Source organism: Paraburkholderia bryophila (assembly GCF_003269035.1).
In the GTDB taxonomy this organism is placed as follows: domain Bacteria; phylum Pseudomonadota; class Gammaproteobacteria; order Burkholderiales; family Burkholderiaceae; genus Paraburkholderia; species Paraburkholderia bryophila.
Window position 1 is genome coordinate 1 of sequence record NZ_QLTK01000012.1, and the last position, 57,671, is coordinate 57,671.

Sequence of the window (57,671 nt, forward strand, 5' to 3'; positions counted from 1 at the left end):
CCCCGCCCGTTGCCGAGCAGGTCAGTGTTCTACGTGGGTCAATATTCGATGCAAATTACTACGCAGGGTGGGTCAGGATTCCGTGCAAATCAACAGTCTCCGATTCTAGCGACCGCCTTGCCCATAAAAAAGCAGGTCGTCGAACCATTCAGTACCGTGCCGTTCGAACTGGTACGATCACCAACCCGTATCACTCCCGGCATAATTTCCCCTTCAGTTGTGCGGGACTTGACGTCTTCGAATGCCAACGTTGCACGTCAATCCCGCTTCATCAATCAATCGGGAAACGTCCCTTCCGTCAACTTAACCTGCTCGCCATTGACAGAAAACTTGTACTGAATAATGTTGCTGTTCTGAGACGATTGCGTGGAAAAGGAGATCGCTCCGTCACTAGTCGTGAATTTCTTGTTGACTTCTTCGCCGGTGATCTTTACAGAAATGATAGCGGCGGAATACGGGGACAAGGCTGGGGGCATAGTTAAGTCTTTCACCAACTCTCGCATGCCCGCATTCTGAACCGACTGATCTACGAGGCTCGCCTCGTAGATATATTTCCATCCAGTGATCTTCTTGAGATGATCTGCGATGTCCTCATCCCACTGATATTTTTTCAACAGCTCTGGCAGAGTGATAGACGAATTCTTGCTGACTTTCACGCAGCAAAGAACACTGCTCTTTGTACCGGCATCCACTAGTCCGCTGAACACCGTATCGTCAGCAATCTTGTGATCGACGAAAACAATATTGCGGCGCACTGCGTTGGGTCCACCATGACCATCGGCAACGGGAAGCTGCTCCCATACGCCAACAATCGGAGCTTGTTGGGCGTGTGCAAAATTGCAGATCAAAGCGACAAAAACCGACACTACGATTATTTTCATAACTTTCCTTGATTAATGACCCGTGTCGGACCAGTGCATGTTTTCATGTGGATAATAATTCACCCCATAACCATGGCCAACGTGCTTCAAATCAGCGAATGAACTGAGCGCGACTTCGTTACCTGTCACATCCTTGACCCGCTTGCCCACGTAGCCGGTAATATTCAAGTCGACCGCCGCGCCATAATTGTGACGAGACCGACCAGGCCTCCCGACGGCTTGCATCGCAGAATTAATATTGATGCCATAACCGTGGCACATCTCCTTCGCGGCTTTGACCGACGCTTCCAGATCCATGCTGCCGTTGGCGCTGCGATGCACCCAATCTATGTTAACACCCGGGTATGGCTCCACATGGTCCGGGCTCTCGTGCCCCTTAGCAATTTCAAAGGCATGGAACATCAGGTATGAGCGCTGGATGGGGCGAAGTGCGGCATTGATCCTTACCAAAATGTGTGCATCCCGCATTGCTGTGATAAACGCACTGGCCTTGGCTTTGAAAGAGTCGTTCAGTGAATCGAGCGATGCGCTTCCTGGAAACCTACTGCACCAGACAGCACCGCTAGGCTCTAGCGTTGGGGAGCTGACGACAGTCTGGGGATGGCCGTTGGGAGCGTGCTGATGCACGACGCCGGCAGTTGAGGCAGCGGCACTGGCCGGTGGACTCGAAGTTGCACTCCCCGCTGCACTCGGCGTGGCGCCGGTGCTAGTCGCGCCCGGCGCCTGTGACGTTGTTGCAGGCGTACTATGAGCTGCTGCGCTTGTCACGGTAGCGCCGTTAGCATGCGTGGAGGATGCAGAAGCGGGTGCAGCGGGTGCTACAGGGGTGTGCGGTGTAGTACTGGCCATCGGTGCTGGCGTTTGATTTGCCGATTGCGATGGAGCACCGTCCAAGGGAATCTTGAGATGCTGCTGCGCGTAAATGTGATTCGCATCCTTCAATCCATTTGCGCCGACCATTGCATCAGTCGTCGTCCCGTACTTCGCCGCAATTGACGATAACGTTTCACCTGGCTGAACAATGTGCACGCGCGGGCGCCCGGATTCATCTTTTGCATGTAGCCGCGGGCGCGTGGGAATCAGATGGTACGGCGCATTGAACGTAAAGGCGTTTGACGCCGATGACGTGGAAATCTTCCCTACGTTCTCGTGATCGTCCTGCGCGCGCTTGTAGACGATATTGACATCCTGGCCGAGCAAGCCGCTATAGATCCAGGGAAGCTCGCCGTTCTCATTGGTTTTTGCATCAAAACTGGCGCTTGCCCCTTTGATTTGCATGGGCTGCCCCGCAAAAGGCTGATTCAGCTTGTCTAGCATCTGAACCTGGACGGGTTTGCCCAGAGGCTTGATTACCCCTGGAACCCACCCTTCCTTTTGTTCCATTGCTGCTGCCACCGCTTTGAACTTATCATCTGGTAAAGAGCCGATGACGTCGGTGGAAGAAACGCCAGCCTTCTTTGTCACGAACCCAATATAGTCTTCTGTATCGTTCTCGGACGGCGGGGCGTAGACGGTGATCATGCTGCGGATCGTGCTGTCCCCGTAGACGCTTTTAAGTAGTTTCTGGTGCGCCTCCTGACCCGCTGCTCGGTCGGGGAAAATGATGAAGAACGACTTTGCTTTGCTCGTGCGCTGAGCATAGCCAATAGCCGACTTCATGACATAGGCGTGCGGCTTTGTCAGGTTGCCTGGATTGCTGGTGCGCCACGCAAACGATCCGCCTATATAGAGCGTTTCATTCCCGTCTGCATCGAAATAATGAACGGTCTTTTTTTCGCGATCGTAGGTTGCTCGGACGAACATATGTAGCCTCTACTTCGAGAAGAATTCTTTGGTCAGTGCGTCGCTAGCATTCATGTAGACGGCTTTGCTGCTTGAGGTTCGTTCAAGCTTGAATCGAGCCACATCGAGACTGCCGTTAAACCGGTAAACCCTGAAGGTAATCGACGCTGGCTTTAAATAGAGATCGGGAGCGCTACCGCCAGCTTTGGTCGCTACAACGGCGTAAAGTGTACCGGCCGTGCGATACATGGCAACTGCCTGCACGGTCGAGTCCGCAGCCTCTACTGTCCGGAATTCGGAAATGCTGCCATCAGGTTGATCAACCGGTATCTGAAGCCAGGTGCCGCCGGACTTTTCGGGAAGGACGTAGCTGGTGAACGTCTCATAGCTGTGAGCCGTCAGCGTGCCAACGTAGCCTTTGATGACTCTTACCGTTGACTCAGTCAGCGCTACATCGTTCGCACCGTCCGACAATTTCAATTCCGCATTCGCTGGGACAGGTTTGGTGTCGGCGCCATAAGCTCCGGAAAAACAGAGCGCCAGACACAAGAGTGCAACGATCTTCATGCGTCAGTCCTCACCATCCAAAATGGCCTGCTTTATTGCCGGTTCATTGAACACGAGATGTTCGATCAGCGAGCGCTGGAATTCGCTTGTCTCCGCATTCACCTGCGGTGCCGAGTTCGTGCCGATCGATGATTGAAGCGATTTTCCGTCCTCGGTCGACTCGATATCGTCGGTCTCATCGCGTCGTTGATTCACAAGTTGAGCGAAGTCTGGAGAAGCCTCGGCTGCATGGTCGGCGCCGCAACCGCATTTATCGTCGTCGCTGTGTTCGGTCTTGCGCCAATCGCCCTTTTCTCCGAGCAGCACGCTTAGGGCTTCGGTATTGGTGTGGAAAACGCGTTGCGTCGCGCCTGAGTCATCGACTATTCCCTTTGCAATGACCGCACCGCTATCGCTAACAAACTGATAAGGAATCGCGTCCGTCATTCCGATTCGCTCCTGGAGTTGCTTGTCCAGAAAGACTTTCGTGCTGAAGTTAGCGGGGATCTGACCGGGCCACAGTTGCTCCGAATCTGAAAGCTGCGCGGGTCCTTCCCAATGGAAATTGCCCGACTTGAGCGTGATGCCGCCGGGACAACCGAACTCGATATTGCCGTTCGCAATCTTTACGTAAGCTCCGCCACTCATCAGAGTGATGCCTTGCTTCGCAGCGATAGTAATCTGACTTTCGATACTACTTAGCTTGACATCCTGGGCCGCCGACAGTGCCATTTGGGCGTTGGTACTGCGTATTGTCAGATTCTTAAGCGCGCTCAGGGACATTTCGTCGTTCTGCGCCTGGATGTCTACCTTACCGCTCGACGCAAACATCTTGATTCCAGCCTTTTGTACAAACAGACTGATCTTCTCTACAACGCTCAGTACAAGTGATTTTCCGGTGGCAAGATAAGTATCCTGCCCACTGATGACGTTGATGTGCTGATCCGCGCCAATATGAGTTGACTGGGGAGTTGACAGTGCGATGCCCGATGGACTTGCCATCAACATGATCGGTGTCGAAAATCCGTTCGCGCTACCCGTACCGCCACCTGCGGTTCGCCCCCCCGTCGAGTCACTTCCAGTCACGCTGCGCTGCGTAGCATTGGTAAAATTTTTCAGGGCTTCCTGGCCCGTCCGCATGCTTTCCGCCTGACCTGCGACGCTCGCCTCGGAAACAGCTTCGATGACACTTTCCGCATTGATTAATTGTTCGCTCGCCGGTTGAGCACTCAAAGGTTGACCAACCGACGTCGGATGCGTCGAAATATACATACCTTGTCCGGCCCGAATAGCACCATACGCATCGGATTTCAGGTCGAAACCACTGCCGAGGAACCCGCTACGTGCATTGGCGGAGTGTTGGATCAGATAGCCTAAGTGCAGGTGCGAGTTGTAGCTGCTCGAGTATAGATGGACGCGGTTTTGGCCCGTCGCGTCGTCCATTACCAGTTGATTAAAGCCATTGCCGCCATACTCTTTTGACCGATATCCCGATAGCAGTCCGTTCGAATGCCACTGCGGTTTCGTCGCGCCGTTATACATGCGCGAGATCACAACGGGCCGGTCACAGTCGCCACTGACGTGGTCGATTAGCACCTCCTCCCCGACCCGCGGCATATGGACCCCGCCATAGCCATTTCCTGCATCCGACTGCGCTACCCGCACCCAGCATGACGCTCGCTCGTCACCGCCGTTCAGACGGTCCCAGATGAACTGCACCTTGATCCGGTTCAGGTCGTCGGTGTAGACCTCTTCACCTTGCGGGCCCACCACGATCGCCGACTCCAGATGCGTCTGCGGTTTTCTGTGCTCAAGCGGACTACGATACGGCACACTCGTACGCTGCGTTTCGATCTCCGTCAGAAAAAACCCCTCGGAGCCATCGGCGTGGGACACCTTGAACGCGTTACCGCCATGCCTTGCACGTACCTCCTCTAGCTCACGCTGCAGGCTATGCGGAAACGCGGCTCCCTGATCGCGGACCGGCAGGTTGTTTGCGATCACCCACGCCGCTTCAATTACGGCGAACTCCTTCTGGTTGGCCTGATCCTGGTCGTGGTCCGGATGACCACTCAGGATGAAACGCCTCCCCGCATCAATCCCACGCACGCCTCCCAAGCCATGAAAACGCTTGGCCCGAGACTCCCATTCTTCCATTCGGATTCTGGACAACTGGTCGCCCCGATCCTGCTTCGGGTAGGTATACGCCCCTGTGTATTCGTACACCTCGGTCTGATCCGGCAGCGCGCCCTGATTCGGCATTGTCGGCACATTCGTGCCCTTCGGGTTGAACCGGGTCGCCGGGTTTTTGTAGTCAAACGTTCGAGTTGTGAGTGCCGTGCTCTGCAGCGTACGCGTGCCAGACCATTGCGTGAGCGCATCCGCCTCGCTGCGCGTGCCCGCGCGATAGAACGCCACTGTTTTCGACGACATGGCATCGAACGTCTGCAGCCGATCGGTAATCACCAGCGTATGGGATTTACCATCCTGCGCCTGCTGCCAGAACCCGTACAGACCTTCGGACTCCAGCAGCCGATGCACGAAATTCCAGTCATCCTCGTCCTGCCGGCAATACGAACGGGACGGCAACGGTTTCGAAAGCGCGAACTGGAATAACCCTTGGGCCTGCGGATGCTTATTGAACACGTCAGCCACAATATCGTCGACGCTTTTATCCTGCCAGATACACTGATCGCGGCGAAACTTCAGGAAATGCATCCACGACGCGAAGCCAAGCTGGTAACTCGTCAGCCCGCTGTTAGAACCGAGCCGGCGCGCCGTATGCACGTAGCCATTGTGCGGGAGATACGATTTGTCCGCTTGCTGGATCCACAGCGTCACAGGCTGGGCGATAAGCTTCTTGAGCTCAATGCTTCCTGAGGTGGACACCACGTCTACGGTGAACTCGAAGTGGCACCCGATACGTGAGCGGCCCACCACAAATTGTGGCACTAACGTGTTCGCACCAAGCGGCGTGTCCAGTTTTAACAGGCGGTCACTTTGCGATAATGTGCCTGTGATTGTGCTGATATAGTCTTGCGCTCCCATACCGCCTCTTTTTATCCAATACGCGCCCCCGCGCTGCCGCGCGATAATACAAAACTTCAGACGAACACGCTAGCGCGTAATTATAAGAAATTGCAAAGCGGCATTTTTTTCATGAAGCGTGTATGCATTTTCTCCTCCGAAGCGTTGGACTATAGAGCGGCAGGACGCCGTCGATGCAAGTGGCGATGGCGTTTTACAGCTTCCCGACGAGCTATGGAACGAACTGGTCGCCCAAGGGTGGGAAGTTGGCGACGTGCTCGAAATTGACCTGATTACCGGACCCGGCACTGTGACGATTCGAAATCCCTATGCCCAATGTCGTCAAATTTCCGCGCCGGCCAAGTCATAGTTCCACGCCCCACAATCCAGTCGCCGACGCCGCGTTCGACTCTCCCAATATCGGCAGATTTTCTGTCTCACGATGCGACCGCCCGATTCTTGCGGGTTGAAACTGGGATTGCACCAAAAAGCTACTACTTTTGCGCGACAGTAGGCGAGTCGCATGAACTCCGTCGCACCCGACTAAACCTCTGTGGCGCGGTTTCATGTAAGTCTTTGATTTTCAGTGCGCGCCGTCGCATTAACTATGGCGCCCTACGGTAGATAGACGCATAACCTGAAAAAGACAGGCCCATAAGTTGAGAAACTTATGGGCCTGTCTTTTTCTTGAATGCTTTGATTTGCGGATGGCTCGTCAACGTTCGCGCACCCGCTACCCAACCTGCCGGAGGCGAGACATAGGGAAAGGACAGGCGCGATAGACAACCAGGCTAGGCGGGGCGAATTAGTGTTCACGCAGAAAGCCTGCGCCGCGCGTTCGGTAAATGGTCCACAGACCGTCGTTCTCGGTTCCTGATGCGGGATATTTTTTCCGCTACCCAAACGGCATCGAATAAATGCGCAATTAATTCCGAATTAACAATTGCGGCAACCATCTTGATTGCGCTAACCCGCTAATATTTTGTAATATCGCGCGGTAGCGCGGGGGCGCAATTACGTAAAACAGAGGCGGTATGGGGGCACAAGACATAATCGCGGCGATAAAAGGCGGATTGTTGCAAAGCGACCGTCTTCTGAAACTGGATACGCCATTGGGCGCGAATGTCCTGTTGCCGCAAAGACTGGTGGGCCATTCGCGTCTGGGCCGCGATTACGAATTCACACTGGACGCGGTTTCCACCAACGACAATATCGAACTCAAGAAGCTGATTGCCCAGCCCGTCACACTTTGGGTTCAGCAAACCGACCAGTCGTACGCCCCGCATCACGGTTATGTCCATACGGCGCGCCGTCTGGGCTCGGACAGTGCGCTCACCAGATATCAGATCGGTTTTGTGTCATGGATGCATTTTCTGCGCTTCAGAAAAGATGCACGGATCTGGCAGGATAAACCGGCCGATGAAATCATCACCGATGTATTCAATATGCATCCGCAGGCGCAGGGCGCATTCCGCTTTGCTTTACGCAATACCCTGCCGCAGCGCTCGTTCTGCGTGCAATACGAGGACGACTGGAATTTCTGTCACCGGCTGATGGAAACCGAAGGGCTGTTCGGCTATTTCGAGCAGGCTACGGACGGCAAATCGCACACGCTGGTCATAACGGACGACATCGGCAGCCTCCCGGCGCTGTCGCCGCAAACTGTGGATTTTTACCGCTCGGGCACCAACAGCGAAACGGACGCCTTCGTGCAATGGAGCGGCACGCGCACGCTACAGAGCACGACGCTCACAACCCGTACGTTCGACTACAAGGCGCCGTCGGCACCGGCCAATCCGAAGGGCACGACGATCCCGACGCTCGCCACACAGGGCGACGGCAACCGTATCCGGCCCAAAGAACGCGGAAGTCTTCACGGACGAATTGAACCGGATCAAGGTGCTCATGCACTGGGATCGTCTCAACGATGGCGATGAAAACGCGTCGTGCTGGATGCGGGTCGTACAGTCCGACACCGGCGGTAGTTATGGCGCGGTGCATGTGCCGCGCATCGGCGAAGAAGTGATCGTGTCGTTCCTCGATGGCGATTGCGACAAGCCGATCGTCACCGGTCGCGCCTATAACGGTGCAAAGAAGCCGGACTGGCATTCGAACGGCATTCTGTCGGGCTACAAGTCGAAGGAGTATCAAGGCAGCGGCTACAACCAGATGGTGATGGACGACGCCACCGGTCAGAACCGCGTGCAGCTTTACAGCACCAGCACGAATGCGCAGTTGCACCTCGGTTATTTGATCGCGCAGACGGGCAACGCGCGCGGCGAGTACCTGGGGAGCGGTTTCGATCTGAAGTCAGACGCGTATGGCGCGATCCGGGCCGCACAAGGCATGGTCGTGTCGACGCATCCGACAACGGGCGCATCGAGTCAGCCGCTGGACGTGCGCGACGCAAACAGCCAACTGGTCAATTCGGAAAGCGTGATCGAGTCGTTGAGTCAGGCGAGCGAAACGCACCAGGCGGAAAGCCTCAAAGATGGCTACGACTCGCTGAAGTCGTTCACCGACGCCACGCAAAACAGTGTCTCGGGCGCGGCAAGCAGCGGAGGCAACACAGCAGGCGGTGGCGCTGGCAGCGCGAACGCGTTCAAGGAGCCGATCATGCTGTTCGCGACGCCAGCGGGCATCGCCATGTCGACGCAAAAGTCGACCCACATCGCAGCAAACGAGCATATCAATCTGGTCAGCGGCCAAAGCACATACATTGCGACCGGCAAGTCGCTGGTCGCGAGTGTGTCGGAGAAGATCAGCCTGTTTGCGCAGAACGTTGGGATGAAGCTCTTTGCCGCAAAGGGCAAGGTTGAGATTCAGGCGCATTCCGACGGCGTCGAATTCACGGCGCAGAAGACTGTGAAAATGCTTTCCGCCACGGAAAAAATCGAAGCCGCAGCCGGCCAGGAAATTCTCTTAACGTCGGGTGGTGCGTATATCCGCCTCAAGGACGGCAATATCGAAATTCACGCACCCGGAAAGGTCGACGTCAAGGGTAGTCAGCACGCGTTTAACGGTCCCACCCAGACTGACTACCCTCTGCCTTCACTTCCAACGTCCAAGTATGACGCCGCCATGCAGTATCTGTATCACGACGATGAGCCGGTTCAGGGTGCCAAGTACACCGCAACGCTATCAGACAACAGTACGCGCGAGGGCGTATTGGACGCGCAGGGCAAAATGCATCTTGAAAACGTGCCGGTCGGCCCCGTTCAGGTTCAGCTTGGCCCCGATGTGCGCCAATTCGCGCGCAAGGACCTGACGAAGAATCCTGACTTCAAGGGCGAACAGCTTTCTGAAAGCGATATCGATTCGCTTCTGGCCAAGCACGGGGGAGCGTAAGGTGAGCTGGAGCCTGGAAGATTTCAAAAAGACGTCTCTGGATGTGGGGCAGTGGTGCTGGGGAACACTGCAAGGCGCTTTCAATGAAAAGCAGACCATAAGTCAGGTCATCACGGATGCTGCCATCGGAATGATTCCGCTTGTGGGCGATGTGACGGCCGCCCGCGACCTTCTCTCCGTCTCCATTCACCTGAGCACGGACCCAAGAAAGCGGGAGGCGATCATGGAGTGGGTGCTGCTCGTCATTCTGGTGTTTGCCTTGATACCGGTGGTTGGTGGCGTAATCAAGGGCGTGGGCCGGTTGGCATTGCGCGCTGAAGGTATCGTCGCCAAAGACCATGCGCTCCTCGCGGAAGTCATTCAATTCCTGAACCGCATGGGCCACGGTGACGCGCCGAAGTGGCTGCAAGCACTGAACATCGCGCAGTACGAATCTCAGGTCCTCACCAAGCTGAAGGACTTCTGCGCGACCGTCCAACTTGCCATTCGCAAGTCTCTTGAGGCACGTGTCGGAAAACTGTTGCCCGAAGTCTGGCGCAGCAAGATTGAACAGGTCAGCGCGGGTTTCGCCGCATTGCAGGAGATGGCGGACCGCATGGTTCCCAAGGCGTTGCGGGAGTTCGAGGCGAAGCTCAAAACGCTGCAGAACATGCTGTATCGCGGCGAAATTCACGAGATCGCTACGGGCGGCATGCCGAAAGTACGTCGCGAAGCGGAGGCGTATCTCGAAGAACGACGACTAGCGCGGGAAATCCGGCGTGGCAGGTTCCCTTCCTCGGAATGCTTGGCGGACGAAGGCAAAATCGAGGCTAGGTTGACCACTAAGTACCAGTCCAAAATTGACCAAGGCTGGCCCGATATCCTGAAAGACCGCGGAAAGATTGCCAGCTATGGGAAAGATCAGGTTTTCACGAAGGTAGCCACTTTTTCCGGCGAGATCTCGGCTATTGGGTCGCAGGAACTGGCCGGCAAGAAGCTGTACCGCGCATTCGGCAATCCGTCCAAGCATGCCCCATACCCCGGTGGGAGCAAGGCCGGGGGGCGGCAGCCCGCGTTCTGGGGGTTGGGAGAGGCGCCCAAAAGTGCTGAGGAGTGGCGCACTCGCTCGGCCGTGCTTGACGAGTGGAACGGGAATGGCTTTCTTGCGATTGTGCATCTACCTGCGGACTTACCGTCCCATATGGATTTGAAGGCCTGGTCTGGACAGATTGCCGAGCAATATGGCGACGCAGTCCCCACTCAATATCTTGAAGGTGGCGGCCAGCAACTCATCGTCGATCTCGGTGAGCTTGCTGACGAGATTACGGCGGCGGGCGAGTTGCTTAAGCAAGGCAAATTGCCACCCGCCATTTCGAAAAATGGAGTGATCGTCGAGCTTCGAGCGACGAACTGGACAAACATCGAAGACGTTTACGGCTACAGCAAGTTCGACGAGAACGTACGTGGCGCTGCGCGAACCCGCCGTCTTGGAACCGAGGAAATCCAGACCAAGGTGAGTAATAGCGGTGCCACCGCGGCGGCACGTGCTGCCAACTCAGACAACCGGTAATAAACCACGGAGCCACAATGAAGTTGTTCAACATGCGCGATGAAACGACGCGCCGTCAGGTTTTCTGGCTCCTGAAGAGATTGACAAGCTATAGCCTCTGGGCAAAGAAGCGGGACGACTGGGAAGTCTTCGCACGTGCCTATGAGAATGCGGTCAAGACCTGGCCATCGAGCCAGCCCGAACAGATGCTGGCGGATAACTTGCCGCGCATCTACGGCATCCTTAGCGCATACAACAAAGGTTTGGACGAACTGCGGCGAGGCTATCGATTCATCTGGCGTCGAGACGAGGCGTTCGATCAGGCACTAACGGACTATCATGTCGTCGCCAAGTACCTCTACCCGGATGGCGACTATTGGGAGCGCGGCATTCAGGAGGCACCTTACCCGCCCAAGGTCGAAGCGCTGAACGTGCTCATGCGCGCCAGCGAGTATGTGGGCGAACACGCTGCCTGCGAGGTACCCGCAAGTGAGCGCGCGACCGCACACTTCACGGCTGCCGGCGCGCTGCTGAATCCCAAGGCATACGTCTTTCGCTTCTATCAACTTAGCTATCCCGTTTTCCCCGAGGTATTGCCGGCTGTGCCGCCGCCTACCGGTATCGTTATCCGCTCGGGCGACACCGTGCCCGTCGATGGCATATGGGAACCGGTCACGATCACCCGTGGGAAAGTGCTTGGCCTTATCCCGATGGGCGCCACCAGCAGCGAGAACGCGGGCTGCTTTAACTACCTTGTTCAAGGCACGCGCGCGCCCCGCATGACGGGCGCTTTCAACGAGAGTAGTGGCCACGCCGAAGACGTCGATGTGAGCTGGTGCCTGCTTTGGAAGGATGATCGCTACACAGACGGTACGATCCCTGAAGAGTCCGAATACTTCCTGGCGACGCCGGAGGCCGTGTCCTACATCGAACCGGACCCAGTCATCCCGAGGGTGAGAACGGGCGAGGTATGCCCGGCCACTGGGCATTGGCAAGCGACGGACCACCCGGAACATCAGGTACATGTTCTCAAGGGCGTGGTTATGCCAGATCTGGTGATAAAGGACTGGTCAGATGCCGGCAAGGTGCACTACGTGGAGTGGACTCTTCTTCGCCAGGACAAAGAGGGGCGCTGAAAACAGAGGGTGTCGTGACCCGTCGACCCGTCTTCGAAGACGACGAATCCCACCGCATCGGAATCGTCTTCGAAGGTGTTTGCGGTATGTTTGTCTTCAAATGGGGAACGCTCACGGTACGGGCCGATCTGCGCTCAATGGTTGTTACGACCAGCGTTGCGCACGCGGCTTGGAAAAAGAATAGACGGATAACGTAACGGTTCGCAAACCAAGATTGAATGCGCGAGAAACCTTAAGCTACAAAAAACACCATGAAACGATTTCTAATTTTGAACGGCGACAAAACGACAGCCAACGGCATCGTTCAGGCAGTCCCCACCTCTATTCAATTGAGCGATAAAGACGTCGCCCACGAAGGAGACCCAGTCGCATGCCCCGCTTGCAATACAACAGGGAAAGTCCAATGTGACGGGCCGCGCCAGATCATGACCGCGCCGGACGGCAGGCACGCCGCATTAAGCGATGATTTATGTATTTGCGGCTGTCATCCGCCACCCCGGTTAGTGGCTTCACAACAGATGATGTCGACGGAAGCATAACGGGACGGGCTCTTTCCGGTTCGCTTGGCGGCAGCGTGTGCAGCTTGCCTGAAATATGCCTGCCCATTGCTCGTGACCGCATTCAGAGGGCGAGCTATTTTTACCTCTATCCAGATCGCATGAGATGAGAGGAAATTAATTCCGATTTGACATTTGTACTTCAATGTGTGATTGCGTTAAACGCCCAATTCTTTGTAATATCGCGCGATGGCGCGGGAGCGCAAATTGTATAAATTAGAGGCGGTATGGGGGCACAAGACATAATCGCGGCGATAAAAGGCGGATTGTTGCAAAGCGACCGTCTGCTGAAACTGGATACGCCATTGGGCGCGAATGTCCTGTTGCCGCAAAGACTGGTGGGCCATTCGCGTCTGGGCCGCGATTACGAATTCACGCTGGACGCGGTTTCCACCAACGACAATATCGAACTCAAGAAGCTGATTGCCCAGCCCGTCACGCTGTGGGTTCAGCAAACCGACCAGTCTTACGCCCCGCATCACGGTTATGTCCATACGGCGCGTCGTCTGGGCTCGGACAGTGCGCTCACCAGCTATCAGATCGGTTTTGTGTCATGGATGCATTTTCTGCGCTTCAGAAAAGATGCACGGATCTGGCAGGATAAACCGGCCGATGAAATCATCACCGATGTGTTCAATATGCATCCGCAGGCGCAGGGCGCATTCCGCTTTGCTTTACGCAATACCCTGCCGCAGCGCTCGTTCTGCGTTCAATACGAGGACGACTGGAATTTCTGTCACCGGCTGATGGAAACCGAAGGGCTGTTCGGCTATTTCGAACAGGCCACGGACGGCAAATCGCACACGCTGGTCATAACGGACGACATCGGCAGCCTCCCGGCGCTGTCGCCGCAAACTGTGGATTTTTACCGCTCGGGCACCAACAGCGAAACAGACGCCTTCGTGCAATGGAGCGGCACGCGCACGCTACAGAGCACGACGCTCACAACCCGTACGTTCGACTACAAGGCGCCGTCGGCACCGGCCAATCCGAAGGGCACGACGATCCCGACACTCGCCACACAGGGCGACCTGCCGCAGCAGGCCGAGGTGTACGAATACACGGGCGCGTACACGTACGGAACGCAGGACCGCGGCGACCACCTGTCGAAGGTGAGGATGGAGGAATGGGAATCGCGCGCGAAGCGCTTCCACGGCGTAGGCGCGGTCCGTCGCATCGACGCGGGCCGCTGGTTCGAACTGCAGGATCACCCCGACCACAGCACGGGCAGCGAACAGGATCGCCAGTTCGCGGTGATCGCGGTCGACTGGGTTATCGAGAACAACCTGCCCGTCTCCAGCGGGACGACGGACTTCCCGCACAGCCTGAAGCAAGCGATCGCCGCGGCCCGCGCGCAGCATGCAAACAATCCAATGCTAGTCGTCAAAGCGACTGACGGCAGCGAAGGTTTCTTCATGGCCGCCGTCGAAGCACAACGCAAAAGCATTCCGTTTCGCAGTCCTTTCGAGCATCACAAGCCCGAAATGTCGATGCAAACCGCGACCGTCGTCGGTCCGGCCAATGAAGAGGTGTACACGGATCCACTGAACCGCATCAAAGTCCTATTGCATTGGGATCGCCTGAATGCCGGCGACGAAAAAGCCTCATGCTGGATGCGGGTCGCGCAGTCGAATGCCGGTGGTGCTTACGGCGGTGTCCACGTACCGCGCATCGGCGAAGAAGTGATCGTGTCGTTCCTCGATGGCGATTGCGACAAGCCGATCGTCACCGGCCGTGTCTACAACGGCGCAAAGAAGCCGGACTGGCATTCGAACGGCATTCTGTCGGGCTACAAGTCGAAGGAGTATCAAGGCAGCGGTTACAACCAGATGGTGATGGACGACGCCACCGGTCAGAACCGCGTGCAGCTTTACAGCTCCAGCACGAATGCGCAGTTGCATCTCGGTTATCTGATCGCGCAAACAGGCAACGCGCGCGGCGAGTACCTCGGCAGCGGCTTTGATCTGAAGTCCGATGCGTATGGTGCGCTCAGAGCTGGGCAAGGCTTGTATGTGTCGACGCATCCAACGACTGGGACCTCGAGCCAGCCTCTCGACGTACGCGAAGCGAATAGCCAACTCGTCAATTCCGAAAGCGTGATCGAAGCGCTCTCGCAGGCGAGTGAAACCCATCAGGCCGAAAGCCTGAAAGACGGTCACGATTCGCTCAAAACCTTTACCGATGCGACGCAGAACAGCGTAGCGGGCGCAACAGGTAGTGGTGGCAATACCGCCGGTGGTGGCACTGGCAATGCCAACGGCTTCAAGGAGCCGATCATGCTGTTTGCGACGCCATCGGGCATCGGGATGTCGACACAACGGTCAGCACACGTTGCCGCGACCGAGCATGTCAACCTCGTCAGCGGCCAGAGCACGCACATTGCGACAGGCAAATCGCTGCTCGTGAGCGTCGCCGAAAAGATAAGCCTGTTCGCACAGAACGCGGGTATGAAGCTTTTCGCGGCAAAAGGAAAAGTCGAAATCCAGGCGCAAGGCGATAACCTTGAAATCACCGCCCAGAAGACGCTGAAGTTGCTCTCCGCAACCGAGAAAATCGACGCGGCTGCCAAGCAGGAAATTCTTCTCACGGCTGGTGGCGCTTACGTACGCATTTCCGGCGGCAACATCGAGATTCATGCACCGGGAAAAATCGACATCAAGGGAGCCCAGCACGCTTTCAGTGGCCCGACGAGTCTTGATCGAACCTACAACTCGGAAGGGAAGAAAGCAGATATGCGAATCCGTTACATGGACGCTGAAGGGAATGTGCCAGAGGGAGAGCCGATCAAGCTCGCGTCCGAAGACGGGGCAGTGCACAACGTCGTCCTGGACGGAGAAGGAAAAGGCGAGTTGAAGGGCATCGATTTTGGCAAGTTCGTGGCAGACCAAGTCAAGCGAAGCGGAGAATAACAATGGGCAATCGTCCACTGATCCAACATACCGTCTGCATCGATTTGCCGGGTGAACCGGTCGAATGCTGGGCTGAGACTGACCTCACCGTTCTGCTTCGCAAGCACCGCGACGTGATCTTCGATATTCAGGTGAAGAAGGGCGCAACCTATACCGTAGAAGCAACCGAGGACTGGATTTACGACGTGGCCAAGAAAAAGCGCGTCAAGCAGGGACAGTTCCAGGACGGTCAGCGCTATCACATCTGGGTTAGCAGGGATTTCAAGGGTTACCTACTGCTCAAATTAAACGGCGTAATCCTGCAGCGTTATTCGATGGCTGGTCTGAACCTTGTCGAGGGCAATTCGGATCCGAAGGCAAAGCCTGCGCCGATTATTCTGACGCTGGCGTCCCATCCTAGCGCTGCCGTGGGACACAGCACCTCAACTCAGTTTGCGACATCGCAGACGGCCGGGAGCATGTTCGGCCAGAGCGCCCCGCTTATCTGCAGTAGCACGAACCCGAATGGCGTTGACGGGACATGGTGGAATCCACTGTTACCCTTGAAACTGACTCCTCCCAGTTCTCCAACTCAGCCGAGCGCGAACCCACCTGCCGCCGCGCGAGGTCACGCGGAAGAGGAGACAGTGGTTCATGTATTCGAGGTGGAACTGTCAACGGCGCCCGCTGAGGTCTGGAATGCATTGGGTAGCGGGGGCGAAGATACTGCAATCGATACAAACAAGGTGGCCACGCGCAACTGGTTGATCGGCCAGTTAGCCGGTGGTACAGCGTTCGCGAAGGATAACTTTGGCGAATTACGGGATCTCTGGAACCGAAGTTTCAGGCTGATCAAAATGACCCATCCGAAAGCAGGCGTGAAGACCTACGTCGCATTCAAAGGCAACAGTGCTTTAAGGAAAGTGATTACGGGGACGCGATACGGTGCAAAAAGCTCCAAGATTCTTGCGATCACGGCAGGCACCGGTACGCTCGAGTCAGCGACTGCCGCTTCTTGGGAGGCAACGAAAGGAGCCTTCAAAAAGGCTGGGGGCTTGGCGTTAGTTTTCACCATCGTGCTAGATACGGCAGAGTGGTATCACGACTACGAGCAGAGGGGCCCGGATGGACGTCCAACAAAGGACTTCTTCGATCTCTTTACCAAAATCGGCGTCGATCTCGTCGCGGCGGGACTAACGGCTGCGGTAGCCACCGCCGTAGTTGGACTTGCCACCACGGCTTTACTTGTCACGGGTGCGATCGCGACGGCACCAGTGTGGGCCATTGCCGCCGCTACCGTCGGATTGACGATTGTCATCGGGTATTTCGTCAACATGGCTGATAACGAATTTCACATAACGAAGCGGCTGGCGGGAGCGCTGAGAAGCGCGGCGAATTACCTTGAAGAGCACTACCCGAAAGACTACGATGGCTATCCTATGATGTTTGTGCCCTAAATATGTCATCTCCGAAAACGCGCAGTGAAGTCTGGAAGCTAATCTTCCGGTCTGTTCCAATCTCGATCGTATTGAACGTCTTCTGTGCAGCAATCGGCTTTTTTTTCTACGACCTCGTTTTCAAAACATCACCCATGCCTGGCCAACTCGCGGTCGTGATGCTGGTTGCTTGCATCGTATTTCCGGTTGTGTTCGGCCTTGCTGATAAGGGAGCATCTCGCCTGCGTTCGGCGGGTCTGGCCGGTATCTTCGCTACCGGGTCGGTCTATTTCACGTTCGGGGTGACCTTCTACTACTTCTATTTCCTGTTTGCGCCGATGCCCATGATTTTTCATGTGATAGGTGTTGGGGGCGGTGTGGCGTTGACTGCGTACTGGATGACGTTGACCGGACGAGATGTGCGCCAGGCACTCGCAACGTCGAAGTTTGTCGGACAGTCGTTTGAAGACGTGGGCGACGCACTGCACTACAAACTCGCAAATATGGCGAAGCTTGAGGCGCTAATCAAGGCAAGAAGTCCTTCGGGCAAATTGCATATGTGGCTTGTCATGCTTGTCGCGCCATTTTCGCTGGTGTTGGGCCGCATTCTCTCTCCATACTTCGGATCACACGGCGCTCTGTTCCTGGGAGCCGTCATCATGTTTCCTGTCTCACTTTGGGTCGCCGGACTGCTGGTAAGGCAATACCTGATTATGATTCATCTACCATTGACGCTTGAGCGTTCGCAGGGCAAACCCGTCGTTTTGATTGGATAGATTTCGAGCGCGGCAAGCACAGTACATGCGGCGGCCAAAATGCCTGGAACAGCGGATACTCAAAGACCGCGATGCCTATCTGGTGAAGTACACGCCCTGCAAGCGCATCTTCGAAAGTGAGCGTCGATGCCGAAATCAAAACCGACGACGAAGTTGTCGGTGGAATCGAAAGACTCAGTCTGGGAAATGACGAAGAAAGCCACACGGGTGAATTTCTCGTTGCCTTTACTGGGCACCGGCGTTTCATACGCCGCGTACGCCGACGATCTTGCAGTATCCGGATGGCATCGCCACTTTTTTTCAAACGCCTCGCGCACCGTCTCGGCCTTAAGTTGCTTTTTGGCGTACATCTTCTTGAGCCTGACGTTTTCCGTCTCAAGCTCCTCCCTCCGGCTCATCAGCGCCGCGTCCATGCCGCCATATTTCGAGCGCCATTTGTAGAAGCCCGCGCTGGTCATCCCGTGCTCGCGGCACAACTCCGAACGGGTGTTTCGGCTGGGGCGACAACCTGCGCATCATGTTGGCCAACGTATTGCGCGTGGAGTTAACGCTCGATGGCAATTTTGGATCGAAACTATGGATTTTCACGCAGGCCTTGGAGGGTACGCCCGACCGGCGCGATGACTATCCCGCCATCCGCGATATCAAGCTGCCGCCGGGCTCACCGACGCACCACCTGCATCGCAACCCCAACGAGGGGCGCGCCCCCGATAGCGAAGACCTGGATCCCAGTCTATGGAAGAAGTAGTACCGGTGAATACCCCAAAGCGCCGCATCAGGAGGCGCTACTTTATTTTGCTCGCCCTTTTGCTCATTGCCGCAATAGGGTTCGGACTGGATAGGAGTCGACGCATGCCAATGATTTATGTGATTCCCGAAAGCTACGTTGGCCCAGTCGTCGCGCTGTTCGATCAACCGGATGGCATCGAACCGGCTCATACGAAAGACGGGCTCGAAGTGCGCGTTCCCGAGAACGGTATCGTCAAGATCAGGAGCAATCCGACGTTGGGGTATTCGTCGACCTTCCCCAAGAGTACGGTGGTGTTCGAACTGGAGAAGCGCCACGGAAGCCGGGAGATTCTTTCCGAAGCAATCAACCCGTGGCAGGACTACGACCAGAACGACAATCCACACTGGAAAGTCGGCATCCGTGACGTACATGGGAATCTACGCGTCATCCCCGTCGCGGATAAGGAAGAAGCTTTTGTATTCGATGACTTCCCCGAGGCCGACAAAAAGCGACCCATGATCTTTTGGCACGAGTCCTGTCAGGACCGCGTGTTTCGTCCGGACTGGAAAGCCTTTACATCAGGTCAGAAAACTGCCGAGGAACTGCATGTTCCACCATGTGGCGAATTTGTGGTCGGGACTGTCGATCAGGTACGGCAGTGGCCCGAATGGATGTTCTTGAGAGGCAAGGGCAAGCAGGAAAAGCTAGGCGTCAGCAACCCGGTCTATACCTCCATCCAGCAGTTGGTCGACGAGGCGAATGCTCGCGTTGTGAGAAAGAAGACCGAGAACATCAATTGATCGATCGAGCCTTGCTCGGTTCAGGTGCAAGACGTTTTGAGAGACGCAAGAGGACGGAATGGATATCGCTGCAGCATTGAAGGGCTATTCGCAAGCCACTCGCCAGATCCAGCTGGATACGACGATGGCGGGAACGTTCGTTGTCGAGCGTTTCCACGGCCGTGAAGTGGTGGACGAGTCTTTCCGGTTTGAAATCGACGTGTTGTCGGCATCGGGCGCATCGTCACTCAATAGACCGGGAATACAAGCATGACCTCGATAACGCGACAGTAGCATGTCAAAAAATATGAGCGATGACACGTCGATAAAAGCCTATTGGGGCCAATTGGTCCAGAAGCGCTACTGGCGCGAGGTGGTCATCGGGATGCCACCGAAAGATCCATGGCCGCCCACAGGTGACATGCTGATCCACCAGTTTGACAGAATGACTCCCGTGCAGATTGCCAAGGAGCCGGCATCCCTCGGCATGGTGGTCGCATGCAACGCGACGTATATGGAAGTCGCCGACGGCCGCTACATGCGTCGCGGTTTCGGCGGAATGATGTACACGCTAATGGAGATACCGGCTTACTTTGCCCTGGTTTCCCTGAATTGGAACGTTGGCGATTGATCTGGCCGGGGTTTTCAGGCGCATCGTTCAATAGCGCGAAACGGGGTGAGTACCTCGATGAAAGATAAGATCGCCGGCCAGCTTGATCACGCTGACCGGCCGTTCACCATGACGCGAAGCCTACAAAGGGCGTGTCGCTTAAGGAAATCGCCGCGCAACATCATTGCTTCAATCCGACGACCTCAAAATCGCCGACAACTTCCCGCAACTCGCCTTATCACCAGTCTCAAGCGAATCCGGACAAATAAGACTTTCGTAAAACGACACCTGCTCATCCCGCACAGCAGCCTTGCAGCCCTCGTACTGGAACTCCGCATCCGGTGCGGGATTCTTGCCCCAATCGTTAAACGCATCGCGCTGCAGAGCGCAGTCCGTGTCGACCTTATAAGTCCACACCAGCAGGTTTTTCTGCAACGTGTCGCGTTGCGCTTCCGGGACGTCTCGCCGCAAAGCCTGATAGAGCTTGTCGGCCTGAGCCGCCTTAACGGCGGTTTGCTGTTGCGCGCAAGCGAGTTGCTGATCCCGATTGAGATTGGAAGCGTCGCAATCAGTTTTGGCCTGAGCGCCGAGCGCGAAAAACGCGAAGCCACTCAAGATCGCGAGTTTCGCGAGACGCAGTGTAGGTTTTGTCATGCAAGCGTACCCCTCGAAGTGATTGAACCGACTGCACGTTTTCTGTTCTAGCGGGCCAACGATCGTCCAAAGACAAAATGCGAAACGCATATAAACCGATATCCGCCTCGCAATAGCTTCTTCGATTCGATTGCAGGAATCAACTTATGTTTTATCGTCACTCAGATTGTTTTGGATTAGCACGTAGGTTGGCCCTAACTTCTAGCGCCATAGCGTCTATGAGACAAGCACCGAACAACCCACTCAAAAATCGCGCCTCACGCAATACCACAACGCCCCCGGCACTTCTCTCAATGAAGAATAAACATCCCGCACCTCAAAGAACACGGGATAAGCCCCACTAACCCGACCCACCCCAAACCGTTTCAACGCAATCATGGCGCGCGGCACATGAAAGTATTGCGAAACGACAATCGCACTATGCAGACCATGTGCCTTCATATATGCACTCGCGTTTCTCGCGGTTTCCCAGGTGTCGCGTCCCATGTTGTCCATCACAATGCGGTTCTCGGGAACACCTTGGTTGACGAGATCGCGCTTCATGGCGAGCGCTTCATCCGTGCCGTGTTTGTCGATGCCGCCACTCACCATGATTGCGCGACACAGCCCTTTCTCGTAGCACAGACGCGCCTCGTCGAGCCGCGCCGCGAGGCGCGACGACGGGCTGCCGTCCACGTGGACCTTGTTACCGTAGACGATCGCGAGATCGGCTTGCTGAGGCCTCGACAGCAAACCGGCGGAAATGATGATCAGCGTGGCGAGCAGCCAGAGTCCGGCGATCCATTTCAATATCTTGGTCAACATGAGGGCAGTTATAAAAAATCAGGAAGCACACACCCGCATGGCGGGACCGCGAACCAGCGTCCGTCAATTGCGCATTCGTTTATCGAGCCAACGCAATGGCGAAGCCGAACGATAGCAGCAAGCCCGCAGATCGCAAGCGCTACATGTTCCATTTGTTATATTCCTTCGGCCGCTATTCAAAGCCAGCATTCGACCTCACCGTTTCTCAAACGACACCGCCGCGGCTAATTAATGATCCACTGACCGATGCCAAGAACTCGATCAATACCCCAGCCACAGCACAAGCCTCAAGACGCGATCTGGACGATAGCCAAAAAAGTCGCGCTCGCAAGCCTGCTGCTGCCGCTACTCGGCACCGGCGTTTCCTACGCCGCCTACGCCGACGATTTATCCGTCTCGGCATGGCCATGGAAAATCGGTCTATTCATCACGGCGACCTGCTTCCTCACGCCCTTCGCGATTGCCGCCCGATACCGCCGTACGAACTTGCTGTGGATCTGCGGCCTGATACATTCGATCAGTATGTTTTCCGTTTACTTTTTCTTCGGCATATTCGCGTACTTTTTCTATTTCATCTTCGCGCCGCTGCCACCTCTATTCAAATGGCCGGGACTACTAGGCGGCTTGGCATTGACGCTGTATTGGCTAATCATCACGGCGCGCGGCGTCTCGCATACGATCGAGGCGACGACTTTCGTGAACCACGCGTTCGTCGACGAAGGATCTCACTTTGCCTACGAATTTCAGGCAGGCTTGACGCAGTTCGAAAAGCGCCACAAGGAACGCTTGCCGTTTCCGAAGATCTACTACGGGTTCGTCTTTGGCATCGCGCCGTTCTATCTGGTGTTGAACCGGTTGCTGAGTGCGAGTCTCGGCGCGAATGGCGTACTCCTCGTGCTGGCGATTCTGGGCATGCCGATGTCGCTCTGGGTTGCCGGCGTGATCGTTCGGGTCTACCTCGTCATGATCCGGCTGCCGCGCCAACTTGAAAAGAAAAGCGGGAAACACGTGTTAGTGGTGGAATAACGCACCGCAAGCAGCTTCAGGCACTCGATCCGTGTCAGACCGTCGTACCGCTGCCTTCACCCCCCTCCCAACCAATCCGCTCGAATATCGCCTCCAACTTCGCCCCTCTCCGCGCGTTCAGCATCGCCAGATGCGCGACACGTCCCGCGAGATGCGCCCGGAAATCCGGATGCGCCTCACGGTTCTGCGACTCCGGCCCATGCCTCACGCAATTGGTGAGAATCGCCTTCAGCGTATCGAACATTGGCCGCGCGAGATTCGGATGGCGATTCACCACCACGCCGGCCAGATGTTGCCGCGCCCCACGACGCATCACGCGCGTCTTCCTGAAGTTAAGCGCAAAGCCTTCCTCGATCGCAATCGCCCCAACGCGAATCGATAAGCGCTCGGCGATTCGCGCGAGATCTTCGTCACCGGAAAAGGCGAGATCGTCGGCATAGCGCGTATAAGTCGCGCCCACAGAGCGCGCGAGCCCCGCAAGCCGAAGGTCGAGCCGGTAAGCACACAGATTCGCCAACGCAGGCGAGGTCGGTGCGCCTTGCGGCAAATGCCGGTTCCGATAGCGCTGCCGTTCCAGCCAGTCGATCCGCTCCCGCACATCCGCTTCTAGCAGGCGACCACTCGGCACACGGTTGGTACACAGCGCTGTCAACGAGCGAGCAACTGCTAATGGATATCCAAAATCACGAAACGTTGAGTAAACGCGCCCCGCATTAACCGAGGCAAAAAAATCCGTCAGATCAAAGCGAACCACCACCGCTTTCGCCGCATGAGGCGTGGCGAAGCTCAGCGTATTTCTGCCGCGCCGAAAACCATGCGCCGCATCGTGCACGGGAATCCGATCGAGCAAGCCATGCAGCACTTTCCGCTGCACGGTCCGCAAACGCGATTTAGGAATTTCGATGATTCGGCAGCGACCGTCGCGCTTCTCGATCGCCTTGTACGAATAGTGGTGCAGCGGGGTTGCCGCTGCGTGAGCTGGCGCACGCCAGCGATCGGCGAACCAGTCAAGTTCCGTCGGCTCGACTTCGAGCCAGTCGGCCAGATCCGCCAGCGCGGGCAACTGCGGCAACGTGATGCCGTGCAACCAGGGCGGCACCTGGCGCTGAACCGGCGGCCGCGTTAGCAGACGCACCACTCGCGGACGGTTGTCGCTCTGCCACGCCGAGACAAACGCCGCATGGTCGGCAATGACCCTCGACAGTTCATGACGCCCGACGCTATCCCACCGCTTGCCAAACCGCCGCGAAACGCGGCGCGCCAATCCGCTCATCCAGTCGGCCGGCGCGCCCAACGCGAGCACCATCCGCTCGACGATCGACGCAGGCTGGGCCGGACCGGCGAGCATGGCGTCGGCAATCGCATTGGCAACGTACTGCAGGTAAGAGGAAGGCATAGAGAAGAGGGCGGGCCGGCCAGTCAACGCTTCTTGTGCTGCGTGAGCCGTGTTGCGCACAGCGCAAGTGACGCTCATGCGACGAAGTGCGGAGGTCATGCTAATCCACGGGGTAGCCCCGTAGTGCCCGGAACGTATGCTGCCCGAACTCAGGCGTGCTTGACCAGCCGTCCCGCGTGCCGACGATAAGCGAGCGAGCCGCGCCTTGTCAACGTCGAGGCCTCGTCCAGAAACCGTCGAACTTATCCACAGCCCCCTCTGGACAACATTTGTAAAAACCATCTGACACGTTGTGGGCGAAACCTTGATAAGGATGCCGCGACGGTTCGCCGCTCGAAAGTTTTCCCAGGCTCCGCCTGGCTGTCCGCACACGCCGCGCAGGGTTATGGATTCCGCAGCGTGTTGATCCGTAAACGAAGTTTCGAGTTATCCACAGCCGGATGCGAGGCTTGTTAACTATTACTACGTATACATATACAAAGACTATAAAAACCAGAGAGGCTGCCGCGAAGCGCGCTGCACAAGCGAGCACGAAGCAGGCAAAGCAACTGCGAACGGGAACGCGACCACAAGATGCGATCGCAAAGTCCCATCGCCTCAAACCAGCGGTAAACAGATCTCGGTGATCAGATCCGCCGGCGCCGTATCCTTCGGGCTGTTCAGATACTCCTCGAACACCGGCGCATCCGCCGCTTCGCGCCCTGACTGCACGAGCCACGTTCCGTACAGCCATTCATACGCAGCACGCATATCGCTATACGGTCCCTGGTGGCGCAGCACCGCATACTCCCCGCCCTTCACATGCGCGACCGAAGCCGGCGGACTCACCGTCACCGAAGACTGAACCGGATGCGGCAATAACACACCAGCCTTCGAGCGCAACGCGTTTTCGTCGACCACGCCGGGATCGTCGTAGTAAATCCCAATCATGCGCATCTCTCCGGCCAGCAGATTGTGTTTCGCCAGCCAGCCGAATAAAGCATCGAACGCTTTACCGATCTGCATATACGGTCCTACATGATCGATCGACAACACATCCATCTGTTCCACATGTCGAATCGTGACTTCGCGCAGGGTCATTTGATTGTCTCCAGAAAGGGCCGGACGAAACCGGCTATGCGTGCCTTGCTTGCGATACTGCGCCGGCGGCACGCCGAAGGCCGCGCGAAACGTGCGCGAGAAAGATTGCAAACTGCTATAGCCCGCGCGCTCGGCAATCTCGGCGATCGGCATCGAACCGTTCGCGAGCAATCCCCCCGCACGATGCAGGCGCAAACGTCGCACCGTCGTCGCGACCGTTTCGCCGTACATGGCCTGATAAATCCGGTGCCAGTGATACGGCGACAAACACGCGATTTCCGCGAGTCGATCGATATCGAGCGGTTCGTCGAGGTGATCGTAAATATGATCGAGCACGCGGCCGAGCCGGGTTTCGTAGCGCGCTCGATGGGCTGATTCGTTCATAACGATGCCGATGCCAAAAAATGAAATGGGCTGGTTCAATGCAAACGAAAGTACCACGAGCCCATTTACCAAATCCTGCTGACTTCAACCTAAGCCGGCAAAAAAGCGCCACGCGCCAGCAGACGACCACCTCGAACTTTGCCGAATTTCGATAACACATCGATTAATGGCTCACTACCATCGGTTGAAAGCTGTCCGCCCATGCACCGCAAAGCCTTGCGGCGTCGAGCGATCGGCCATATCAGGGAGCTCCGATGAAATCAGAATCCAACAGTCAGCACGTCGGTAAAGTCACCCATCACGAGTTGAAGCAGACGCTCGGCACGTGGCAACTGTGGGGCATTGCCGTCGGCCTCGTGATTTCCGGCGAATATTTCGGCTGGAGCTACGGCTGGGCAAGCGCCGGTACGCTCGGTTTCGTCATCACGGCGGTGTTCATTGCCGCGATGTATACGACCTTCATTTTCAGTTTCACCGAACTCACCACCTCGATTCCGCACGCCGGTGGGCCGTTTGCCTACGCGCGTCACGCGTTCGGCCCGACCGGCGGCTATCTGGCGGGCGCCGCGACGCTGGTCGAATTCGTGTTTGCGCCGCCAGCCATTGCGCTGGCGATCGGCGCGTATCTACACGTGCAGTTCCCGGGGCTCGAGCCGAAGCATGCGGCGATGGGCGCGTACCTCGTCTTCATCGCGTTGAATATCGTCGGTGTACAGATCGCCGCGGCGTTCGAATTGTGCGTGACACTGCTTGCGATCTTCGAGCTGCTGGTTTTCATGGGCGTGGTGTCGCCGGGCTTCCAGTGGTCCAACTTCACGAAGGGCGGCTGGTCCGGCGCGGATACCTTCAGCATGGGTTCGTTCCACGGCATGTTCGCGGCGATTCCGTTCGCGATCTGGTTTTTCCTCGCGATCGAAGGCGTCGCGATGGCCGCCGAAGAAGCCAAAAACCCGAAGCGTTCCATCCCGATCGCTTACGTGGCCGGCATTCTGACGCTGGTCGTGCTCGCCATCGGCGTGATGGTGTTTGCCGGCGCGGCCGGTGACTGGACCAAGCTGTCGAATATCAACGACCCGTTGCCGCAAGCGATGAAGTTCATCGTCGGCGAACATAGCGGCTGGATGCATATGCTGGTGTGGCTTGGATTGTTTGGGCTGGTCGCGTCATTTCACGGCATCATCCTCGGCTATTCGCGGCAGATCTTCGCGCTGGCTCGCGCCGGCTATCTGCCGGAATGGCTTTCGAAGGTGCATCCGCGGTTCAAGACGCCGCATCGCGCGATCCTGGCGGGCGGCGTGGTCGGCATCGCGGCGATCTACAGCGACGAACTGATCCAGTTCGGCGGCCAGACGCTGACCGCGAACATCGTGACGATGTCGGTATTTGGCGCTATCGTGATGTATATCATCAGCATGTTGTCGCTGTTCAAGCTGCGCCGCAGCGATCCGGACATGGAGCGCCCGTTCCGCGCGCCGCTGTTTCCGTTCTTTCCGGCGTTTGCGCTGGTTGCCGCGGTCATCTGTCTGGCCACGATGGTTTACTTCAATTTTCTGGTGGCGGTTGTGTTCGCCATTTTTCTCGCGCTGGGCTACGTCTACTTTTTGCTGACGCGTCATCAACGCGAAGCGGCGCCGTCAGACGCCCTGCTCGAAGAATGACGGATCGGGCCGCTGCGCGAGCAGCGGCGAGGGAGTCGTAACGATGAGCTACACCGAAACGATCGGCAGTCGCACCTATCGCTTTGCCGACCTGAAGACCTTGATGGCGAAGGCCAGTCCGCAACGCTCCGGCGACCAGCTCGCGGGCGTCGCGGCGGCGAGCGAGGAAGAGCGCGTTGCGGCCAGGATGGCGCTCGCGCAGGTGCCGTTGCGCACGTTTCTCAACGAAGCGTTGATTCCGTACGAGAGCGACGAGGTCACGCGTCTCGTGATCGACGATCACTCGCCGCAAGCCTTCGCCGAGATCTCGCATCTGACGGTGGGCGACTTTCGCAACTGGCTGCTGAGCAGCACGACCGACGCCGACGCGCTCACGCGCATCACGGCGGGCCTCACGCCGGAGATGGTCGCGGCGGTCTCGAAGCTGATGCGCAATCAGGATCTGATTGCGGCGGCGCGTAAACGTCCGGTGATTACACGCTTTCGCAACACGGTGGGCTTACCGGGCCGCATGTCGGTGCGCCTGCAACCGAATCATCCGACCGACGACGTAAAAGGCATCGCCGCCTCGATGCTCGACGGCCTGATGTACGGTTGCGGCGACGCGATGATCGGCATCAATCCGGCTAGCGACAATCTCGCCGCGATCACCAGGCTGCTGCTGATGATCGACGACTTCCGCCTGCGGTATCAGGTGCCGACGCAATCGTGCGTGCTGACGCACGTCACCAACACGATCGCCGCCATCGAAAAAGGTGCGCCGGTCGATCTGGTATTCCAATCCATTGCGGGCACCGAGAAGGCGAACGCGGGTTTTGGCATTTCGCTCGCGTTGCTGCAGGAGGCCTATGACGCGGGGTTGTCGCTGAAGCGCGGCACCGTCGGCAATAACCTGATGTATTTCGAAACGGGGCAAGGCAGCGCATTATCGGCAGACGCGCATTTCGGCGTCGATCAACAGACCTGCGAAGTACGCGCCTATGCCGTGGCGCGCAAATTCAATCCCTTCCTGGTGAACACGGTGGTGGGTTTCATCGGACCGGAGTATCTGTACGACGGTAAACAGATCACGCGCGCCGGACTGGAAGATCACTTCTGCGGCAAGCTGCTCGGCGTGCCGATGGGTTGCGATATCTGCTACACGAACCATGCCGAAGCGGATCAGGACGACATGGACAATCTGCTTACGCTGCTCGGCGTGGCGGGCATCAATTTCATCATGGGCATTCCGGGTGCGGACGACGTGATGCTCAACTACCAAAGCACCTCGTTCCACGACGCGCTGTACGTACGCGAGGTGCTCGGCCTGCGGCGTGCGCCGGAATTCGAGGAATGGCTGGAGTCGATGCAGATTACCGACGCGCGCGGCGCATTGCTGAGCGCATCGCCGCAACAACCGCTGCTGGAAGGCGCGAACGACTGGATGGGAATCGCATGAGCGAGTTCCTCGAAAAGAATCCGTGGAACGCGTTGCGTCAGTTCACCAACGCGCGCATTGCGTTGGGCCGTGCGGGCAACAGCTTGCCCACCGCGCCGTTGCTCGCGTTCAACCTGTCGCATGCGCAAGCGCGCGACGCCGTGCATCATCCGCTCGACGCCGAGGCACTGCACGCGCAGTTGCGCGCGCTGAATTTCACGACGCTGGACGCGCATAGCGCTGCGCCGGATCGTGAGCATTATTTGCGGCGTCCCGACCTGGGGCGGCGCTTGTCGGAAGAGAGCCGCGCAGCGCTCGGGCAGGTGCAGAACGATGCGCCGGAAGTGGTTTTTGTCATCGCAGACGGCCTATCCGCATTCGCCGCAGCGAAGCAGTCCATTCCGCTGCTACAGGCGGTGTGCGCGAAACTCGCCGACTGGAAAATCGGGCCGGTCGTGATCGCGCGTCAGGCACGCGTCGCGCTGGGCGACGAGATCGGCGAATTACTCAATAGCAAGCTGGTGGTGATGTTGATCGGCGAAAGACCGGGGCTGAGTTCACCGGACAGCCTCGGTATCTACCTGACCTACGCGCCGAAAGTCGGTTGCAGCGACGCGCAGCGCAACTGCATTTCCAATGTGCGCCCGGAAGGACTCGACTATCCGCACGCCGCGCACAAGTTGCACTATCTGCTGACGCACGCAAGACGGTTGGGTCTGACGGGCGTCGGTCTGAAAGACGACAGCGACGCGCTGCTGGAAAGTGCCCCGGCAACGCCCGCCGTCAGCGACAACTCAAATCCATCCGATACGGCGGCGACGTAAGCCCATCACGCATCGGCCCGTTCCACCGGATGCGTTTCCAGCCACGCGTTCTCGGCGTCTTCAAAGAGCCGCGAGCGTGTTAAAAACCGCAAACCGCTGGGGCGCTCCAATGAAAACATGCCGCCGTTGCCCGGCACCGCGTCGATGATCAGCTGCGTGTGCTGCCAATATTCGAATTGCGATTCGCTCATGTAGAACGGCACGCCGGCAATCGTGCCGAGTTTCACATCGGACGAGCCGACCATGAATTCGCCTTGCGGAAACATCATCGGCGCACTGCCGTCGCAGCAGCCACCCGATTGATGAAACAGCACGGTGCCATGTTCGGCGCGCAGCTTGTCGATCAACGCCACGGCGGCCGGTGTCGCGACCACGCGGGCCACTTCTTTTTCGTCAGCCATCCCATGCCTCGCTGAAAAAAGCGCGAGCCGCGCAAGGCGGCTCGTGCGAACAGGATCGTGATGCTTAGAAGAAGCCGAGCGGCTTGTCGCTATAGCTGACCAGCAGGTTCTTGGTCTGCTGATAGTGGTCGAGCATCATCTTGTGATTTTCACGACCGATACCCGATTGCTTGTAGCCGCCAAATGCCGCATGCGCCGGATACGCGTGATAGCAGTTGGTCCATACGCGGCCCGCCTGGATCTGGCGGCCGAAACGATAGGCACGCGTGCCGTCGCGCGTCCAGACGCCGGCGCCGAGACCGTACAACGTGTCGTTGGCGATTTCGAGCGCTTCTTCTTCGGTCTTGAACGTCGTGACCGATACCACCGGCCCGAAGATTTCCTCCTGGAAGATGCGCATCTTGTTGTGACCGCGGAATACGGTCGGCTTCACGTAATAGCCTTTGCTCAATTCGCCGTCGAGTTGATTGCGTTCGCCGCCGATCAAACACTCGGCGCCTTCCTGCTTGCCGAGGTCGACATACGACAGGATCTTCTCCAGTTGTTCCTGCGAAGCCTGCGCGCCGATCATCGTCTTGCTATCGAGCGGATGCCCTTGCGTGATTGCCGCGACGCGCTTCAACGCACGTTCCATGAAACGGTCGTAGATTTTCTCGTCGATCAGCACGCGCGACGGACACGTACACACTTCGCCCTGATTGAGCGCGAACATCGTGAAGCCTTCGAGCGCTTTGTCGAAATAACTGTCGTCGGCGCTCATCACGTCGGCGAAGAAAATGTTCGGGCTCTTGCCGCCCAGTTCGAGCGTGACCGGAATGATGTTCTGGCTCGCGTACTGCATGATCAGGCGGCCGGTGGTGGTCTCGCCGGTAAACGCAATTTTGGCGATCCGCTTGCTCGACGCGAGCGGCTTGCCGGCTTCGAGGCCGAAGCCGTTAACGATGTTCAGCACGCCGGCGGGCAGCAGGTCGTGAATCAGTTCGGCCAGTACGAGAATCGACGCGGGCGTTTGCTCGGCCGGCTTGAGCACCACGCAGTTGCCGGCGGCAAGTGCGGGCGCGAGCTTCCACACGGCCATCAGGATCGGGAAGTTCCAAGGAATGATCTGGCCGACCACGCCGAGCGGTTCATGAAAGTGATACGCAACCGTGTCGTCGTCGATCTGGGACAGCGAGCCTTCCTGGGCGCGCACGGCGCCGGCGAAATAGCGGAAGTGGTCGATCGCGAGCGGAATGTCGGCCGCCATGGTTTCGCGCAGCGGCTTGCCGTTGTCGATCGTTTCGGCGATAGCGAGACGCTGCAGGTTCGCTTCCATCCGGTCGGCAATGCGGTTCAGGATGTTCGCGCGTTCGGTGGTCGAGGTTTTGCCCCATGCCGTTTTCGCGCGATGCGCGGCGTCGAGCGCGAGTTCGATATCGGCTTCGCGCGAACGCGGGATCGACGTGAACGGCTCGCCGGTGATCGGCGACACGTTGTCGAAGTACTCACCGCCCGCAGGCTTGACCCATTCGCCGCCGATAAAATTCGCATACTGCTTTTTGTACGGGAATTCGGTGGTCAGAAATTGCATCTCTGCGTGATTCATCTGTGTGCTCCTCACATGGTGAATGTTTGAATGGGCTATATTCGGCGCGATATTTCGCTTGGCCGCGAGAGGCTACAGCCAGAAGTGTGCCAATGCACCGCGCTGGGGACGCGTGCACGCACAGCAAGCACTCGCGCACAGTCTGCGGCGTGTCGCTGTTCAAGCGGCCATGGGGCGACGTCCCGTTTCTGATCAGCCTGTGCAGGTCTGTTCAGGAAATGAACAGCGACGTGACGCAGGCCACGCCGCTCGGGCGGAGCGGGCCGGGCCGCGAAGCCGTTCGGCATGGGAATTGCCTTCTTGTCCCGCTTCGATATCCGTTTGCGCAGATCCGGTATGACGATCGACATTCCATCCGATGGCCACACAAGTGCCAGGCTCACGCCGCAGCCGAGCTTCCGCGTGCAGACCTGCGTCGCTCACGATGCCGATGAACAGGCGCGCAACCTGCACGGCTGGAACCAGACCTACGACCAGTTGACCGCGGGCAGTTTTGTCGGCGGCCTGACCGAGTTGTGCCTCGATCACATGCAGGTGTTCGTCGAAACGACCAGCCATACGTTGCGGCAAACCTGCGAGGTACAGAAAGACGCGTACTGGTTCGGCATTCCGACCTGCCCTGCGGGGTCGGGCCGTATCGACGCGCAAGTGATCGCGGGGAATGCGCTGGCGTTCCGTCCGGGCGGCGTCGAATTCGAACTGCTGACGTCGGCCGGTTACGAGATTTTTGGCGTGGTGGTCAAAGGCGAGGTGCTGCGACGCTACGCAGCGGATGTCGAGCGCGTCGGCCTGGCCGATCACGTACCGCATACGGAAGTGGTGCCGATCGACCGGGCGCGCAAGGAGCATTTGTGCGCGTCGCTGCGGCAACTGCTCGACGACGGCGCGGCGCGCGGCACGCCGCTGTCGCCGTTTGCGCGCAACAATTTGCAGGCGTCGGTGCTAGCTTCGCTGTTCGATGTCGGCGCGCTGTCGGCGTCGGTGTCGGAGCCGGTGGCGATGCCGGCGCGGCCACGCCGGCAGTCGATCGTGTCGGAAGCGCGCGAGTATCTGCTGGTCAATCGCGACCGGGCGATCAGCGTGCCGGAGTTGTGCGAGCGGCTGCATGTGAGCCGGCGCACGTTGCAATACTGCTTCCAGGATGTGCTGGGCATGGCGCCCGCCACGTATCTGCGGGCGATTCGCCTGAACGGCGCGAGGCGCGATCTTTCCACGGCTGCGCGTGAATCACGCTCGGTACAGGACGTTGCGGCGGCGTGGGGATTCTGGCATCTGAGCCAGTTCGCGACGGACTACCGCAAGCTGTTCGGTATGCGGCCTTCGGAGACGTTGAAGGCTGCAGTGGGGGCGACGCAGGGGGTAAGGGAGCAGCGTTCGTTCGCTCATTGATGGAGCGTGGTGCCTGGCGCCTCGCGCTTGTCGTCACACGCTGCGAACGCAGCACGCGTCGCCGCACCTCTCCACGCGATAATCGCCTGCCGGTTTACTTCCGCAACAACCGCAACCCGTTCGCCACCACCAGCAGGCTCGCGCCCACATCCGCGAACACGGCCATCCACATCGTGCCCAGGCCCATCACCGTCAGCACGAGAAACACGCTTTTGATGCCGAGCGCCAGCGCGATGTTCTGCACCAGCACCGCATGCGTCGCCTTCGAGAGCCGGATGAACGACGGGATTTTGCGCAGATCGTCGTCCATCAACGCGACGTCGGCGGTTTCGATCGCGGTGTCGGTGCCCATGGCGCCCATCGCGAAGCCGATATCCGCGCGCGCCAGCGCGGGGGCGTCGTTGATGCCGTCGCCAACCATGCCGACCGTCGCACCTTCCACCGACCACTGCGCGACTGCGTCGAGCTTGTCTTGCGGCAACTGATCGCCGCGCGCTTCGTCGATGCCGACCTGTTGGGCGATCGCGGCGGCGGTGTGCGGGTTGTCGCCGGTGAGCATGGTCGTGGCGACCCCGAGGCGCTGCAATTCGGCGATGGCGGCGCGGCTCGTCTCCTTCACCGTATCGGCAACCGCGAACAGCGCGAGCACGCGCTCCGCATCGATCAGCATCACGACCGTTTTGCCTTGCCGCTCCAGCGCGTCGAGCCGTGCTTCGAGCGACGCCGAGCATCGCCCGAGTTCCTCGACCAGCCGATGATTGCCGAGCCAGTACGACAAACCGTCGATCTCGCCGCGCACGCCGCGTCCGGCGAGGGCTTCGAAGGCGTCGACCGTGACGCCGGCGACGCCGTGGGTCTTCGCCGCCGCCGCAATCGCCATCGACACCGGATGATCCGAGCGCCTCGCGAGACTCGCCGCGAGCGAGCGGCAACGGGCGTCGTCGACATCGGCGAGGATCGCCAGTTCGGTTTGCACCGGTTTGCCGTGCGTCAGCGTGCCGGTTTTGTCGAGTGCGAGGCGGCGCAGTTTGCGGCCTTGCTCCAGGTAAGCGCCGCCCTTGATCAGAATGCCTTTGCGGGCCGCAGCCGCAAGCCCGCTGACGATCGTCACCGGCGTCGAGATCACGAGTGCGCACGGGCAGGCGATCACCAGCATGACCAGTGCCTTGTAGACCCACTCGTGCCATGCGCCGCTGAACAGCAGCGGCGGCACGATCGCCACCGCCAGCGCGACGGCGAACACGATCGGCGTGTACACCCGAGCGAACTGATCGACGAAGCGTTGCGTCGGCGCCTTGGTGCCTTGCGCTTCCTCGACCGCATGGATGATGCGCGCGAGCGTCGTGTTGCTGGCCGCGGCCGTGACCCGATAATCGAGCGAACCGGCCTGATTGATCGTGCCGGCGAACACGGCGTCGCCGACGGTCTTGTTGACCGGCAGACTTTCACCCGTGATCGGCGCCTGATCCACGCTCGAGCGACCCGCGACCACCTCGCCGTCGAGCGCGATCCGCTCTCCGGGCTTTACGCGAACCAGCGCGTCGAGCGCAATCGCGTTCAGATCGGTGGCTTGCCAACTGCCGTCGGACTGTCGGACGCTCGCCTGTTCGGGCGTGAGTTGCATCAAGCCCTGGATCGCGTTGCGGGCGCGGTCGAGCGACTTCGCCTCGATCAGTTCCGCGATCGTGAAGAGGACCATCACCATCGCGGCTTCGGGCCACTGGCGCAGGACCAGCGCACCGGTGACGGCGATGCTCATCAACGCATTGATGTTCAGGTTGCCGTTGCGGATCGCGAGCCAGCCCTTCTTGTACGTGGTGAGCCCGCAGGAGAGGAGCGCGACGACCGCCAGACCCGCAGCCATCCAGGCCGGCGCGCCGAGCCAGCCAGCGGCCTCTGAGCCCACCGCGGCGACACCGGCGAGGGCGAGCGGCCACCACGGCTTGGCCGGCGCCGCTGCCGCGGTCGCCGGCGAGCGGTTCGGCCCGGCGTCCGCCATTTCGGGCGTGAAATCGAGAGAACGCAGCGCGGCGAGGATCGATTCGAGCGCTTCCGGCGCGTGCACGACCGTCAGCACGCGCTGCATCAGGTTGAAATCCATGCTGCGCACGTACGGCATGCGGCTGAATTTCTTGCGGATCAGCGCTTCTTCTGTCGGGCAGTCCATCTGCATGATGCGGATGGCGGTGCGCACGTCGCTGCCGACGGCTTCGGATCGCGGCAAATGGATCGGTGCGGCCGGGGGCGCGACTGTCGATCCGCAGCAGCCTGCGTCGGCGTGATTGTGGGCGTGGCCTGCGTGATCGTGGCGTTTGTGGTCGTGGTCGTGGTCGTGCGCGGCGTGGTCGTGACCCGCGTGATCGCGACCGTCATTGCCGTGGCCATGGTTGTGCGCGCCATGAGCGTGATCGACGCGCTCGCGTTTCGCGGTTTTCCCATCAGCGTGTTCATGCCCGGCGCGCCCGTGGGCACAGGCTTTGACCTGTTCGGGACGGTCTGCTTCGGCGTGGTCGGCGTGAGACATGGTGGCTTCCTGGTTCGATTTGTGGTCTAGTAAACACCTTGAAGCCACTACAAGGTCAAGGCCGCTATCCGGAGGGTCCATGAAAATCGGCGAACTGGCGAAAATCGCCCATTGCACGACCGAAACGATCCGTTTCTACGAAAAAGAGGGCCTGTTGCCCGAAGCGGACCGCACCGAAGCCAATTACCGTAGCTACACCGGCAAGCACGTCGAGCGGCTGCGCTTCATCCGCAACTGCCGCGCGCTCGACATGACCCACGACGAGATCCGCGCGCTGCTGCGTCTCACCGACGCACCCGCCGAGGGTTGCGGCGGCATCAATGCCCTGATCGACGAGCACATCGCGCATGTCGATACGCGCATCGACGAGCTGAAGCAGTTGAAAGTGCAACTCACCACGTTGCGCGAGCAATGCCACGGCGAACAGGCCGTCGAAGACTGCGGCATCGTGCAAGGTCTGACCGATATGGACGTGAGCGCGCCGCGAGCGCGGCATACGCATCTGGGTTAAAGCGCGCCACGCATGCGAAATCCGTGTGGCGGCGGCGCGCAGCTTGACGGCAAAGGCTTCGCCGCACCGGTGGCCGGTCCAAACAATCATCGAATCCAGTTGGAGAATCAACGTGTTTATCTGTAGAAACCAGTCCTGCGACGCACAGTGGGAGCAATCGGACGTCGTCATCAAGAACGAAGGGCAAGGACTGCTGTTCCGCTGCCCCATGTGCGGCGCGCGAAATTACGTCGAACGCTTCGACGGCGAAGACGGTTCGGTGCTGTACGAGCAGATCGAAGGCCGTCCCGCCACCGGCCCGATGGCCGAGTAAGTCCTTTTGTTTCCAGCCGACAGCGAGCTCACCCAATGAACAGTCCCACTCCCGCCGGCGCGCCGTTTAGCCAGTTGCCGCTCCCGCCCGCCGCGCTCGCGAACCTGACGCAGCTCGGCTATGTCGAGATGACGCCGATTCAGGCCGCGAGCCTGCCGATCGCGCTCGCCGGCCACGATCTGATCGCCCAGGCGAAAACCGGCAGCGGCAAGACCGCGGCGTTTTCGCTGGCCCTGCTGGCGCGTCTGGACGTCCGCAATTTCGCCGTGCAGGCCATGGTGCTGTGTCCCACGCGCGAACTCGCCGACCAGGTCACGCAGGAAATCCGCCGCCTCGCGCGCGCCGAAGAAAACGTCAAGGTGCTGACGCTCTGCGGCGGTACGCCGCTGCGGCCGCAAACGGCCAGTCTCGAACACGGTGCGCACATCGTGGTTGGCACGCCGGGCCGCATCATGGATCACCTCGAACGCGGCAGCCTGCCGTTGCAGTCGCTCAATACGCTGGTGCTCGACGAAGCCGACCGCATGCTCGACATGGGTTTCTTCGACGACATCGCCACCGTCGTCAAGCAATGTCCGAAAGAGCGGCAAACGCTGCTGTTTTCGGCGACGTACCCCGAAGGCATCGTCAAGCTGAGCCAGCAATTCCTGCGCAACCCGAAGGAAGTGAAGCTGGCCGAGCGGCACGACAACAGCAAGATCCGTCAGCGGTTCTATGAAGTGGCCGAAGACGGGCGTCTGCATGCGGTGGGTCTGCTGTTGAACCACTATCGCCCGGTCAGCACGCTGGCGTTCTGCAATACCAAGCAGCAATGCCGCGATCTGCTCGACGTGTTGCGCGCGCAAGGGTTTCATGCGCTCGCGCTGCACGGCGAGCTCGATCAGCGCGAACGCGATCAGGTGCTGATCCAGTTCGCCAACCGTAGCTGCTCCGTGCTGGTCGCAACCGACGTCGCCGCGCGCGGCCTCGACATCGCGCAACTGGAAGCGGTGATCAACGTCGACGTGACGCCGGACCCGGAAGTGCACGTGCACCGCATTGGCCGCACGGGCCGCGCCGATCAGGAAGGCTGGGCGCTGAGCCTCGCGAGCATGAACGAGATGGGCCGCGTCGGCAGTCTCGAACAGGCGCAAAAGCGCGAGGTGGAATGGCACAAGCTGTCCGAACTCACGGCGGCGAGCAATGAGCGGCTGTTGCCGCCCATGGAAACGCTGCAGATTCTCGGCGGCCGCAAGGAAAAAATCCGTCCCGGCGACGTGCTCGGCGCGCTGACCGGCGAGGCGGGATTCGACGGCTCGCAGATCGGCAAGATCAACGTGACGGAAATGTCGACCTACGTGGCCGTGGAACGCAGCATTGCGCGCGAGGCGCTGCGCAAGCTCAGCGCCGGCAAGGTGAAGGGCAAGAAGGTCAAAGTCCGCATGATGGACGACGCCTGATCGGTGCTGGCGGGCGGTGCGAGCGTTCATGCTTGCCCCGCCCGCCGTCCTGCGCTGTTCCGGGCGATGTAATAGCTGTGATCGTTCTGATCGCCGCAGCCCCTGCCGCATCACATTCCTTCATACCCTTGGCGCTTCCCGCCGTCTTCGCGTTTCTCGCGCGGTCCCGCCTTTTCCCTGTCAATCCGGATCTCACAGGCTTCGCCGGTGGTGGCGCGCGCTCGCCCAGGCCATGACGTAAACGCATGCCGCGCATGACAAAGTTTCGATTGTGACGCTTCTTTGGCTGATGCCTAATCACCGAACCGGATGGGACCGCCACGCCGTTGGCCGTCCGCGAATCCATTGCCGGATGAAGAAAGGGAGAAGCCTTATGCAGAGCGCCATGCAAGCTCGCTCGAAATTGCCTGACGTGGGCACGACGATTTTCACCGTGATCGGTCAGTTGGCCGCGCAACACGATGCGCTGAACCTGTCGCAAGGCGCGCCGAATTTCGCGCCCGACGCGAAGCTGATCGACGGTGTCGCGCAAGCCATGCGGGCCGGTCACAACCAGTACGCGCCGATGGCCGGCATCGCGGCGCTGCGCGAAGCGCTCGCCGACAAAGTCGAAACGCTGTATGGCGTGCGCTACGACCCGGCGAGCGAAGTGACCGTGATCGCCAGCGCCAGCGAAGGCCTGTATTCGACGATCAGCGCACTCGTGCATCCTGGCGATGAAGTGATCTATTTCGAGCCTTCGTTCGACAGCTATGGTCCGATCGTCCGGCTGCAGGGCGCCACGCCGGTGGCGATCAAGCTCTCGTTGAACGGCTTTCGCGTGGATTGGGACGAGGTGGCCGCCGCGATCACGCCGAAGACCCGCATGATCATCGTCAACACGCCGCACAATCCGACTGCGACCGTGTTCGGCGAAGACGACCTCGCGCGGTTAAAGGCCGTCACGCGCAACACCGATATCGTGATTCTCGCCGACGAAGTCTACGAACACGTGGTGTTCGACGGCGCCCAGCATCAGAGCATGGCGTGCGATGCCGAACTCGCGGAACGCAGCGTGATTGTCTCGTCGTTCGGCAAGTCGTATCACGTGACCGGCTGGCGGGTCGGCTATTGCCTTGCACCCGCCGCGCTGATGGACGAGATCCGCAAAGTCCATCAATTCATGGTGTTTTCCGCCGATACGCCGATGCAGTACGCGTTCGTCGATGCCCTCGCGAATCGTGAAAGCTATCTCGGCCTGTCCGCTTTCTATCAGAAGAAGCGTGATCTGCTCGCGCACGCGTTGCGCGATTCGCGCTTCGAATTGTTGCCGAGCGAAGGCAGCTTTTTCATGCTCGCGCGGTTTCGCGGTTTCTCCGACGAAAGCGATAGCGACTTCGTGCTGCGCCTGATTCGCGATGCGCGGGTGGCGACGATTCCGCTGTCGGCGTTCTACACCGACGGCACGGACTCGGGTCTGATCCGCCTGAGCTTCTCGAAGGACGACGCGACGTTGATCGAAGGCGCGCGGCGTCTGTGCGAAATTTGAAGCATTGTTTGATTGCGTGCACAACGACCGCGTTTTTGACCACAGTATGATCGTGGCGCCTTCATGCATCAGCGCGTTGCATGAAGGCGATAACACGGAATAGAAGGGAAGGGACCTGTTATGAGATTGCTCAAGCCGTTATTGGCATTGGCCTGCGCATTCACCTCGATCGCGACTTTTTCAACGGCCGGCGCGGCCGAGGCGACACTGCGATTCGGACTGGAAGCACAGTATCCGCCGTTCGAGTCGAAGGGTCCGAATGGTGAGTTGCAGGGACTCGATGTCGATGTCGGCAATGCCGTTTGCGTCGCCGCGCACATGACCTGCAAGTGGGTCGAAACCTCGTTCGACGGCCTGATTCCCGCATTACAGGGCCGCAAATTCGACGCGATCAATTCGGCCATGAACGCTACCGAACAACGCCGCCAGGCGATCGATTTCACCACCGTCGTGTATCGCGTGCCGACGCAGTTGATTGCGAAGCGCGACAGCGGTTTGCTGCCGACGTCCGCGTCGCTGAAAGGCAAGCGCGTGGGCGTCTTGCAGGCGTCGATTCAGGAAACTTTCGCGAAGACGCATTGGGAAACGGCCGGCGTGACGGTGGTGCCGTATCAGGATCAGAACCAGGTTTATACCGATCTCGTCGCGGGTCGTCTCGACGCGACGCTCGTGCTGGCGCCCGCGGGGCAGACGGGATTTCTGTCGAAGCCCAACGGCAAGGACTATGCGTTCGTCGGGCAACCGGTACGTGACGACAAGATTCTGGGCAGCGGTATCGCGTACGGGATTCGCAAGGGCGACACGGCGCTGCGTGAACAGTTGAACGCAGCGATCGCCAAGGTGCAGGCCGATGGTACGGTGAAGACGCTGGCGGCGAAATATCTCGGCAATATCGACGTCTCAGCGAAGTAACACGCTTCGCGGGTTCGGTTCGTGAGTCGCCTTGTTGACGATGCGTTTGGCGGCTACGATACGTGGGCCTTGCAGGTGTGCGAGGCCTGCGCACATATCGGGGAGCCGGCAGATGAGCGAGACGACGAAAGCGGCCATTCAAGCTAAGCACGCGTCCGCGCCAAAGTTCTGGCGCAGCGACGCGTTGCCGTTTATCGAGGCGCGTTCCATCGACGACGGCCGCGAGGTCTGCTACGGCAAACATTCACATGAGACGTTTTCTATCGGTGCCGTGACGGGCGGGCGCAGCGTCTACGTGAATCGTCACGCGAGCGAATGGATCGGTGCGGGCGCGGTCGTCATGATGAATCCGGACGACGTGCATGCCTGCAATCCTGTTGCCGAGGAGCGCTGGTCGTATTGCATGCTGCACGTGGACATTGAGTGGCTCACGAATCTGCAACACGAACTGGGGTTCAGCGAGAACCACGCGTTTCGCGCGTTCTCGCAGACCATGACGACAGACCGACAACTATTCGATGACTTGAACCGTTTGCATGCGCTTCTCGTGGACGGCGATATCGACCTTCTCCACAAAGAAAGCGCGACGTTTGCGTTCTTCTCCGCAGTCCAACAAAAGCTGAACCCGGCATCTTTGCCGGATCGCGACGCCAGCCGGCAACTCTCGCGCGCGGCGGAATTCATCGCGGAAAACTGCACGAGTGCATTGAGACTCGGCGACGTCTGCAAGGCGGCCGAACTGTCGCCGTCGCATCTGATTCGCGCGTTCAAAGAGCGCTATGGCATGACGCCTCACGCGTATCTGATCAATCGGCGCATTCAGTACAGCCGCGCACAATTGCGACGCGGCCGTTTGATCGCGGACGTCGCGCTCGACGCCGGCTTCGCGGATCAGGCGCATTTGCAGCGTACGTTCAAGCGGCTGGTCGCCGCGACGCCGGGGCAGTATCGCAGCTGAACCGGCGGTGCGTCACTCGACCAGCAGATACAGCGCACTCGCCGCGAGCAACGCGGCCATCGCGCGATTGAATATCCTCACACGCCGCAGGTCCTGCAAGTACTTGCGCAGGAACGTGCCGGCGTACGCCCAACTCGCAATCGATCCATAACAAATCACGAAATACACGACCGCGAATTGCCAGACGAGCTGGCCGTTGCCATCGGCTGCATAGGCGCCCATGCCGGCCAGCGACGCGAGCCATGCTTTCGGGTTGAGCCACTGCATCGCCGCGCCATGTCCGTACGAGGGGCCGCGGACGGATCGATCCGCGCCGAGGCGGCCGTCGTCGATGGCGAGTTTGTAGGCCATATACAGCAGAAAGCCGACGCCGGCCCATTTGACGACTGCGATCAGATTCGGGAAATGAGCGAGCAACTCGTGCAGCCCGAGACCGATGAACAGAAGCAGCACGGTGAAGCCGACGGTTGCGCCGGTGACATGCCGCATGCTCGCGGCGAGTCCGTGCTGTGCGCCGGCGCTGAGCGCCACGACATTCACCGGACCAGGAGTAATGGAACTGGCCAGTGCGAATGCGGCCATGGAGAGTAATGCGGTCATCGGATGCCCCGAAACAGGAGTGCGCCGGATTGGCAATGCTCGAAGGTAACGGGCGGTGAGGCGGGGTGTATTGAAGGAAATTGCTGCGCGGGAATGCAGTGGAATTGGGATCTTTCTTGCGCGGGGCGGCGGGAACCGGCCGTTCGGTATGCAAAGCGGAGATGTGCTCGGTGACGAAAATCCGAATCCGCAAAGTAAAAAGCCCGGTCACGAGGACCGGGCTTTTTACTTTAAATCTTTGGTGGGGCGTGACAGATTCGAACTGTCGACCTACGGATTAAGAGTCCGCTGCTCTACCAGCTGAGCTAACGCCCCCAACAGAAACGAAATTATGCAGTAATTTCGCGAACCTGCCAAGCCTCTTTAGCAGATTTCTTAAAAATATCCTCTTCGGCGGGCCTGAGGCCTCCCTCGGTCGCGGCGCGCCGTCAATAGCACGCGGCTTTTCGCGTCCCGGTATTATGTCGCGAAACCTTGCCGCACGAAGCATCGCGCGGCTTTTCACCGAGGATTGCCATGGATGACAAAGAGATTATCGAGTTGCTCGACCGCATCCTCGCTCCTTGGGTCCGTGCGCTGACGCTGACGCCCGTCAAGGTCGACGACGAAAGCGCAACGCTGCGCCTGCCGTTCTCCGGCGGCCTGCGTCATTCGGGCGGCGTGATTTGCGGCCAGGTGTTCATGGCCGCGGCCGACACAGCGATGATCGTCGCCATTTCCGCCGCGCTCGGCGGCTTCAAGCCGATGAGCACGGTCTCGCTCAACATCAATTTCATGCGCGCGGTTCGCAAGGGCGACGTGCTGATCACCGCGCGCGTGCTGCGCATGGGCCGCAATCTGGTGTTCGGCGAGGTCGAATTGTTCGACGAGTCGGGCAATATGGCCGTCCACGCCACCACCACGTACGCGCTGCTCGACTAGCACGGCGCCGTAAGCCGCCACCGAAGTCAAAAGAAAAGGATAAAGCAGGATGTTCGATCAGGTCGTATTCGCGGGCGGCGGCAACCGCTGCTGGTGGCAGGCAGGTTTCTGGGACGTAGTGCAGCCGGAACTGGATATTCGGCCGCGCGTGATTACCGGCATTTCGGCCGGCGCCGCCACCGCGTGCATGCTCTACACGCGCGATTCCGACTGGGTGATGCGCTATTACGAAGACGCGCTCCGCCACAACACCCGCAACGCCTACTGGGGCAATCTGCTGCGCGGCGAGTCGGTGTTTCCGCACTACCGCATTTACCGGCAGGCGCTGCTCGACATCTACAGCGAGAAATTTTCGATGCTCGCCGGGGCGCCGGAAATCCGCATCGGCGTGTCGCATTTGCCGCGCTGGCTCGGCGCGCGCAGCGCGGTCGCCGCAGGGCTGATCGCGTACAACATCGAGAAATACGTCCGCAAAACGCTGCACCCAACCTTAGGTCAAACGCTTGGTTTTCATCCGGAATTCGTGCGTGCGCAGGACTGCGCGAGCGTCGAGGATCTGGCGGATCTGATCCTGCAGTCGTCGAGTACGCCGCCGTTCACGCCGGTTTTGCGGCGCAACGGGCGTCCCGTGCTGGATGGCGGCATGGTCGACAACGTGCCGGTCGGCGCGCTCGACGCCGATGCGCCCGGCAACGTGCTGGTGATGGTCACGCGTCTTTATCCGCGTCCGCAGATGTTCGTGGTGCCGCATGGCGTGCAGCAGCGGCTCTACGTGCAGCCGTCGCGCAAGGTGCCGATTTCGAGCTGGGATTACACGAGCCCTTCGCAGATGGTGCATGCGTACAACCTCGGCCGTGGCGACGGCGAGACTTTCCTCGAGCGCATGCCCACCCTGCTGGAGGCCGGCGCGCACGCAGCGCGCTGACGGACGGCGAGGGGACCGGCTCGACCGCGCGCCCCCGCCCGCGACTCGACTTACCGTCGACGCCCGCCCTGCAACGCTTCCGGATTCGCCACGCTGGCCGTGTCGCCGGCGTCGAATGCCAGAATGTTCTGGAACGCCGCGGTGAAGTAAAGCTCGTAGCTCTCGCGCTCCACATAGCCGATGTGCGGCGTGCAGATCACGTTCTCCATGCGCAGCAGGCTATAGCCCTGCAGGATCGGCTCGCTTTCGTACACGTCGATCGCGACCATCCCCGGACGGTTGTGCGACAGCGCGTTCACCAGCGCATTCTCGTCGAGCAATTCGGCGCGGCTCGTATTGACGAGCAGGGCGGTCGGCTTCATCCGCATCAGGTCTTCCTGCTTGACGATGCCGCGCGTGTCGTCATGCAGACGCAGGTGCAAGGACAGCACATCGCTTTGCTCGAACAACGCTTCGCGGCTGTCGGCGACGCCATAACCGTCGGTGCGCGCGGCTTCGCGTGAATGCTCGCGGCCCCAGATCAACACGTTCATGCCGAACGCCTTGCCGTAGCCCGCGAGCAGACGGCCGATCTTGCCGTAGCCCCAAATTCCCAGCGTCTGACCGCGCAAGACCTGACCCAGTCCGAAGTTCGGCGGCAGTGCGGAAGTTTTCAAACCCGACTGCTGCCAGGCCCCTTGCTTAAGGTTTGCCACGTATTGCGGAATGCGCCGCTGCGCCGCCATGATGAGAGCCCACGTCAGTTCGGCCGGCGCGATCGGCGAGCCGCTGCCCTCCAGCACGGCGATGCCGCGCTCGGTACAGGCCGCCAGATCGATATGGCTGGAGACCTTGCCAGTTTGGCTGATCATGCGCAAACGCGGCAATTTGTCGAGGAGTTGCGAGTTGATGCGGGTACGTTCGCGAATCAGCACCAATGCGTCGACTTCGGAAAGGCGACTCGCCAACTGGCCGAGGCCGCGCACGGTGTTGTTAAAAACCTTGACCTCATGGTCGGCCAGCAATTGAAAGCAGTCGAGCTTACGAACGGCGTCCTGGTAATCGTCGAGGATGGCAATCTTCATGGTATGTGTCTTGCGGCGCACCATGACGGTGCGGAACGGAGTGTTATGCTGACTGTCCCACCATGTGACCCAGGTCACATGCAGGACTGGCTGGATGCCTTACCGTAGAAGCTGCCGCGTAGAACGGCTGCGCCACGGAAAGGTCGATTGACATCGTTTTTAACAGTTTGTTGCGTGTTGAGGCAAGCCGCTTTACAGACGGTTGCAGACGACCGTCGGCGCATGTCTCCGCCCGGCAGGCTGTGTGGCCCTTGATGACCTGCACAATCGCGCGTCGGCTGACCGCAGTCTCCGGCGCCAAGAATTGAACGCCTCTCGCATGCAGCGTCCCCTTGGGCTTGTACCGTTTTTCTATTCGCTTTCAAAACGGAGACAAGTCGATGAACCATCCCTCATTCGAAGGACAGCCCGTAATCGAGGCGCCCGCGTGGGTCAAACACCGAAAGCTGCTCGACTGGGTCCAGCGTGTCGCCGCGCTGACCCGGCCCGACCGGATCGTCTGGTGTGACGGCTCGCAGGAGGAATACGACCGTCTGTGCGCGCAGATGGTCGAAGCGGGCACCCTCAGAAAGCTCAATCCCGCGAAACGGCCCAATTCTTATCTCGCATGGTCCGATCCGTCCGACGTGGCGCGCGTCGAAGATCGCACCTTTATCTGCTCGTCACGCCGTGAAGACGCGGGTCCGACCAATAACTGGATCGCCCCGGCGGACATGCGCTCCACGCTCGACGGTCTGTTCGACGGCGCGATGCGCGGCCGCACGATGTACGTGGTGCCGTTCTCGATGGGCCCGCTGGGTTCGCCGATCGCGCACATCGGCGTTGAATTGAGCGACAGCCCGTACGTGGTGACGAACATGCGCATCATGACGCGCATGGGTCGCCAGGTGTACGACGTGCTCGGCGAAGACGGCGAGTTCGTGCCGTGCGTGCATTCGGTCGGCGCGCCGTTGGCGGCCGGCGCGAACGACGTGCCGTGGCCGTGTAACGACACAAAATACATCGTCCATTTTCCCGAGTCGCGCGAAATCTGGAGCTTTGGCTCGGGTTACGGCGGAAACGCGCTACTCGGCAAGAAATGCTTCGCGCTGCGCATTGCCTCGACGATGGGCCGCGCCGAAGGTTGGCTCGCCGAACATATGCTGATTCTCGGCGTCACGTCACCGCAAGGGCGCAAGCATCACGTGGCGGCGGCGTTTCCGTCGGCCTGCGGCAAGACCAATTTCGCGATGCTGATCCCGCCGGAAGGCCTGAACGGCTGGAAAATCTCCACGATCGGCGACGATATCGCGTGGATCAAGCCGGGCAAGGACGGCCGCCTGTACGCGATCAATCCGGAAGCCGGCTACTTCGGCGTCGCGCCGGGCACGAGCGAAAAGACCAACTTCAACGCCATGGCGACGTTGAAAGAGAACGTGATCTTCACGAACGTCGCGTTGACCGACGACGGCGACGTCTGGTGGGAAGGCATGACGGACGAAGCGCCCGCGCACCTGATCGACTGGCAGGGCAAGGACTGGACGCCGGCCGCCGCGAAGGAGAGCGGCCGCAAGGCGGCGCATCCGAACGCGCGCTTCACGGCGCCGGCCGCGCAATGCCCTTCTATCGACGCCGACTGGGAAAACCCGGCGGGCGTCGCGCTCGACGCGTTCATCTTCGGCGGCCGCCGTTCCACGACCGTGCCGCTCGTCACCGAAGCGCGCAACTGGGTCGAGGGCGTCTACATGGCGGCGACCATGGGCTCCGAGACGACCGCCGCGGCGGCCGGCCAGCAGGGCGTGGTGCGCCGCGACCCGTTCGCGATGCTGCCGTTCTGCGGCTACAACATGAGCGATTACTTCAGCCACTGGCTGGAAACGGGCGACCGTCTGGCGCAACTGAACGCGAAGCTGCCGAAAATCTTCTGCGTCAACTGGTTCCGCAAAGGGGCCGACGGCAAGTTCGTCTGGCCGGGCTTCGGCGAGAATATGCGCGTGTTGGGCTGGATGGTCGGCCGTATCGAGGGCACGGCCGCTCAGGGTGAAGAGCATGCGTTTGGCGTCTCACCGCACTATGACGACATCGATTGGAGCGGGCTGAACTTCAGCCGCGAGCAATTCGAGCAGGTCATTTCCGTCGACGACGCGGCATGGCGCGACGAACTCGCGTTGCATGCCGAGCTTTTTGACACGCTGCAGCAAGGCTTGCCGGCCGCCTTGACGGAAGCTAAACGCTCGCTTGAACAGAAGCTCATTGCCTGATCACGTGAGCATTCACTTCGCATGGAGAGCCGCCTTCGGGCGGTTTTTCTTTGTCTGATGCCTTCTCCAGCTCGATTTTTCCGATTCCGCAACGTCGGAACGATCATTACGTCTGTTCGAACAAAAAAGACAGTGCAAGCTGCATTGCAGCAGATTGTTTCTTTTCTAGGAATAATGAGTGGTCATGCCCCACATTGGTGGGGACAGTCGCACAAAAATCGACAATATTTCCGCTTTCGCGGGCAACTTCTGCACGATTTCGCGAGTCGTAGGAGAATTCCAAGTTCGCTTCGCTGGTTTTCACCGATTGCCAGGAAGCCGTAACACGGCAGGAGTTGTCTTATGGATCATTTGCAGTCGATGCGAGTTTTCGTCAGAGTGGCGGATCTCGGCAGTTTTGCCCGCGCTGCGAGCGCGATGGATATTTCCAACGCAGTTGCCACCCGTCACGTTGCCGACCTCGAAGGTCGTCTTGGTACGCGGCTGCTCAATCGCACCACCCGCAGCTTGTCTCTGACCGAATCGGGTCAGGTTTATCTCGAACGCGCGCGCCAGATTCTCGACGAACTGGAAGACGTCGAGCAGATGGTGGTGGCGCGCAATCACGAACCCGTTGGTACGCTGAGAATCGTCGCGCCGGTGGTGTTCGGGTTGCACAACCTTGCGCCCGTGCTGCAAACGTACGCGGAGCGTTACCCGAAAGTCATTCCCGATGTCACGCTGGTCGATCGTCAGGTCGACCTGGTCGAAGAAGGTTTCGACGTGGGCGTGGTGATCGCGCGGCAGATGCGCAGCGCGAGCATCGTCACGCGGCGTCTCACCACGGGTTGCATGACGGTGTGCGCCACGCCGGCTTATCTCGAGAAGCACGGTACGCCGACGCGTCCCGAGCACCTGCTGGAGCATCCGTGCCTGAGCTTGCCGTCCGAGTATTGGGGCGACGAGCGTGTGTTCACGGGCCCGGAAGGCGAGGTGCGCGTACGGCCGTCGAACGTGATCGTGGCGAACAACACGGAAATGCTGCGGCAGTTCGCGTTGCTCGGCATGGGCATCGCGATTCTGCCGAGCTATCTGATCGGCCGCGACATGACGCGTGGCCGACTGGTGCGCTTGCTCGGCGATTATCGTTTGCCGCAGGTCGAGATCAACATTGCGTATCCGAGCCGCCGTCACTTGCCGGCGAAGGTCCGCACGTTCATCGATCATCTGGTCGAGCATTTCAGCCAGACGCCGAACAGCCTGCTCGGCGAACAGTGGATCAAGGACGGCCTTGGACGGCCCGACACGGCGTCGGCGTTCGAATCGACGGACCCTATGCCGCCGGAAGCATTCGACGGCGCAGAGCCGCTGTCTCGCCTGCTGGACAGCGAGTTATCCCCGATCCCGACCACGACATTGGGCAAGACGGCCACCCGTACGCGACCGACGGTTCTGTCGCCGCTGTAAGTGCGAGTGGATCGATCAGGCTCGGAAACCGGAGGCGGCGTGCAGTAGCCGCGTTCCGGTGGACAAAGAAAAAGGCGCAGTCACTTTATGTGACTGCGCCTTTTTTTACGTGGCATGTCGGAAACCTGGCGAATCTGAATCCATGAGTCAGGCTGGCTGGAAGCAAACGCCGCCTCCAGCCTTGGCGCTCCGGATCAGGAGCCGGTTTTACGCGCTACGGTTTTCCTGGCCGGTGCTTTCTTCGCCGCTGCGGCCGTTTTAGTGGCCGCCTTCTTCGCTGCAGGCGCTTTCTTCGCCGCGACTTTTTTGGCGGCCGGCACGGCCTTCACCGCGACAGATCCTTCGTCGTCGTCCGACTCCGAATCCGGCGCCGTTTTGGCAGCCGACTTCGCCGCCGCGGTTTTCGCCGCAGTCTTGGCGGATGGTTCCTTCTTCTCGAACTCGAAGCCGATCTTGCCGTCGTTCTGCTTGACGAGGAACGCCTTGAAGTTACGGCCAGTGCGCGACGACTTGAAGTTCGTCAGCAGGTCCGTGCGACCTTCTTCGAGCAGCTTCGCCATCTGTTCGCGGGACATTTCCTGCTGCAGGATCACCTTGCCCGAACGGAAGTCGCAGGTCTTCGGATTCGCGACCGAATTCTCGCAGACGTAGCTCATGCCGTGCTCGAACACGCGGCCCTTGCACTTCGGACACGCGCCGACGGACTGCTGGTCGGAGAAGTCAGGCGGTTCGCCGTCTTCGCCGCCAGAATCCTGACCGAAGTCGAACTCGAGCTTGTAGTTTTTGATCTCGTCGTCGAGCGACAGCTTCAGGATCGCCGAGAACGGTCGGCCCATCTTGCTGCGGAAACCCGACAGCGGTCCGATCGTCTTGTTCTGCAGCAGCTCTTCGACTTCCGGAATTTCGAACTGGCGTCCACCCGGAATCTTCGAGATGGAGAACTCGCACTTCGAGCAGGCGAAGCGCCGGTAGTTTTCCTTCACCTGACCGCCGCAATTCGGACACGGCGTTTCTAACGTCGCGTAGTCACCCGGGATCGTGTCGGAATCGTATTCCTTCGCGCGCTTGACGATGGTCTGCGTCATGCGGGCGATTTCCTGCATGAACGCGTCGCGCGGCAGGTTGCCGCGTTCCATTTGCGAGAGTTTGTATTCCCATTCGCCGGTCAACTCCGGCGCGGTCAGCTCTTTCACGCCGAGGCCGCGCAGCAGCGTCATCAGCTGGAAAGCCTTGGCGGTCGGGATCAGATCGCGGCCTTCGCGGATCAGATACTTTTCGCCGAGCAGGCCTTCGATAATCGCGGCGCGCGTGGCCGGCGTACCGAGCCCCTTGGCCGCCATCGCTTCGCGCAGTTCGTCGTCTTCGACGAGTTTGCCCGCGCCTTCCATGGCCGACAGCAAAGTCGCTTCGTTGTAGCGTGCAGGCGGCTTCGTCACCAGTTGCTGGGCGGCGATCTTGTCGGTCTTGACCTTCTCGTCCTTCTGCACCGGCACGAGGTTCGCGTCTTCGCCGCTGATTTCGCGGCCGTAGACCTGCAACCAGCCCGGCTCGACCAGCACCTTGCCTTCCGTCTTGAAGTGATGACCGACCACTTCCGTGACGCGTGTCGTCACGCGATACTCGGCGGCCGGGAAAAACACCGACAGGAATCGCTTCACGACCAGGTCGTAAAGCTTCTGTTCCGGCTCGGACAGGTTCTTCGGCGCCTGCGCCGTCGGGATGATTGCGAAGTGATCGCTGATCTTCGAGTTATCGAAGATACGCTTGTTCGGTTTCACCCAACCCTTGTCCAATACCTGCTTGGCGAACGGCAGATAGTTGTTGCTCTCCTTGAGCATGCCGAGCGTGTCTTTGACCGTATCCATATAGTCTTCCGGCAGCGCGCGCGCGTCGGTACGGGGATACGTCAGGACCTTGTGCTTTTCGTACAGCGCCTGGGCGAGGCCCAGCGTGTTCTTCGCGGAGAAGCCGAAGCGGCCGTTGGCCTCGCGCTGCAAGCTGGTCAGGTCGAACAGTGCCGGCGAGAGTTGCGTGGACGGCTTCGATTCCTCGCTGACCTTGCCGATCTGGCCACGGCAGGCGGCAACGATCGTTTCGGCCGCAGGCAGCGCCCACAGCCGCGAATCGCGTTTTTCCGGATCGAACTCGTCGCGCTTGAATTTCGGATCGAACCAGCGGCCTTCGTAGAAACCGGCCGCGCACACGAACTCCGCCTTCACTTCCCAATAGTCGCGCGGCACGAAGCGGCGAATCTTTTCTTCGCGCTCGACCACGATCGACAGCGTCGGCGTCTGCACCCGCCCGACCGTGGTCAGGAAGAAGCCACCGCCCTTGCTATTGAACGCGGTCATGGCCCGCGTGCCGTTGATGCCGACCAGCCAGTCGGCTTCCGAGCGGCAACGCGCGGCGTCGGCCAGCGGCTGCATCTCTTCATCGCTACGCAGACGGGCGAAGCCGTCGCGGATCGAGCCGGCCGTCATGGACTGCAGCCACAGGCGCTGCACCGGCTGTTTGGCTTTTGCGTGCTGCGCGATCAGGCGGAAAATCAGCTCGCCCTCGCGCCCCGCGTCACATGCGTTGATCAGACGGTCGACGTCTTTGCGTTTGAGCAGCTTGGTCAGCACCTTCAGGCGCGACTCGCTCTTGGCGATGGGATTCAGGTCGAAATGCGGCGGAATGACGGGCAGATTGGCGAAACTCCACTTGCCGCGCTTGACTTCATAGTCTTCGGGCGCGGCGATTTCCAGCAGGTGGCCGACTGCCGAGGAAAGGACGTAGTCGTCGCTTTCGTAGTATTCGTCATGCTTGGTAAAGCCGCCCAAAGCCTTCGCGATGTCGTTCGCGACGGAAGGCTTTTCGGCGATGATCAGTGCTTTGGACATGACTCGATGTGAGGTTGGTAGATCCGGGTTGATGGCCTTGAGTGCGCCGTTATTCGCGCGACCCTCGTTTGCGACCTTTGCGACCCATTAACGACCGCTTTATAGCACACGCCGCGAAGGCGACGTGTCAAGTGCCATAAAAGCGCGCCATCATAATTGCACGCTTCGCGCTCGGGCAAGTTATGGAAAACGCGCCGTGACCTGCCCGCAACGCCCGTGCCGCAAGGTCCGGCAAGGCGGTTTCCGGCTGGCCCATCAGGCTACCTGAAGCGCCGGCCGCAATTTCGGCGCGCCTTTGACGCCGGGCACCGCCGTCAGGTCCGACAACATCCGCTCCACAATCGCCGCCTGTGGCAATACCGTGCCGAAGAACCGTGTCGTAACTGAGTCTTCGATCAGGATGGTCGGAAAATTCTCGACGTCGAGATCGTCGAACCGGTCCGCATGGGTTTCAATGTCGATCCATGCGAAACAGATATCCGGGTGACGATCGGCCAGTTTGTCGAACGCTTCCCGATAATCGCGACAGGTTCCGCACCACTCCGCGCACAGGCAGGCAACGAACAGCGTGTCGGGCTCGTTGACGCGCTCGGCGATCCGGTCTTGGTCGGTGTCGAGGTTCAGCGCGGGCATGGTGGTTCCTTACGTACTTTGTCGAGTGCTTTGGCGCGAATGTAGCATGGTCGATCCGCGAAAGTGATCAACCCTGGTCAAGGCGAGGTCGCTCGTGGCTTGCCCGCATGAACCGGCCGCCGGGCAGCATGGTCACCTGGCCGGCGAGTTCGAGTTGCAGCAAGGTGGTTTGTAACGCGGTGTCCCCCATCTCGGTGCGGGCGGCAAGAATTTCAAGCGTGGTGGGGGAATGGCCGAGCGCGGCGAGAAGTTGCTGGGCCTCGGCGGTCGGCGTTTGCGCAGATGACGCCGCGGCCTGTGTGACCGCGCGCGCGGCGTCTTCGCGGGTTGCCGCGTGTTCCGCCGCTGAGGGCCCCGCGGGGTGAGCAGGCGCCTTCGGCGGTTCGACGCTTTCGCCAAAAAGCGTGTGCAGCGATGCCGCCGAGCCTGCCTTGACGGCCGGCCGCTGCGTGAAGCCGAGGTCTTCCAGTATTTCGTCCGGCGTCTCCACCAGCCTGGCCCCTTGCTTGATCATCCGGTGACAGCCTCGCGACAGCGGCGCGTGAATCGATCCCGGCAACGCAAAGATGTCGCGCCCCATTTCGTTGGCCAACCGCGCGGTAATCAGCGAGCCGGAGCGCATCGCCGCCTCTACGATCACGACGCCGCTGACCAATCCGGCAATCAGTCGATTGCGCTGCGGGAAGTTGGCGGCGCGCGCGGGCGTGCCGAGCGGCCATTCCGAGAGAATGGCGCCCTGCACCGCGATCTGCCGCGCCAGCGCGTGATGTGCCGACGGGTACACCAGATCCGCGCCGGTGCCGATCACGGCGACGGTGCCCCCCACGCCTTGCAGGGCGCCCCGATGCGCGGCCCCGTCGATGCCGAGCGCCAGCCCCGACACGATGGTCACCCCGGCCGCCGACAACGCCCGTGCGAACCGCTCCGCATCTTCGACGCCTTGCGGCGTTGCGCTACGACTGCCCACCAGCGCCACCGCTCGCGTATGCAGCAGATCCAGCCGGCCCTTTATATATAGCAACGGCGGCGGATCGGGCATGGTCAGCAGCGCCGGCGGGTAAGCGGGGTCGTCGAGCATGACGACCTGATTGCCGGGCAGGTCGCGCCAGGCGAGCACGGCGTCGAGCTGGGCGTCGAATTCCGGACCGGCCGGCGCCAACGCCGCGCGCGCCGCGGCCTCGCCGGCGACCGCCGCCAGCGCGGCCTGGGTTTCGTCGAATATCGCTTCCGGCAGTCCAAAAGCGGTCAACAACAGGCGCAGCGCCGCCGGTTTCAGACCGGGCGCGAGCGAAAGCCGCAGCCAGGCGGCGATTTCGAAATCGGTTGCAGGCAAGCTGTGCATTGCGAGTCGATCCTCCTGCAGGGCCAGCGGGCAGGCGGGCGCCATGCTAAAATTTTCATCATCCGAAATAACTGCAGCGCCGCGCCCACCCGCGCGGGCTCGTCGTCTAACGCACACGGCGCGTTGAATCGAACCGGTTCGACAGCATCTATCGTGTGCGTAACGCGGCGCGTCCACAACCTGGCCGAACGGCTAACGCGGGCCTCACAACGGCTGGCGGCGCCTAAAAACACACTCAAGATCATGGCTTTACTGAACATCCTCAATTACCCGGACAAACGGCTGCACAAGGTGGCGAAGCCGGTCGAAGCGGTCAACGACCGCATTCGCCGCCTGGTCAAAGACATGGCTGAAACCATGTATGCGGCGCCCGGCGTCGGTCTTGCCGCCACCCAGGTCGACGTGCACGAGCGCGTGATCGTGATCGACGTGTCGGACGATCACAACGAACTGCTCGCCTTCATCAATCCGGAAATCATCTGGTCGAGCGACGAAAGAAAGCTGTCGGAAGAGGGTTGCCTGTCGGTGCCGGGTATTTACGACAACGTCGAGCGCGCCGAGCAGGTGCGCGTGCGCGCGTTGAACGAGAAGGGCGAAACCTTCGAACTGGACTGCGAGGGTCTGCTCGCGGTGTGCATCCAGCACGAAATGGATCACCTGATGGGCCGCGTGTTCGTCGAGTACCTGTCGTCGCTCAAGCAGACGCGCATCAAGAGCAAGATGAAAAAGCTCGCTCACGCCATGTAATGCGCGTTCACCTCGCCACCCGTTCCCGTTCATGAGTCATTCGTTGCGCGTCATCTTTGCCGGTACGCCGGAGTTCGCTGCGGCCGCACTGGCCGCGATCCACGGCGCCGGCTTTCCGGTGCCGCTCGTGCTCACCCAGCCGGATCGGCCTGCGGGGCGCGGCATGAAATTGCAGGCAAGCCCGGTCAAGCGCTACGCCGAGGAGCACGCGCTGGCTGTTGCCCAGCCGCCTTCGCTGCGCCGCGCCGGCAAGTATCCCGAAGAGGCCGCTGCCGCGATCGAGCAACTGCGCGCCACGCCGCACGACGTGATGGTCGTGGCCGCCTACGGTCTGATCCTGCCGCAGGAAGTGCTCGATATTCCGCGGCTGGGCTGCATCAACATTCACGCTTCGCTGCTGCCGCGCTGGCGCGGCGCCGCACCAATTCACCGCGCGATCGAAGCGGGCGACGCCGAAACCGGCATCACGCTGATGCAGATGGACGTCGGCCTCGACACCGGCGCGATGATCTCCGAGGCTCGCACCGCCATTACCGGCGACGACACCACGGCCACGCTGCACGACCGTCTGGCGCAAGACGGCGCAAAGCTGATCGTCGAGGCGCTGATCGAGCTTGAGCGCAGCGGCAAGCTGGCCGCCACGCCGCAACCGGCGGACGGCGTGACTTATGCCGAAAAGATCGGCAAGCAGGAAGCCGCGCTCGACTGGCGCCGCCCGGCGAAGGTCCTCGCGCGCCAGGTGCGTGCATTCGACCCGTTCCCCGGCGGCCTAGGCACGCTGGAAGACGGCACTTCGATCAAGCTCTGGGCAGCGGTTCCCGTGATTGCCGCCAGCGCACAGGGCGCCAGCGCGCCCGGCGCGATCACCGAAGTGTCCGCCGAAGGCGTGCTGGTAGCCTGCGGCGAAGGCGCGCTGCGTCTCACGCAGTTGCAGAAACCCGGCGGCAAACGTCTGCCGGTGCGCGAATTCCTGGCCGGCTCGACGCTGGCTGCAGGTCAGCGTTTTCAACTCCCCGAAGCAAAATAACAGGCGCGCAGGGTCCTTGAACATCGTCCGTTCGGCCGATGCTCGAGGCCTCCGCCGCGACCCTGCCGCGCGTTAGAATCCTTCATGCGGTCCCCCCCGTTTCGAGGATTTTCATGTTCGGCATCACCCATTTCGAATTTTTCATCGTCGCGGTCTTTCTGTTGAACGTGACGCCCGGTCCGGATACCGCTTATATCGTCGGTCGCAGCGTCGCACAGGGTCGGGGCGCGGGATTGATGTCCGCGCTCGGCATCTCGGCAGGCTGCTGCGTCCATTCGCTCGCCTGCGCGTTCGGCCTGACCGCTCTGCTGGCCGCCTCGGCCACCGCGTTCACCGTCATCAAGTTTGTCGGCGCTTTTTATCTGATGTATCTCGGTGTGCGACTGCTTCTGGCCAAACCGGCAGTGGACCAGGCCGCAGGCGAAGCGCGCGCGGCCGGCGGCGCCAAGTCGTTGCGGCAGTTGTTCCTGCAAGGCTTCTGGACCAATGTGCTGAACCCCAAGGTGGTGCTGTTCTTCGTGTCGTTCTTTCCGCAATTCGTGACGGCCGGCAGCGACCACAAAGCGTTTGCATTCCTCACCCTCGGCGTCGTGTTCGTGGTGATGAGCATGATTTGGAACAGTTTCATCGCCTGGATCGCCGGTAGCGTGACAAAGCGTTTCTCCGGGCGACAGTCGCTGAAGAAATGGCTGGATCGCGGTGTCGGCAGCGCCTTTGTCGGCTTGGGCATCAAGCTGGCCACCGCATCAAGATGATTGAATTTTCCGCGCGAGCCCATATCTAACAATACGCTTACAATCAGGCGCCGCATGATGTGGCTTAGATATGAATCCCGCGTTAGGGCAAGGAGTAGCAGACATGTTCAATTGGGTCAAAACCGCGATGTTGATGGCCGCGATCACGGCCCTTTTCATCGTGATCGGCGGCATGATCGGTGGGTCGCGCGGCATGATGATCGCGCTCGTGATCGCGCTGGGTATGAATTTCTTTTCGTACTGGTTCTCGGACAAGATGGTGCTGCGCATGTACAACGCGCAGGAAGTCGACGAAACCAGCGCGCCGCAGTTCTATCGCATGGTTCGCGAACTGGCCACGCGCGCCAATTTGCCGATGCCGCGCGTCTACCTGATCAACGAAGACGCGCCAAACGCGTTCGCCACGGGCCGTAACCCCGAGCACGCGGCGGTTGCCGCAACCACCGGCATTCTGCGCGTGCTGTCCGAGCGTGAAATGCGTGGCGTGATGGCGCACGAACTGGCGCACGTGAAGCACCGCGACATTCTGATCTCGACGGTGTCGGCCACCATGGCAGGCGCGATTTCCGCGCTGGCCAACTTCGCCATGTTCTTCGGCAGCCGCGACGAAAACGGCCGTCCCACGAACCCGATCGCGGGTATCGCGGTCGCGCTGCTGGCGCCGATCTCCGGTGCGCTGATCCAGATGGCGATTTCGCGCGCGCGTGAATTCGAAGCGGATCGTGGCGGCGCGCAAATTTCGGGTGACCCGCAAGCGCTTGCTTCGGCGCTCGACAAGATTCATCGCTACGCAAGCGGCATTCCGTTCCCGGTGGCCGAGCAGCATCCGGCCACCGCGCAGATGATGATCATGAATCCGTTGTCGGGTGGCGGCATCGCCAATCTGTTTTCCACGCACCCGGCCACTGAAGAGCGTGTCGCGCGTTTGATGGAAATGGCGCGCACGGGGCGCTTCGAGTAACACCGCGCGGCGCCTATGCGCTGCGATGAAAGGCGAGTCCATGGACTCGCCTTTTTTATTCGAGGCCACGGCCAAATGCCTGTGCGCGGCACGAGCGGCGGGCCGCCACGCCCGCCACGCTACAATGTGTGCTGTTCGTGTCGCGCGTACCGTGCGGCCTGTCTTTGCCTTCTTCATGACCCCAAAGCCTTCTTCGCGTTCTGCTTCCCAATCGGCGCGACCGCGCGAATCCCGTTTGTCGATGCTGCACCTTGCGCCCGAATCGCTTGCGTTCGCGCTCGACTGCGCGGGCCAGGCGATCGGTGCCGTGCGTCTCGGCGCGGCTTTGCCGGCTGCGCTGCAAGCCGTCTTCGTTTCCGCGCCGGAAGGCAGTGCCGCCGCCGCGCGCGGCGCGGTGCAGGACATCGCGTATCGCACGATGCGGCGTCTGGCGACCGCCGAATGGTTGATCGCGAAGCTGGTCAAGAAAGCGCCGCCGCCGCACGTCGGCCATGTGCTTGCCTGCGCGTTCGCGCTGCTCGTCGACGACGAAGCGAGCGCCGCGTACACGCCGTTCACAGTGGTCGATCAGGCGGTCGGCGCCATCAGCGCGCGTCGCGAATTCGCGTTTGCCAAGGGACTCGTCAACGCGGTGCTGCGCAGTTTCCTGCGTGAGCGCGAGACGTTGCTCGCCGCTGCGCAAGCCGACGAAGTGGCCCGCTGGAACTACCCGTCGTGGTGGATCGACGCAGTGAAACGCGCCTGGCCCGACGCCTGGCAGACGGTGCTCGCCGCCGGCAATACGCAAGGCCCGCTCACACTGCGCGTGAACGCCCGTCACTCGACGGTCGACGCCTATCTGCACGTGCTGCAGAACCATCACCTTCCCGCGAGCCAGGCCGGCGACTACGCCGTCAAGCTCGCCACGCCGATGCCGGTGGACCGGATTCCCGGTTTCAACGAGGGCGTCGTCTCGGTGCAGGACGCCGGCGCGCAACTTGCCGCGCCACTGCTCAACGTGCGTGACGGCATGCGCGTACTCGACGCCTGCGCGGCACCCGGCGGCAAGACCGGCCATCTGCTCGAACTCGCCAATCTTCAACTCGTCGCGCTCGAAAGCGATGCGTCGCGCGCGCGGCGCATCGGCGAAAACTTGCAGCGGCTCAAGCTCGAAGCGGAAGTGCGTATCGGCGACGCCGGCGCGCCCGCGCAGTGGCACGACGACCTCGACCAGCCGTTCGACCGCATTCTCGCCGACGTGCCGTGCTCGGCCTCGGGCATCGTGCGGCGTCACCCGGATATTCGCTGGTTGCGTCGCGCGT

The 57,671-nt window shown here is 60.0% G+C and carries 48 protein-coding genes, 1 tRNA gene and 2 pseudogenes (1 of these 51 running past the window's edge); 32 read left to right on the plus strand and 19 right to left on the minus strand.

Translation table 11 applies throughout. The annotated features are described in order from the left end of the window. Positions 1–275 precede the first annotated feature (275 nt). The 4 genes from BX591_RS18360 to BX591_RS18375 are packed head-to-tail and all read right to left on the minus strand — an operon-like array spanning position 276 to position 6,257. Complete coding sequence (locus BX591_RS18360) at positions 276–881, minus strand: hypothetical protein (protein WP_111932800.1); 606 nt, start codon at positions 879–881, stop codon at positions 276–278. 12 nt (positions 882–893) lie between these two features. Further along, on the minus strand, positions 894–2,684 hold the full coding sequence (locus BX591_RS18365; RefSeq protein WP_111932801.1) for a LysM peptidoglycan-binding domain-containing protein: 1,791 nt from the start codon (positions 2,682–2,684) through the stop codon (positions 894–896). A gap of 9 nt (positions 2,685–2,693) precedes the next feature. Next, complete coding sequence (locus tag BX591_RS18370) at positions 2,694–3,230, minus strand: hypothetical protein (RefSeq protein ID WP_111932802.1); 537 nt, start codon at positions 3,228–3,230, stop codon at positions 2,694–2,696. Between the two features lie 3 nt (positions 3,231–3,233). Then, entirely contained in the window at positions 3,234–6,257 is a 3,024-nt protein-coding gene (locus tag BX591_RS18375; RefSeq protein ID WP_111932803.1) for a type VI secretion system Vgr family protein, read from the minus strand. 1,013 nt (positions 6,258–7,270) lie between these two features. On the opposite strand from BX591_RS18375, the pseudogene BX591_RS18385 reads away from it, so the two are divergent. The 7 genes and pseudogenes from BX591_RS18385 to BX591_RS18415 all read left to right on the plus strand — a co-directional run bounded on the left by BX591_RS18385 (position 7,271) and on the right by BX591_RS18415 (position 17,905). After that, a pseudogene (locus BX591_RS18385) lies at positions 7,271–9,584 on the plus strand (type VI secretion system Vgr family protein). Position 9,585: 1 nt separating this feature from the next. Then, a complete protein-coding gene (locus BX591_RS18390) occupies positions 9,586–11,133 on the plus strand; it encodes a hypothetical protein (protein WP_111932805.1) in 1,548 nt (515 codons plus the stop codon). Positions 11,134–11,150: 17 nt separating this feature from the next. Further along, positions 11,151–12,248: an Imm72 family immunity protein gene (locus tag BX591_RS18395; RefSeq protein ID WP_111932806.1), complete on the plus strand. Its 1,098-nt coding sequence runs from the start codon at positions 11,151–11,153 to the stop codon at positions 12,246–12,248. Between the two features lie 251 nt (positions 12,249–12,499). Then, a complete protein-coding gene (locus BX591_RS18400; protein ID WP_111932807.1) occupies positions 12,500–12,787 on the plus strand; it encodes a PAAR domain-containing protein in 288 nt (95 codons plus the stop codon). Positions 12,788–13,032: 245 nt separating this feature from the next. Further along, positions 13,033–15,714 carry a type VI secretion system Vgr family protein gene (locus tag BX591_RS18405; RefSeq protein ID WP_111932808.1) on the plus strand — a complete coding sequence of 894 codons (2,682 nt, stop codon included), beginning with the start codon at positions 13,033–13,035 and terminating at the stop codon, positions 15,712–15,714. A gap of 2 nt (positions 15,715–15,716) precedes the next feature. Then, positions 15,717–17,150: a hypothetical protein gene (locus BX591_RS18410; RefSeq protein WP_111932809.1), complete on the plus strand. Its 1,434-nt coding sequence runs from the start codon at positions 15,717–15,719 to the stop codon at positions 17,148–17,150. A 2-nt stretch (positions 17,151–17,152) separates the two neighbouring features. Further along, positions 17,153–17,905 (plus strand): hypothetical protein, encoded by a 753-nt coding sequence (locus tag BX591_RS18415; RefSeq protein WP_111932810.1) that lies wholly within the window; start codon positions 17,153–17,155, stop codon positions 17,903–17,905. A 293-nt stretch (positions 17,906–18,198) separates the two neighbouring features. On the opposite strand, the pseudogene BX591_RS18420 reads toward BX591_RS18415, so the two are convergent. Continuing rightward, positions 18,199–18,384 (minus strand): annotated as a pseudogene (locus tag BX591_RS18420) (transposase); the annotation flags it as partial. A gap of 38 nt (positions 18,385–18,422) precedes the next feature. Between BX591_RS18420 and BX591_RS18425 the strand changes: the two are divergent. The 4 genes from BX591_RS18425 to BX591_RS18440 are packed head-to-tail and all read left to right on the plus strand — an operon-like array spanning position 18,423 to position 20,045. Continuing rightward, positions 18,423–18,653: a hypothetical protein gene (locus BX591_RS18425; RefSeq protein ID WP_244147053.1), complete on the plus strand. Its 231-nt coding sequence runs from the start codon at positions 18,423–18,425 to the stop codon at positions 18,651–18,653. Further along, positions 18,641–19,435 carry a hypothetical protein gene (locus BX591_RS18430; RefSeq protein ID WP_244147054.1) on the plus strand — a complete coding sequence of 265 codons (795 nt, stop codon included), beginning with the start codon at positions 18,641–18,643 and terminating at the stop codon, positions 19,433–19,435. The genes BX591_RS18425 and BX591_RS18430 overlap by 13 nt, the downstream gene beginning before the upstream one ends. A 58-nt stretch (positions 19,436–19,493) precedes the next feature. Continuing rightward, complete coding sequence (locus BX591_RS18435; RefSeq protein ID WP_111932811.1) at positions 19,494–19,688, plus strand: hypothetical protein; 195 nt, start codon at positions 19,494–19,496, stop codon at positions 19,686–19,688. 21 nt (positions 19,689–19,709) lie between these two features. After that, positions 19,710–20,045 (plus strand): hypothetical protein, encoded by a 336-nt coding sequence (locus BX591_RS18440; protein WP_111932812.1) that lies wholly within the window; start codon positions 19,710–19,712, stop codon positions 20,043–20,045. A gap of 168 nt (positions 20,046–20,213) precedes the next feature. On the opposite strand, the gene BX591_RS18445 is transcribed toward BX591_RS18440, so the two are convergent. Further along, entirely contained in the window at positions 20,214–20,768 is a 555-nt protein-coding gene (locus BX591_RS18445; protein ID WP_111932813.1) for a lysozyme inhibitor LprI family protein, read from the minus strand. A gap of 153 nt (positions 20,769–20,921) precedes the next feature. Next, positions 20,922–21,482: a YdcF family protein gene (locus tag BX591_RS18450; protein WP_111932814.1), complete on the minus strand. Its 561-nt coding sequence runs from the start codon at positions 21,480–21,482 to the stop codon at positions 20,922–20,924. Between the two features lie 246 nt (positions 21,483–21,728). Here BX591_RS18450 and BX591_RS18455 point away from each other — a divergent pair, with 246 nt between their 5' ends. Beyond that, on the plus strand, positions 21,729–22,508 hold the full coding sequence (locus tag BX591_RS18455) for a hypothetical protein (RefSeq protein ID WP_111932815.1): 780 nt from the start codon (positions 21,729–21,731) through the stop codon (positions 22,506–22,508). 34 nt (positions 22,509–22,542) lie between these two features. Here the strand turns inward: BX591_RS18455 and BX591_RS18460 are convergent, their stop codons facing one another. Together BX591_RS18460 and BX591_RS18465 are read right to left on the minus strand one after the other, a co-directional pair. Continuing rightward, entirely contained in the window at positions 22,543–23,904 is a 1,362-nt protein-coding gene (locus BX591_RS18460; protein WP_111932816.1) for a reverse transcriptase family protein, read from the minus strand. A 597-nt stretch (positions 23,905–24,501) separates the two neighbouring features. Next, positions 24,502–25,368, minus strand: a complete 867-nt coding sequence (locus BX591_RS18465; RefSeq protein WP_111932925.1) for an AraC family transcriptional regulator — start codon at positions 25,366–25,368, stop codon at positions 24,502–24,504. A 254-nt stretch (positions 25,369–25,622) separates the two neighbouring features. Between BX591_RS18465 and eat the strand changes: the two genes are divergently transcribed. Genes eat through eutC form a run of 3 tightly spaced genes read left to right on the plus strand, consistent with a single transcriptional unit; the run spans position 25,623 to position 29,267 of the window. Then, positions 25,623–27,026 carry an ethanolamine permease gene (gene eat / locus BX591_RS18470; RefSeq protein ID WP_111932817.1) on the plus strand — a complete coding sequence of 468 codons (1,404 nt, stop codon included), beginning with the start codon at positions 25,623–25,625 and terminating at the stop codon, positions 27,024–27,026. Between the two features lie 43 nt (positions 27,027–27,069). Next, positions 27,070–28,464, plus strand: a complete 1,395-nt coding sequence (locus tag BX591_RS18475) for an ethanolamine ammonia-lyase subunit EutB (protein ID WP_111932818.1) — start codon at positions 27,070–27,072, stop codon at positions 28,462–28,464. After that, positions 28,461–29,267 (plus strand): ethanolamine ammonia-lyase subunit EutC, encoded by an 807-nt coding sequence (gene eutC / locus BX591_RS18480; protein WP_111932819.1) that lies wholly within the window; start codon positions 28,461–28,463, stop codon positions 29,265–29,267. The genes BX591_RS18475 and eutC overlap by 4 nt, the downstream gene beginning before the upstream one ends. Positions 29,268–29,272: 5 nt before the next feature. Here eutC and BX591_RS18485 read toward each other — a convergent pair whose 3' ends face one another. Together BX591_RS18485 and adh are read right to left on the minus strand one after the other, a co-directional pair. Further along, on the minus strand, positions 29,273–29,668 hold the full coding sequence (locus tag BX591_RS18485) for a DUF779 domain-containing protein (protein WP_111932820.1): 396 nt from the start codon (positions 29,666–29,668) through the stop codon (positions 29,273–29,275). A 64-nt stretch (positions 29,669–29,732) separates the two neighbouring features. Then, on the minus strand, positions 29,733–31,253 hold the full coding sequence (gene adh, locus BX591_RS18490) for an aldehyde dehydrogenase (RefSeq protein WP_035554166.1): 1,521 nt from the start codon (positions 31,251–31,253) through the stop codon (positions 29,733–29,735). A gap of 336 nt (positions 31,254–31,589) precedes the next feature. On the opposite strand from adh, the gene BX591_RS18495 reads away from it, so the two are divergent. Continuing rightward, complete coding sequence (locus tag BX591_RS18495; protein ID WP_111932821.1) at positions 31,590–32,642, plus strand: helix-turn-helix domain-containing protein; 1,053 nt, start codon at positions 31,590–31,592, stop codon at positions 32,640–32,642. A 94-nt stretch (positions 32,643–32,736) separates the two neighbouring features. Here the strand turns inward: BX591_RS18495 and BX591_RS18500 are convergent, their stop codons facing one another. Continuing rightward, positions 32,737–34,866 (minus strand): heavy metal translocating P-type ATPase, encoded by a 2,130-nt coding sequence (locus BX591_RS18500; protein WP_111932822.1) that lies wholly within the window; start codon positions 34,864–34,866, stop codon positions 32,737–32,739. Between the two features lie 54 nt (positions 34,867–34,920). Between BX591_RS18500 and BX591_RS18505 the strand changes: the two genes are divergently transcribed. The 7 genes from BX591_RS18505 to BX591_RS18535 all read left to right on the plus strand — a co-directional run bounded on the left by BX591_RS18505 (position 34,921) and on the right by BX591_RS18535 (position 40,827). Beyond that, positions 34,921–35,196, plus strand: coding sequence for a hypothetical protein (locus tag BX591_RS18505; protein ID WP_111932823.1), 276 nt, complete (start codon positions 34,921–34,923; stop codon positions 35,194–35,196). Positions 35,197–35,245: 49 nt separating this feature from the next. Continuing rightward, on the plus strand, positions 35,246–35,677 hold the full coding sequence (gene cadR, locus BX591_RS18510; RefSeq protein WP_111932824.1) for a Cd(II)/Pb(II)-responsive transcriptional regulator: 432 nt from the start codon (positions 35,246–35,248) through the stop codon (positions 35,675–35,677). Positions 35,678–35,789: 112 nt separating this feature from the next. Beyond that, the gene (locus tag BX591_RS18515) at positions 35,790–35,990 is read left to right on the plus strand and encodes a hypothetical protein (protein ID WP_111932926.1); all 201 of its coding nucleotides are present in this window, start codon (positions 35,790–35,792) and stop codon (positions 35,988–35,990) included. Between the two features lie 35 nt (positions 35,991–36,025). Further along, complete coding sequence (gene dbpA, locus BX591_RS18520; RefSeq protein WP_111932825.1) at positions 36,026–37,429, plus strand: ATP-dependent RNA helicase DbpA; 1,404 nt, start codon at positions 36,026–36,028, stop codon at positions 37,427–37,429. Positions 37,430–37,802: 373 nt separating this feature from the next. Beyond that, positions 37,803–38,957, plus strand: coding sequence for a pyridoxal phosphate-dependent aminotransferase (locus BX591_RS18525; RefSeq protein WP_111932826.1), 1,155 nt, complete (start codon positions 37,803–37,805; stop codon positions 38,955–38,957). 120 nt (positions 38,958–39,077) lie between these two features. After that, positions 39,078–39,869 (plus strand): ABC transporter substrate-binding protein, encoded by a 792-nt coding sequence (locus BX591_RS18530; RefSeq protein WP_111932827.1) that lies wholly within the window; start codon positions 39,078–39,080, stop codon positions 39,867–39,869. Positions 39,870–39,981: 112 nt separating this feature from the next. Beyond that, positions 39,982–40,827 carry an AraC family transcriptional regulator gene (locus BX591_RS18535; protein WP_111932828.1) on the plus strand — a complete coding sequence of 282 codons (846 nt, stop codon included), beginning with the start codon at positions 39,982–39,984 and terminating at the stop codon, positions 40,825–40,827. Positions 40,828–40,839: 12 nt separating this feature from the next. Here the strand turns inward: BX591_RS18535 and BX591_RS18540 are convergent, their stop codons facing one another. Together BX591_RS18540 and BX591_RS18545 are read right to left on the minus strand one after the other, a co-directional pair. Next, on the minus strand, positions 40,840–41,427 hold the full coding sequence (locus BX591_RS18540) for a LysE family translocator (RefSeq protein WP_111932829.1): 588 nt from the start codon (positions 41,425–41,427) through the stop codon (positions 40,840–40,842). 239 nt (positions 41,428–41,666) lie between these two features. Continuing rightward, a tRNA-Lys gene (locus BX591_RS18545) sits at positions 41,667–41,742 on the minus strand. Between the two features lie 201 nt (positions 41,743–41,943). Between BX591_RS18545 and BX591_RS18550 the strand changes: the two genes are divergently transcribed. Beyond that, a complete protein-coding gene (locus tag BX591_RS18550) occupies positions 41,944–42,348 on the plus strand; it encodes a PaaI family thioesterase (protein ID WP_105511690.1) in 405 nt (134 codons plus the stop codon). Positions 42,349–42,397: 49 nt separating this feature from the next. Continuing rightward, positions 42,398–43,273 carry a patatin-like phospholipase family protein gene (locus BX591_RS18555; RefSeq protein ID WP_111932830.1) on the plus strand — a complete coding sequence of 292 codons (876 nt, stop codon included), beginning with the start codon at positions 42,398–42,400 and terminating at the stop codon, positions 43,271–43,273. Between the two features lie 50 nt (positions 43,274–43,323). Here BX591_RS18555 and BX591_RS18560 read toward each other — a convergent pair whose 3' ends face one another. Then, positions 43,324–44,337 carry a D-2-hydroxyacid dehydrogenase family protein gene (locus BX591_RS18560; protein WP_111932927.1) on the minus strand — a complete coding sequence of 338 codons (1,014 nt, stop codon included), beginning with the start codon at positions 44,335–44,337 and terminating at the stop codon, positions 43,324–43,326. Between the two features lie 380 nt (positions 44,338–44,717). Between BX591_RS18560 and BX591_RS18565 the strand changes: the two genes are divergently transcribed. Continuing rightward, positions 44,718–46,577 (plus strand): phosphoenolpyruvate carboxykinase (GTP), encoded by a 1,860-nt coding sequence (locus tag BX591_RS18565; RefSeq protein WP_111932831.1) that lies wholly within the window; start codon positions 44,718–44,720, stop codon positions 46,575–46,577. Between the two features lie 106 nt (positions 46,578–46,683). Here the strand turns inward: BX591_RS18565 and BX591_RS36140 are convergent, their stop codons facing one another. Then, positions 46,684–46,881, minus strand: a complete 198-nt coding sequence (locus tag BX591_RS36140) for a hypothetical protein (protein WP_146749784.1) — start codon at positions 46,879–46,881, stop codon at positions 46,684–46,686. A gap of 38 nt (positions 46,882–46,919) precedes the next feature. On the opposite strand from BX591_RS36140, the gene BX591_RS18570 reads away from it, so the two are divergent. Further along, a complete protein-coding gene (locus tag BX591_RS18570; RefSeq protein WP_111932832.1) occupies positions 46,920–48,023 on the plus strand; it encodes a LysR family transcriptional regulator in 1,104 nt (367 codons plus the stop codon). Between the two features lie 194 nt (positions 48,024–48,217). Here BX591_RS18570 and BX591_RS18575 read toward each other — a convergent pair whose 3' ends face one another. The 3 genes from BX591_RS18575 to dprA form a co-directional block, all read right to left on the minus strand. Further along, positions 48,218–50,905, minus strand: a complete 2,688-nt coding sequence (locus tag BX591_RS18575) for a DNA topoisomerase III (protein WP_111932833.1) — start codon at positions 50,903–50,905, stop codon at positions 48,218–48,220. 255 nt (positions 50,906–51,160) lie between these two features. Next, on the minus strand, positions 51,161–51,538 hold the full coding sequence (locus BX591_RS18580) for a thioredoxin family protein (RefSeq protein ID WP_111932834.1): 378 nt from the start codon (positions 51,536–51,538) through the stop codon (positions 51,161–51,163). Positions 51,539–51,605: 67 nt separating this feature from the next. Further along, positions 51,606–52,880: a DNA-processing protein DprA gene (dprA, locus tag BX591_RS18585; RefSeq protein ID WP_111932835.1), complete on the minus strand. Its 1,275-nt coding sequence runs from the start codon at positions 52,878–52,880 to the stop codon at positions 51,606–51,608. A 243-nt stretch (positions 52,881–53,123) separates the two neighbouring features. Here dprA and def point away from each other — a divergent pair, with 243 nt between their 5' ends. The 5 genes from def to rsmB all read left to right on the plus strand — a co-directional run. Then, positions 53,124–53,627: a peptide deformylase gene (gene def, locus BX591_RS18590; protein WP_111932836.1), complete on the plus strand. Its 504-nt coding sequence runs from the start codon at positions 53,124–53,126 to the stop codon at positions 53,625–53,627. Between the two features lie 31 nt (positions 53,628–53,658). Then, complete coding sequence (gene fmt / locus BX591_RS18595) at positions 53,659–54,654, plus strand: methionyl-tRNA formyltransferase (RefSeq protein WP_111932837.1); 996 nt, start codon at positions 53,659–53,661, stop codon at positions 54,652–54,654. 113 nt (positions 54,655–54,767) lie between these two features. Then, complete coding sequence (locus BX591_RS18600; protein ID WP_111932838.1) at positions 54,768–55,409, plus strand: LysE family translocator; 642 nt, start codon at positions 54,768–54,770, stop codon at positions 55,407–55,409. Positions 55,410–55,512: 103 nt separating this feature from the next. Then, a complete protein-coding gene (gene htpX / locus BX591_RS18605; protein WP_111932839.1) occupies positions 55,513–56,370 on the plus strand; it encodes a zinc metalloprotease HtpX in 858 nt (285 codons plus the stop codon). A 175-nt stretch (positions 56,371–56,545) separates the two neighbouring features. Beyond that, a protein-coding gene (gene rsmB, locus BX591_RS18610; protein WP_111932840.1) for a 16S rRNA (cytosine(967)-C(5))-methyltransferase RsmB crosses the window boundary here: on the plus strand, positions 56,546–57,671 show its 5' portion. Its footprint extends 314 nt past the window's final position; 1,126 of the gene's 1,440 nt are visible here — the first part of the coding sequence; it begins with the start codon at positions 56,546–56,548; its stop codon lies off the right edge, out of view.

Bases quoted from the DNA above. Each gene is read 5' to 3' on its own strand.
- BX591_RS18360 (WP_111932800.1), bottom strand. From the start codon at position 881: ATGAAAATAATCGTAGTGTCGGTTTTTGTCGCTTTGATCTGCAATTTT.
- BX591_RS18365 (WP_111932801.1), bottom strand. From the start codon at position 2,684: ATGTTCGTCCGAGCAACCTACGATCGCGAAAAAAAGACCGTTCATTAT.
- BX591_RS18370 (WP_111932802.1), bottom strand. From the start codon at position 3,230: ATGAAGATCGTTGCACTCTTGTGTCTGGCGCTCTGTTTTTCCGGAGCT.
- BX591_RS18375 (WP_111932803.1), bottom strand. From the start codon at position 6,257: ATGGGAGCGCAAGACTATATCAGCACAATCACAGGCACATTATCGCAA.
- BX591_RS18395 (WP_111932806.1), top strand. From the start codon at position 11,151: ATGAAGTTGTTCAACATGCGCGATGAAACGACGCGCCGTCAGGTTTTC.
- BX591_RS18400 (WP_111932807.1), top strand. From the start codon at position 12,500: ATGAAACGATTTCTAATTTTGAACGGCGACAAAACGACAGCCAACGGC.
- BX591_RS18405 (WP_111932808.1), top strand. From the start codon at position 13,033: ATGGGGGCACAAGACATAATCGCGGCGATAAAAGGCGGATTGTTGCAA.
- BX591_RS18410 (WP_111932809.1), top strand. From the start codon at position 15,717: ATGGGCAATCGTCCACTGATCCAACATACCGTCTGCATCGATTTGCCG.
- BX591_RS18415 (WP_111932810.1), top strand. From the start codon at position 17,153: ATGTCATCTCCGAAAACGCGCAGTGAAGTCTGGAAGCTAATCTTCCGG.
- BX591_RS18425 (WP_244147053.1), top strand. From the start codon at position 18,423: ATGTTGGCCAACGTATTGCGCGTGGAGTTAACGCTCGATGGCAATTTT.
- BX591_RS18430 (WP_244147054.1), top strand. From the start codon at position 18,641: ATGGAAGAAGTAGTACCGGTGAATACCCCAAAGCGCCGCATCAGGAGG.
- BX591_RS18435 (WP_111932811.1), top strand. From the start codon at position 19,494: ATGGATATCGCTGCAGCATTGAAGGGCTATTCGCAAGCCACTCGCCAG.
- BX591_RS18440 (WP_111932812.1), top strand. From the start codon at position 19,710: ATGTCAAAAAATATGAGCGATGACACGTCGATAAAAGCCTATTGGGGC.
- BX591_RS18445 (WP_111932813.1), bottom strand. From the start codon at position 20,768: ATGCGTTTCGCATTTTGTCTTTGGACGATCGTTGGCCCGCTAGAACAG.
- BX591_RS18450 (WP_111932814.1), bottom strand. From the start codon at position 21,482: ATGTTGACCAAGATATTGAAATGGATCGCCGGACTCTGGCTGCTCGCC.
- BX591_RS18455 (WP_111932815.1), top strand. From the start codon at position 21,729: ATGCCAAGAACTCGATCAATACCCCAGCCACAGCACAAGCCTCAAGAC.
- BX591_RS18460 (WP_111932816.1), bottom strand. From the start codon at position 23,904: ATGCCTTCCTCTTACCTGCAGTACGTTGCCAATGCGATTGCCGACGCC.
- BX591_RS18465 (WP_111932925.1), bottom strand. From the start codon at position 25,368: ATGAACGAATCAGCCCATCGAGCGCGCTACGAAACCCGGCTCGGCCGC.
- eat (WP_111932817.1), top strand. From the start codon at position 25,623: ATGAAATCAGAATCCAACAGTCAGCACGTCGGTAAAGTCACCCATCAC.
- BX591_RS18475 (WP_111932818.1), top strand. From the start codon at position 27,070: ATGAGCTACACCGAAACGATCGGCAGTCGCACCTATCGCTTTGCCGAC.
- eutC (WP_111932819.1), top strand. From the start codon at position 28,461: ATGAGCGAGTTCCTCGAAAAGAATCCGTGGAACGCGTTGCGTCAGTTC.
- BX591_RS18485 (WP_111932820.1), bottom strand. From the start codon at position 29,668: ATGGCTGACGAAAAAGAAGTGGCCCGCGTGGTCGCGACACCGGCCGCC.
- adh (WP_035554166.1), bottom strand. From the start codon at position 31,253: ATGAATCACGCAGAGATGCAATTTCTGACCACCGAATTCCCGTACAAA.
- BX591_RS18495 (WP_111932821.1), top strand. From the start codon at position 31,590: ATGACGATCGACATTCCATCCGATGGCCACACAAGTGCCAGGCTCACG.
- cadR (WP_111932824.1), top strand. From the start codon at position 35,246: ATGAAAATCGGCGAACTGGCGAAAATCGCCCATTGCACGACCGAAACG.
- dbpA (WP_111932825.1), top strand. From the start codon at position 36,026: ATGAACAGTCCCACTCCCGCCGGCGCGCCGTTTAGCCAGTTGCCGCTC.
- BX591_RS18525 (WP_111932826.1), top strand. From the start codon at position 37,803: ATGCAGAGCGCCATGCAAGCTCGCTCGAAATTGCCTGACGTGGGCACG.
- BX591_RS18530 (WP_111932827.1), top strand. From the start codon at position 39,078: ATGAGATTGCTCAAGCCGTTATTGGCATTGGCCTGCGCATTCACCTCG.
- BX591_RS18535 (WP_111932828.1), top strand. From the start codon at position 39,982: ATGAGCGAGACGACGAAAGCGGCCATTCAAGCTAAGCACGCGTCCGCG.
- BX591_RS18540 (WP_111932829.1), bottom strand. From the start codon at position 41,427: ATGACCGCATTACTCTCCATGGCCGCATTCGCACTGGCCAGTTCCATT.
- BX591_RS18550 (WP_105511690.1), top strand. From the start codon at position 41,944: ATGGATGACAAAGAGATTATCGAGTTGCTCGACCGCATCCTCGCTCCT.
- BX591_RS18555 (WP_111932830.1), top strand. From the start codon at position 42,398: ATGTTCGATCAGGTCGTATTCGCGGGCGGCGGCAACCGCTGCTGGTGG.
- BX591_RS18560 (WP_111932927.1), bottom strand. From the start codon at position 44,337: ATGAAGATTGCCATCCTCGACGATTACCAGGACGCCGTTCGTAAGCTC.
- BX591_RS18565 (WP_111932831.1), top strand. From the start codon at position 44,718: ATGAACCATCCCTCATTCGAAGGACAGCCCGTAATCGAGGCGCCCGCG.
- BX591_RS18570 (WP_111932832.1), top strand. From the start codon at position 46,920: ATGGATCATTTGCAGTCGATGCGAGTTTTCGTCAGAGTGGCGGATCTC.
- BX591_RS18575 (WP_111932833.1), bottom strand. From the start codon at position 50,905: ATGTCCAAAGCACTGATCATCGCCGAAAAGCCTTCCGTCGCGAACGAC.
- BX591_RS18580 (WP_111932834.1), bottom strand. From the start codon at position 51,538: ATGCCCGCGCTGAACCTCGACACCGACCAAGACCGGATCGCCGAGCGC.
- dprA (WP_111932835.1), bottom strand. From the start codon at position 52,880: ATGCACAGCTTGCCTGCAACCGATTTCGAAATCGCCGCCTGGCTGCGG.
- def (WP_111932836.1), top strand. From the start codon at position 53,124: ATGGCTTTACTGAACATCCTCAATTACCCGGACAAACGGCTGCACAAG.
- fmt (WP_111932837.1), top strand. From the start codon at position 53,659: ATGAGTCATTCGTTGCGCGTCATCTTTGCCGGTACGCCGGAGTTCGCT.
- BX591_RS18600 (WP_111932838.1), top strand. From the start codon at position 54,768: ATGTTCGGCATCACCCATTTCGAATTTTTCATCGTCGCGGTCTTTCTG.
- htpX (WP_111932839.1), top strand. From the start codon at position 55,513: ATGTTCAATTGGGTCAAAACCGCGATGTTGATGGCCGCGATCACGGCC.